The sequence below is a fragment of the Streptomyces sp. Tue6028 genome (assembly GCF_002300165.1).
Taxonomy (GTDB): domain Bacteria; phylum Actinomycetota; class Actinomycetes; order Streptomycetales; family Streptomycetaceae; genus Streptomyces; species Streptomyces siamensis.
Genome location: NZ_MLCE01000027.1, coordinates 1 through 57,671, shown reverse-complemented (window position 1 = coordinate 57,671; position 57,671 = coordinate 1). Strand labels below are relative to the sequence as shown.

48 protein-coding genes and 2 riboswitches (1 of these 50 running past the window's edge) are annotated in these 57,671 nt (G+C 71.0%); of the genes, 20 read left to right on the top strand and 28 right to left on the bottom strand.

Features of this window, described 5'->3' with window-relative positions:
* The 3 genes from BKI49_RS26575 to BKI49_RS35415 form a co-directional block, all read right to left on the bottom strand.
* On the bottom strand, positions 1-359 hold the beginning of the coding sequence (locus BKI49_RS26575) for a cysteine desulfurase family protein (RefSeq protein WP_095936803.1). It extends 811 nt beyond the left edge of the window; 359 of the gene's 1,170 nt are visible here — the first part of the coding sequence; it begins with the start codon at positions 357-359; its stop codon lies beyond the left edge, outside the window.
* Positions 360-449: 90 nt separating this feature from the next.
* Positions 450-716 (bottom strand): DUF4190 domain-containing protein, encoded by a 267-nt coding sequence (locus BKI49_RS26570; RefSeq protein ID WP_095936802.1) that lies wholly within the window; start codon positions 714-716, stop codon positions 450-452.
* Positions 717-796: 80 nt separating this feature from the next.
* Complete coding sequence (locus BKI49_RS35415; protein WP_095936801.1) at positions 797-964, bottom strand: hypothetical protein; 168 nt, start codon at positions 962-964, stop codon at positions 797-799.
* Between the two features lie 184 nt (positions 965-1,148).
* Between BKI49_RS35415 and BKI49_RS26560 the strand changes: the two genes are divergently transcribed.
* On the top strand, positions 1,149-1,775 hold the full coding sequence (locus tag BKI49_RS26560; RefSeq protein ID WP_095936800.1) for a TetR family transcriptional regulator: 627 nt from the start codon (positions 1,149-1,151) through the stop codon (positions 1,773-1,775).
* 398 nt (positions 1,776-2,173) lie between these two features.
* Here the strand turns inward: BKI49_RS26560 and BKI49_RS26555 are convergent, their stop codons facing one another.
* Positions 2,174-2,527 carry a hypothetical protein gene (locus tag BKI49_RS26555; RefSeq protein ID WP_095936799.1) on the bottom strand — a complete coding sequence of 118 codons (354 nt, stop codon included), beginning with the start codon at positions 2,525-2,527 and terminating at the stop codon, positions 2,174-2,176.
* Positions 2,528-2,664: 137 nt separating this feature from the next.
* Positions 2,665-3,627: a helix-turn-helix transcriptional regulator gene (locus BKI49_RS26550; RefSeq protein ID WP_095936882.1), complete on the bottom strand. Its 963-nt coding sequence runs from the start codon at positions 3,625-3,627 to the stop codon at positions 2,665-2,667.
* A gap of 104 nt (positions 3,628-3,731) precedes the next feature.
* On the opposite strand from BKI49_RS26550, the gene BKI49_RS26545 reads away from it, so the two are divergent.
* Entirely contained in the window at positions 3,732-4,319 is a 588-nt protein-coding gene (locus tag BKI49_RS26545; protein ID WP_095936798.1) for a TIGR03086 family metal-binding protein, read from the top strand.
* On the opposite strand, the gene BKI49_RS26540 is transcribed toward BKI49_RS26545, so the two are convergent.
* From BKI49_RS26540 to BKI49_RS26490, 11 genes are all read right to left on the bottom strand, one after another.
* Positions 4,306-5,166 carry a thioesterase family protein gene (locus tag BKI49_RS26540; RefSeq protein ID WP_095936797.1) on the bottom strand — a complete coding sequence of 287 codons (861 nt, stop codon included), beginning with the start codon at positions 5,164-5,166 and terminating at the stop codon, positions 4,306-4,308. The two genes, BKI49_RS26545 and BKI49_RS26540, sit on opposite strands and share 14 nt — an antisense overlap.
* Before the next feature lie 196 nt (positions 5,167-5,362).
* A complete protein-coding gene (locus BKI49_RS26535) occupies positions 5,363-6,028 on the bottom strand; it encodes a trimeric intracellular cation channel family protein (RefSeq protein WP_028805301.1) in 666 nt (221 codons plus the stop codon).
* Positions 6,029-6,094: 66 nt separating this feature from the next.
* Positions 6,095-7,486 carry a M1 family metallopeptidase gene (locus BKI49_RS26530; RefSeq protein ID WP_095936796.1) on the bottom strand — a complete coding sequence of 464 codons (1,392 nt, stop codon included), beginning with the start codon at positions 7,484-7,486 and terminating at the stop codon, positions 6,095-6,097.
* A gap of 96 nt (positions 7,487-7,582) precedes the next feature.
* On the bottom strand, positions 7,583-9,145 hold the full coding sequence (locus tag BKI49_RS26525; protein WP_095936795.1) for an ABC transporter ATP-binding protein: 1,563 nt from the start codon (positions 9,143-9,145) through the stop codon (positions 7,583-7,585).
* Complete coding sequence (locus BKI49_RS26520; protein ID WP_095936794.1) at positions 9,142-10,239, bottom strand: ABC transporter ATP-binding protein; 1,098 nt, start codon at positions 10,237-10,239, stop codon at positions 9,142-9,144. Before BKI49_RS26520 ends, BKI49_RS26525 begins: the two co-directional genes overlap by 4 nt.
* Positions 10,236-11,243, bottom strand: coding sequence for an ABC transporter permease (locus tag BKI49_RS26515; RefSeq protein ID WP_095936793.1), 1,008 nt, complete (start codon positions 11,241-11,243; stop codon positions 10,236-10,238). Before BKI49_RS26515 ends, BKI49_RS26520 begins: the two co-directional genes overlap by 4 nt.
* A gap of 69 nt (positions 11,244-11,312) precedes the next feature.
* Positions 11,313-13,064 carry an ABC transporter substrate-binding protein gene (locus BKI49_RS26510; RefSeq protein WP_257004966.1) on the bottom strand — a complete coding sequence of 584 codons (1,752 nt, stop codon included), beginning with the start codon at positions 13,062-13,064 and terminating at the stop codon, positions 11,313-11,315.
* Between the two features lie 59 nt (positions 13,065-13,123).
* Positions 13,124-14,122 (bottom strand): ABC transporter permease, encoded by a 999-nt coding sequence (locus BKI49_RS26505; RefSeq protein ID WP_095936791.1) that lies wholly within the window; start codon positions 14,120-14,122, stop codon positions 13,124-13,126.
* Between the two features lie 451 nt (positions 14,123-14,573).
* Complete coding sequence (locus BKI49_RS26500) at positions 14,574-15,374, bottom strand: enhanced serine sensitivity protein SseB C-terminal domain-containing protein (RefSeq protein ID WP_095936790.1); 801 nt, start codon at positions 15,372-15,374, stop codon at positions 14,574-14,576.
* A gap of 183 nt (positions 15,375-15,557) precedes the next feature.
* A complete protein-coding gene (locus BKI49_RS26495; protein ID WP_095936789.1) occupies positions 15,558-16,325 on the bottom strand; it encodes an enhanced serine sensitivity protein SseB in 768 nt (255 codons plus the stop codon).
* A gap of 42 nt (positions 16,326-16,367) precedes the next feature.
* Positions 16,368-17,063 (bottom strand): AAA family ATPase, encoded by a 696-nt coding sequence (locus BKI49_RS26490; protein ID WP_095936881.1) that lies wholly within the window; start codon positions 17,061-17,063, stop codon positions 16,368-16,370.
* A gap of 168 nt (positions 17,064-17,231) precedes the next feature.
* Positions 17,232-17,329, top strand: a riboswitch (glycine riboswitch).
* A riboswitch (glycine riboswitch) is annotated at positions 17,330-17,442 on the top strand.
* Between the two features lie 34 nt (positions 17,443-17,476).
* Here BKI49_RS26490 and gcvT point away from each other — a divergent pair.
* The 5 genes from gcvT (at position 17,477) to BKI49_RS26465 (ending at position 22,669) form a co-directional block, all read left to right on the top strand.
* Complete coding sequence (gene gcvT / locus BKI49_RS26485) at positions 17,477-18,595, top strand: glycine cleavage system aminomethyltransferase GcvT (RefSeq protein ID WP_095936788.1); 1,119 nt, start codon at positions 17,477-17,479, stop codon at positions 18,593-18,595.
* A 208-nt stretch (positions 18,596-18,803) separates the two neighbouring features.
* Positions 18,804-19,181, top strand: a complete 378-nt coding sequence (gene gcvH, locus BKI49_RS26480) for a glycine cleavage system protein GcvH (RefSeq protein ID WP_028805312.1) — start codon at positions 18,804-18,806, stop codon at positions 19,179-19,181.
* Between the two features lie 11 nt (positions 19,182-19,192).
* Complete coding sequence (glyA, locus tag BKI49_RS26475) at positions 19,193-20,455, top strand: serine hydroxymethyltransferase (protein ID WP_095936787.1); 1,263 nt, start codon at positions 19,193-19,195, stop codon at positions 20,453-20,455.
* Positions 20,456-20,627: 172 nt separating this feature from the next.
* The gene (locus tag BKI49_RS26470; RefSeq protein WP_028805314.1) at positions 20,628-21,995 is read left to right on the top strand and encodes an L-serine ammonia-lyase; all 1,368 of its coding nucleotides are present in this window, start codon (positions 20,628-20,630) and stop codon (positions 21,993-21,995) included.
* A 116-nt stretch (positions 21,996-22,111) separates the two neighbouring features.
* Complete coding sequence (locus tag BKI49_RS26465; protein ID WP_095936786.1) at positions 22,112-22,669, top strand: glycoside hydrolase family 25 protein; 558 nt, start codon at positions 22,112-22,114, stop codon at positions 22,667-22,669.
* Here BKI49_RS26465 and BKI49_RS26460 read toward each other — a convergent pair whose 3' ends face one another.
* The 4 genes from BKI49_RS26460 to BKI49_RS26445 all read right to left on the bottom strand — a co-directional run bounded on the left by BKI49_RS26460 (position 22,670) and on the right by BKI49_RS26445 (position 26,190).
* Positions 22,670-23,338: an HAD family hydrolase gene (locus BKI49_RS26460; RefSeq protein ID WP_095936880.1), complete on the bottom strand. Its 669-nt coding sequence runs from the start codon at positions 23,336-23,338 to the stop codon at positions 22,670-22,672.
* Positions 23,339-23,428: 90 nt separating this feature from the next.
* Positions 23,429-24,154, bottom strand: coding sequence for an NADPH-dependent F420 reductase (locus BKI49_RS26455; protein ID WP_257004965.1), 726 nt, complete (start codon positions 24,152-24,154; stop codon positions 23,429-23,431).
* Positions 24,155-24,969: 815 nt separating this feature from the next.
* Complete coding sequence (locus BKI49_RS26450) at positions 24,970-25,182, bottom strand: EF-hand domain-containing protein (protein ID WP_095936784.1); 213 nt, start codon at positions 25,180-25,182, stop codon at positions 24,970-24,972.
* 60 nt (positions 25,183-25,242) lie between these two features.
* Positions 25,243-26,190 carry a MerR family transcriptional regulator gene (locus tag BKI49_RS26445; protein ID WP_095936783.1) on the bottom strand — a complete coding sequence of 316 codons (948 nt, stop codon included), beginning with the start codon at positions 26,188-26,190 and terminating at the stop codon, positions 25,243-25,245.
* Between the two features lie 47 nt (positions 26,191-26,237).
* Between BKI49_RS26445 and BKI49_RS26440 the strand changes: the two genes are divergently transcribed.
* Positions 26,238-26,879 carry a GNAT family N-acetyltransferase gene (locus BKI49_RS26440; protein WP_095936782.1) on the top strand — a complete coding sequence of 214 codons (642 nt, stop codon included), beginning with the start codon at positions 26,238-26,240 and terminating at the stop codon, positions 26,877-26,879.
* Between the two features lie 62 nt (positions 26,880-26,941).
* Here BKI49_RS26440 and BKI49_RS26435 read toward each other — a convergent pair whose 3' ends face one another.
* The 7 genes from BKI49_RS26435 to BKI49_RS26405 form a co-directional block, all read right to left on the bottom strand.
* Entirely contained in the window at positions 26,942-27,574 is a 633-nt protein-coding gene (locus BKI49_RS26435) for an ADP-ribosyltransferase (protein WP_095936781.1), read from the bottom strand.
* A gap of 67 nt (positions 27,575-27,641) precedes the next feature.
* Complete coding sequence (locus BKI49_RS26430; protein WP_095936879.1) at positions 27,642-28,853, bottom strand: YncE family protein; 1,212 nt, start codon at positions 28,851-28,853, stop codon at positions 27,642-27,644.
* An 11-nt stretch (positions 28,854-28,864) separates the two neighbouring features.
* Positions 28,865-29,629 carry a polysaccharide deacetylase family protein gene (locus BKI49_RS26425; RefSeq protein WP_257004964.1) on the bottom strand — a complete coding sequence of 255 codons (765 nt, stop codon included), beginning with the start codon at positions 29,627-29,629 and terminating at the stop codon, positions 28,865-28,867.
* 1,290 nt (positions 29,630-30,919) lie between these two features.
* Positions 30,920-31,528, bottom strand: coding sequence for an ATP-binding protein (locus BKI49_RS26420; protein ID WP_179332592.1), 609 nt, complete (start codon positions 31,526-31,528; stop codon positions 30,920-30,922).
* A gap of 205 nt (positions 31,529-31,733) precedes the next feature.
* Positions 31,734-32,501 carry an enoyl-CoA hydratase/isomerase family protein gene (locus BKI49_RS26415; RefSeq protein ID WP_028805797.1) on the bottom strand — a complete coding sequence of 256 codons (768 nt, stop codon included), beginning with the start codon at positions 32,499-32,501 and terminating at the stop codon, positions 31,734-31,736.
* Positions 32,502-32,581: 80 nt separating this feature from the next.
* On the bottom strand, positions 32,582-33,829 hold the full coding sequence (locus BKI49_RS26410; protein WP_095936778.1) for a L,D-transpeptidase: 1,248 nt from the start codon (positions 33,827-33,829) through the stop codon (positions 32,582-32,584).
* Between the two features lie 179 nt (positions 33,830-34,008).
* Positions 34,009-35,217, bottom strand: a complete 1,209-nt coding sequence (locus tag BKI49_RS26405) for a L,D-transpeptidase (RefSeq protein WP_095936777.1) — start codon at positions 35,215-35,217, stop codon at positions 34,009-34,011.
* A gap of 216 nt (positions 35,218-35,433) precedes the next feature.
* On the opposite strand from BKI49_RS26405, the gene glgX reads away from it, so the two are divergent.
* The 10 genes from glgX to BKI49_RS26360 all read left to right on the top strand — a co-directional run bounded on the left by glgX (position 35,434) and on the right by BKI49_RS26360 (position 52,198).
* The gene (gene glgX / locus BKI49_RS26400) at positions 35,434-37,734 is read left to right on the top strand and encodes a glycogen debranching protein GlgX (protein ID WP_095936776.1); all 2,301 of its coding nucleotides are present in this window, start codon (positions 35,434-35,436) and stop codon (positions 37,732-37,734) included.
* A gap of 73 nt (positions 37,735-37,807) precedes the next feature.
* On the top strand, positions 37,808-37,909 hold the full coding sequence (locus BKI49_RS36360) for a putative leader peptide (RefSeq protein WP_373557593.1): 102 nt from the start codon (positions 37,808-37,810) through the stop codon (positions 37,907-37,909).
* A 249-nt stretch (positions 37,910-38,158) separates the two neighbouring features.
* Complete coding sequence (locus BKI49_RS26395; RefSeq protein ID WP_095936775.1) at positions 38,159-39,565, top strand: sulfatase family protein; 1,407 nt, start codon at positions 38,159-38,161, stop codon at positions 39,563-39,565.
* A gap of 181 nt (positions 39,566-39,746) precedes the next feature.
* Positions 39,747-41,735 carry an ABC transporter ATP-binding protein gene (locus BKI49_RS26390; RefSeq protein WP_095936774.1) on the top strand — a complete coding sequence of 663 codons (1,989 nt, stop codon included), beginning with the start codon at positions 39,747-39,749 and terminating at the stop codon, positions 41,733-41,735.
* Entirely contained in the window at positions 41,732-43,585 is a 1,854-nt protein-coding gene (locus BKI49_RS26385) for an ABC transporter ATP-binding protein (RefSeq protein ID WP_095936773.1), read from the top strand. Before BKI49_RS26390 ends, BKI49_RS26385 begins: the two co-directional genes overlap by 4 nt.
* A 60-nt stretch (positions 43,586-43,645) precedes the next feature.
* A complete protein-coding gene (locus BKI49_RS26380) occupies positions 43,646-45,559 on the top strand; it encodes an ABC transporter transmembrane domain-containing protein (RefSeq protein ID WP_095936772.1) in 1,914 nt (637 codons plus the stop codon).
* Positions 45,556-47,349 (top strand): ABC transporter ATP-binding protein, encoded by a 1,794-nt coding sequence (locus tag BKI49_RS26375; protein WP_095936771.1) that lies wholly within the window; start codon positions 45,556-45,558, stop codon positions 47,347-47,349. Before BKI49_RS26380 ends, BKI49_RS26375 begins: the two co-directional genes overlap by 4 nt.
* A gap of 239 nt (positions 47,350-47,588) precedes the next feature.
* Positions 47,589-49,628, top strand: a complete 2,040-nt coding sequence (locus tag BKI49_RS26370) for a M4 family metallopeptidase (RefSeq protein WP_179332586.1) — start codon at positions 47,589-47,591, stop codon at positions 49,626-49,628.
* Positions 49,629-49,947: 319 nt separating this feature from the next.
* Entirely contained in the window at positions 49,948-51,606 is a 1,659-nt protein-coding gene (locus tag BKI49_RS26365; RefSeq protein ID WP_095936770.1) for a M4 family metallopeptidase, read from the top strand.
* 91 nt (positions 51,607-51,697) lie between these two features.
* Entirely contained in the window at positions 51,698-52,198 is a 501-nt protein-coding gene (locus BKI49_RS26360) for a DUF1990 family protein (protein WP_095936769.1), read from the top strand.
* A 12-nt stretch (positions 52,199-52,210) separates the two neighbouring features.
* Here BKI49_RS26360 and BKI49_RS26355 read toward each other — a convergent pair whose 3' ends face one another.
* On the bottom strand, positions 52,211-54,829 hold the full coding sequence (locus tag BKI49_RS26355) for a glycosyltransferase family 1 protein (RefSeq protein WP_095936768.1): 2,619 nt from the start codon (positions 54,827-54,829) through the stop codon (positions 52,211-52,213).
* A 369-nt stretch (positions 54,830-55,198) separates the two neighbouring features.
* Between BKI49_RS26355 and BKI49_RS26350 the strand changes: the two genes are divergently transcribed.
* Together BKI49_RS26350 and BKI49_RS26345 are read left to right on the top strand one after the other, a co-directional pair.
* Positions 55,199-56,404, top strand: a complete 1,206-nt coding sequence (locus BKI49_RS26350; RefSeq protein WP_095936767.1) for a S8 family peptidase — start codon at positions 55,199-55,201, stop codon at positions 56,402-56,404.
* A 214-nt stretch (positions 56,405-56,618) separates the two neighbouring features.
* Positions 56,619-57,671 (top strand): maltotransferase domain-containing protein (locus BKI49_RS26345; RefSeq protein WP_179332585.1); only part of this gene is annotated, 1,053 nt, incomplete at its 3' end.

Here is a 57,671-nt window from a genome sequence, read left to right as displayed (position 1 = left end):
TACTCGACCGTGGCGCCCTCGTGCTCGCCGAGCCAGTGCACGGCGTCGAGGACGGCGTGGTGCTCGACGGGGCTCGCCAGGACCCGGGTGCGGGCCGGGTCGGCGTCTCTGCGGGCCCAGTACAGACCCTTCACGGCGAGGTTGTCGGCCTCGGTGCCGCCGGAGGTGAAGACCACCTCGCTGGGGCGGGCGCCGAGGGATTCCGCCAGGGTCTCGCGGGCTTCCTCGACCGTGCGCCTGGCGCGGCGGCCGGCGGCGTGGAGGGAGGAGGCGTTGCCCGTGACGCTCAGCTGGGCGGTCAGTGCCTCTACCGCCTCGGGGAGCATCGGGGTGGTCGCGGCGTGGTCGAGGTAAGCCATGGTGGGCCCGATTCTACGGGCCCGCCGTACGCGGCTCGGCCCCCACCGGGGTGGCCGCCGGACGGGCCGGCAGCCGGGGGTCGACAGGGCCTAGAAGTTCCAGGACACCGTCGAGTCGAACTGCATGAACGCCACGAGGACGAGCAGGTCGGCGACGCCGAGACCGAGGCCGAGGAAGGCGCGTCCGCGGCGGGCCGTGCCGCGCCACAGGGCGACGGAGGCCAGGGCGATGGCGATCGGGCCCAGGAAGACGTTGAGGACCAGCAGGCCGAGGAGGCCGAGGATGAAGGAGGCGACGGCCATGCCGTCGGCGTCCCGGGCGGCGCTCCTGCGGGTGGCCTGAGCGGTGAGTTCCATGAGGTGGTTCAGCTCCCAACGATCGGTTGGTCGAGGTGGTCACCAACGGTCGGTCGGCGCGGGTGGTGTGGCACCGACGGTCAGTTGGCGGAGGTGTGCCGGCGCCGGGCGTGGCGCTCGCGGACCGCGAAGACGGCCAGCCAGACGCCGATGACGGCGGCGGCGACGAGGGTGACGGGCAGCGGCGCGTGGGCCACGGAACCCATGACGACACCCAGCAGCAGGAGGGCGGCGACGAGGAACAACATGAGATGCCTCTCGTGGAAGTCTCGAAGTCCCGTCCCGGAGGTACCGGGCCTCGACGGTGAGGCCCGGATGTTTCCGGGACTTGACGACTCAGTGAACGGTTGTAGTAACAGTTGTTCACTGACTCTTGAGTCTAGCGCGTCTCTCGGCTTTCCAATTACAGAGAACAGTTGTTAACTGCATGGCATGAGTCACACTCTCGGCATCCGCCAGGCCCAGAAGCAGAAGACCCGACAGGCGCTCCTCGACGCGGCGTTGGGTCTCCTGGAGGAGCAGAGCCTGAGCAGCCTGGGCCTGCGGGAGGTCACCCGCGCGGTCGGCGTCGCCCCGACCGCCTTCTACCGGCACTTCCGCTCGACGGCGGACCTCGGGGTGGCGCTCGTCGAGGAGGCGCTGGGCAGTCTGCACCCGATGATCGAGGACACCGTCTCCGCGGCCGGCGACAGCGACGAACGCATCACGCGGGCCGTCGATCTGATCGCCCGTCATGTCGAGAGGTATCCGGCGCACGTCCGCTTCATCGCGCGGGAGCGGCACGGCGGCGTCCAGCCGGTGCGGGACGCGATCCGCGAGCAACTGGCCCGGTTCGCCGAGGAGGTGAAGGTCGCGCTGGCCGAACACCCCGAGTCGGAGGGGTGGAACGACGAGGACCTGCTGATGCTCGCGGGCCTGTACGTCGACCACATGCTGATGGCGGCGTCGGCCTTCCTGGAGGCGCTGGAGGCGCCCGAGGCGGAGCGGGAGCGCGTGGCCCGCACGGCGAGCCGGCAGATGCGGCTGATCAGCATCGGCCGCCACCACTGGCTGGGGTGACGCGGGACGCCACCACCAGCTGGGCTGACGCGAGACGCCACCACCGGCCGGGCTGACGCGAGACGCCACCACCAGCTGGGCTGACGCGAGACGCCACCACCGGCCGGGCTGACGCGAGACGCCACCACCGGCCGGGCTGACGCGAGACGCCACCACCGGCCGGGCTGACGCGAGACGCCACCACCAGCTGGGCTGACGCGAGACGCCACCACCAGCTGGGCTGACGCGAGACGCCACCACCAGCTGGGCTGACCCAGGACGCCACCGCGGTCCGGGGCGACGCACGAGGGCGGCGCACCCGTTCACCAGGTGCGCCGCCCTCGCCGTACGACGGCCGAGTTCGCGCCCCGGGTCACGCCGGCCCTCCGGAGCGGGCCACCCAGGTCGCGCCGGCCGGTTCAGCCCTGCGCCCGCTGTCCCTGACCGCCTCCGGGGCCGCCGCAGCCGCCCTGTCCGCCACCCGCGCCGCCACCGGGCATCCCGCTCGGCATCCCGGAGGGAGCGCCGGACGGCGCCTTGCCGGTGGGCATGACCGACGGCGTCCCGGACGGCGTGGGCATTCCGGACGGCGCGCCGCCGGGACGTCCGGACGGGCCCCCGCTCGGCATGCCGGACGGCCGCCGGCAGCTCTGCCCGCCGGAGTCGCCGTCCGAGGACGACGAGGAGTCGCCCGAGCCGCAGGCGGCCAGCAGCGGTGAGAGCACCAGCAGGGCGACGGCGGGGACGAGGGCGTGTCGTGCGCGACGGTTCATGAGGGCAACTCCCAGGCAGGTCAAGGGGACCGGTCGATGAGAACCGGATGAGCGGGGGCCAAGAGCACCAGATCCAGGTAGGCCCGTGCTGTGCTGGGGCTGTGTCTTGCTGTGGACGGGCGGCCCGCGCGCCGACCTCAATCCCCCTCGTACACCGCGCGGACGGCGGCGGCAGTCGCGGCGAGCTCCGCACGGACCTCGGGCGGGGAGAGGACCTCCACCGCGTCACCGAAGGCCAGCAGGGTGCGGGCCTCGCGGACCGCGCCGCAGGACAGCCGGGCCACCACCCAGTCGCCCGTCCCGTCGTCCTCCGGCAGTTCCGCGAGCGTGGCCGCGTTCAGGCGCAGGAACAGATCGAGGCGGGAGCGCCGCACCCGGACCGTGACATCGACACCGCCCGGACGCTCCTCCACCCGGCGGCGCAACACCTCCCAGGCGTCGGCGAGTTCGACTCCCGGCCGACGGCGCACCGGATCGGGCAGAACGGTCGCCGCGCGCACCCGGTCGGCACGGAACAACCGCGGCTTCGCACGCCGGTCGGCGACCAGGTACCAGACACCGGCCTTGGACACGAGTCCGTACGGGTCGACGGTGTACGTGTGCGCCTCGGCGTCCCCGCTGTGCCGGTACCGCAGCCGCAGCCGCCGGTCGGAGAAGACGGCGTCCTGCAACACGTCCAGGTCCACGGCCGGTCGCGGTCCGCCCTTCCAGCGGGTCGCGTCGACCAGGACGCGCCGGCTCGTCACCTCGGCGGCGGGCCGGTGGGGTGCGGGCAGCGCGGCCATCACCTTGCGCAGCGCGGAGCCGAGCGCCGCGTCCAGGCCGAGCGCGGCGTGCGCGCCCTGCGCGGCGAGGATGAACAGCGCGCGGGACTCGTCGGCGGTCAGGCCCGTGACGTCCGTACGGAATCCGGCGAGCAGTTCGATGCCGCCGTGCCGGCCGCGTTCGGCGTAGACCGGGACGCCGGAGGCCGACAGCGCCTCGACATCGCGATAGATGGTGCGGACCGACACCTCCAGCCGGTCGGCGAGCTCGTGCGCCGGGACGCGGCCGCGGGTCTGCAGCAGCAGGAGGATCGAGAGCAGGCGGTCGGACTTCACGGGCCCCAGGATCGCGTCCACCGGAAGCCTTCGCAAATGTTGACGGAAACTGTCAGGTTATGCGGCGAGGCTGGGGGCACACCGAGACACGGAAGAGGTCAGCGATGAACGTCGATCCCCGCCCCCTGTACACCCGCACCGCCGAGCAGATCGCCGCCCTGGTCGGGACGGTGCGGCCGGAGCAGCTCGCAGGACCCACCCCGTGCGCCGAGTTCGACGTGCGCACGCTCCTGTCGCACATCGTCGGCGGCACCCGTCGTATCGCGGTGATCGGGGCGGGCGGCGACGGACTGGCCGTGCGGCCGTTCGCCGACGGGGTGCGGGACGACGCATGGAGCGCCGCCTACGACGGGGCCAGGACCGAGGTCGACAAGGCGTGGGCGGACGACGCGCGCCTCGACGCCCTCGTCCGGGTCCCGTGGGGAGAGGCGCCCGGACGCCAGGCACTGTCCGGCTACGTCATGGAGGCGGTCACCCACACCTGGGACCTCTCCGACGCACTCGGCCGGCCGCTCGCACTCGACCCGGAACTCGCCGAGTTCGCGCTCGCGGTCGCCCGGCAGGTGCTGCCCGACGCACAGCGGGAGGACCCGGAGGTGCCGTTCGGCTCCGCGGTCCCGGCCCCCGACGGGGCCGACGCCTACGAACGGCTGGCGGCCTGGCTGGGGCGGACGCCGCTCAGCCGAGCCTGACCCGCGCGAGCTGCCGGGACTGCGCGACCAGCCGGTCCTCGCTGTCCCAGACCTCCGCGTCCTCCTCCAGGAAGCCGCCGGCCAGATTGCGGGTGGTGATCGAGACGCGCAGCGGGCCGGGCGCGGGGCGGGAGCGCACGTGCACGGTCAGCTCGACGGTCGGCACCCAGCCGGAGAGGCCGATCTCGAAGGCCGTCGGCGGCAGCGCGTCGACCGCGAGGAGCAGCGAGAGCGGGTCCGCGTCGCGGCCGTCGGCGAGGCCGAACCAGGCACGCATCTCGCCCTTCCCGGACGGCGCGCCGAGCGCCCAGCCCAGGGTCGAGGGATCGAGCTTGAGGAACAGCCGGTCGGTGATCGCGGAGCTGCCGGGGACCGGTGCGGGGGCGTCCTGCGGGCCGAAACACTGGTCCATCGGCGGGATCGCGGGTGGCCGCGCGGTCGTACGGACGTCGTCGGGCAGGGCGTCGAGGTCGCCGTACGAGGCGAGCACGCGGATGCGCTCGACCTCGCGGCCCTCGTCGTCGTACTGGAAGAGCGAGGCCTGGCCGGTCGACAGGGTCCGGCCGGTGCGGACGACGTCCGTGCGGACCACCGCCGGTCCCGGCTGGGACGCGGTCAGGTAGTGCGCGGAGATGGTGAACGGGTCGGCGTGCGGCAGGGCGTCCGCGAGCGCGCGCCCCAGGACGGCGAGCAGGTAGCCACCGTTGACGGCGTTGATGATCGTCCATCCGGCGGAGAGGTCGATGTCGTAGACGCCGGGTTCGCGCAGGGTGACCGCGGTGTCGCGGTCGAACTCGCTGTCGCCGATCGTGGCCCGTACGGCCTGTACCGAAGCTGCTTCTGCCATGCGTGAACAGTACAACAGGAAATTACTAAGCGGTAGCTTTTCATTTTGCGCTGGTGTGACATCGTCACCTCCGGCGCCCTCAGGTCCACCGGAGCGACGCCGCGGCCACCGAACCCGGCGCCCCACCGGCCGAGGCGGTGCCGGCCGACGCAGGGTCGGCCGATGCGGTGCCGCACCGGCCACGGGACCGGGCGTCCTACGGGGTCTCCTCCTCGGTCACCGTCGAACGACGGTTCCACGCCCGCGGCGCCCGCCAGTGGTACCGCATCGCCAGCAGTCGCAGGACGAAGGCGGTGACGACCGCGAGGCCGCTGGTGAACGGGGTCAGCACGTCGTAGTAGATGCACAGCACGACCATCGTGGCGCCGACCATCGCCGGCACCGCGTACAGGTCGCGGTCCCAGCGCAGCAGCGAGGGCACCTCGTTGGCGAGCACGTCACGCAGCACACCGCCGCCGACCGCGGTGGCCAGGCCGAGCGCTGCGGACTGCGGAAGACCGAGCCCGTACTCGTACGCCTTCGTGGTGCCCGCGACGCAGAACAGGCCGAGACCGGCCGCGTCGAAGACGTTGACGCCGACCTGGATCCGCTCGACATGGGGGTGGAGGAAGAAGACCAGCAGGGCGGCGAGCAGCGGGGTGCTGAAGTAGCCGAGGTCGGTGAACGCGGCCGGCGGCACGGCGCCGATCATCAGGTCCCGGAACAGCCCTCCGCCCAGCGCGGTGACCTCGGCGAGCACGGCGATGCCGAAGACGTCGAAGTTCTTGCGGACGGCCAGCAGCGCGCCGGAGATCGCGAAGACGAAGATCCCCACGAGGTCGAGCACATGCTGGACGGAGGGGCTGAACAGTTCCTGAAGCACCCGAACATTCTCACCTGCCGACGGGCCTGAACCTTACAAAGCAAGGCCCGCGACAGGTGATACGGCCTACACCACCGGCTTGCCCGTCGTGTAGATCCATGTCTGGAAGAGATCGTCGAGCTGCTGTCCCGAGATCTTCTCGGCGAGCCGGACGAAGTCGGCGGTGTTCGCGTTGCCGTAGCGGTGCAGCTTCGTCCAGGCGGGCAGCAGCTTGAAGAACGCCTGGTCGCCGATGCGCTCGCGCAGCATCTGGAGCGTCATCGCACCACGCTGGTAGACCGCCGAGGCGAACATCGTGTCGCGCTGCGGGTCGGCGACCGTGATCTGCCAGAAGGAGGAGTCCGCCGGCCGCGCGTTGTACCCGGCGAGGAACGAGTCGTGCGCCGAGCGGATGCCCTTGTGCTCGGACCACAGCCACTGGGCGTAGGTGGCGAAGCCCTCGTTGAGCCAGATGTCCTTCCAGCGCTCCACCGAGACCGAGTCACCGAACCACTGGTGGGCCAGCTCGTGGACGATGGTCGACTCGGAACGCACGGCGGAGTACGCGGGCTTGGACTGGACCTCCAGCGAGAACCCGGCCTGCGGCATGTCGTCGACGATGGCGCCGGTCTCCTCGAAGGGGTAGGGGCCGAAGACCTGCGACCAGTAGTCGGTGGCCTCGGCCGTGACGCCGTACACGTCGACGCTGTTGCTGTTCGCGAGCACCGGGTCGATGGCGACGTAGATGGGTGTCCCGGCCGGGGTCTTCCCGGTCTTCACGTCGAACTTGCCGATGGTCGCGGTCGCGAGATAGGTGGCCATGGGCCGGCTCTCGCGCCAGTGCGCGACGGTCTGGCCGCCCTTGTCGTACGTCGAGACGAGGCGGCCGTTGGAGACACCGGTCAGACCCTTCGGGGCCTTGATCCTGATGTCGTACGTCGCCTTGTCGGACGGGTGGTCGCTGGACGGGAACCAGGTGGAGGCGGCGTTGGGTTCACAGGCGACGAAGACGCCGTCGGTGGTCTTCATCCACCCGTAGTCGGAGCCGAAGACGATGGGGCCGTTGAGGGCTTCGGGAACACCTCCGTAGGTGACGGTCACCGTGAAGGTCTTGCCCTTGGGCAGGGTGCCGCGCGGGGTGATGTGGATCTCGTCGCCCGCTCGCGTGAAGTCGGCGCGTCTGCCGTTCACCTCGACCTTCGTGACATCCAGCTTCTGGAGGTCCAGATCGAAGGCGGACAGGCTCTGGGTGGCGCGGGCGGTGATGGTCGTCCGGCCGTCGAGGCGGTCGGTGTCCGGGTTGTAGGCCACGTCGAGGTCGTAGTGGCGGGCGTCGAAGCCGCCGTTGCCCAGTTGCGGGAAGTAGGGGTCACCGATGCCGTCGGCGCCCGGGGTCGGGGCGGAGGAGGCGGCGATGACGAGGAAGGAGGCCGCCGCGGTGGCGAGGGCCCCTAAACGTGCCGAACGGGAGAGTGCCATGAGCGTCCCTTTCGAACGTGTTCCGAACTGACGGACACGCGAGACTCTGCACTCTCCCGTTCAGGCATGTTCATGACTTTGCCAAGTCGTCACGGCCTACTTGCCGGTTGACTCCTGACGATCGGATTCCGCGGCCTCGGGCTTCGCCTCGGCGTCGGCCTCGGACCCGGCGTCGGAGGACTCGGCCGGGGCCTCCTCCGCGTCGGACTCGGACGCGGCCTCGGACTCGCCCTCGGTCTCGGACTCGGACTCGGACTCGGCGGCGTCGGCGGGAGCCTCCGCGGCCTCGTCGCCGGCAGCCTCGGCCACCGTCTCCGCCTCGGCAGAAGCCTCCGCTTCCGCGGACTCGGCGTCGGCGTCGGCGTCGGCGTCGGCGGAAGCCTCAGCCTCGGCGGGAGCCTCAGCCTCGGCGGCGGTGGCGGTCTCCGCGACGGCCGCGGTCTCCTCCGCGTCGGCCTCGGCTGTTGCCTCGGCAGAAGCCTCGTCGCTCTCGGCCGGCGTCTCGGCGGCGGCCGGAACCACCAGCTCCACCGCCTCCTTCGCCACCGACAGCAGCACCGTGTCCTGCGGCGCCTGGTCCTCGGCGTTCTCCGGGTGGTGGCAGGCGACCCGCTGACCGGGCCTCAGCTCCAGGAGCGGCGGCTCGGTCGTCCTGCAGACCTCCGTGGCCTTCCAGCACCGGGTGTGGAAGCGGCAGCCGCTCGGCGGGGCGATCGGCGAGGGCACGTCGCCGCGGAGCAGGATCCGCTCGCTCTTGGCCCCCCGGCGCTTGGGGTCCGGCACCGGCACGGCCGACATCAGGGCCTTGGTGTACGGGTGCATCGGCGCCTCGTACAGCGAGGTGCGGTCGGCGAGCTCGACGATCTTGCCGAGGTACATCACGGCGATGCGGTCCGAGACATGACGGACGACGGAGAGATCGTGCGCGATGATCACGTACGTCAGGCCGAGCTCTTCCTGAAGGTCGTCCATCAGGTTCACGACCTGCGCCTGGATCGACACGTCGAGGGCCGAGACCGGCTCGTCCGCCACGACCAGCTTCGGCTTGAGAGCGAGCGCGCGGGCGATACCGATGCGCTGGCGCTGACCGCCGGAGAACTCGTGCGGGTAGCGGTTGTAGTGCTCGGGGCTCAGACCCACCAGCTCCAGGAGCCGCTGGACCTCCTTCTTCACACCGCCCTCGGGCTCCACGCCCTGGAGCCGGAACGGCGCCGAGACGATCGAGCCGATGGTGTGCCGGGGGTTCAGCGACCCGTACGGGTCCTGGAAGATCATCTGGATGTCACGGCGCAGCGGGCGCATCTTCGAGGCGCCCAGCGTGGTGATGTCCTGGCCCTCGAACTCGATGGTGCCGCCGGTCGGGTCCTGGAGCCGGGTGATGACCCGTCCCATGGTCGACTTGCCGCAGCCGGACTCACCGACGACACCGAGCGTCTCGCCCTTGCGGACCTCGAAGTCGATGCCGTCGACGGCCTTGACCGCGCCGACCTGACGCTGCAGGACGCCCTTCCGGATGGGGAAGTGCTTCTGCAGCCCCTGGACCCGGAGGAGGACCTCGCGGTTCTCCGAGGACTTGGCGGAGGCCGCGCGGTCGTCGGGGGCCGCTGCCTGCTGCGGGATCGCCGCGCCCGCGGCGTCCGTCTTCTTCGTCTCACTCACAGCTTCGGCGCAATCTCTTCGTTCCAGATCCGCGTACGGTCCTCCTGCGAGAGGTGGCAGGCGGTGTAGTGGCCGCTGCCGATCAGCTGCAGTTCGGGGCGCACGGTACGGGTGACATTGCCCTTGGGCAGGTCCGCGTACGGGCAACGCGGGTGGAAGGCACAGCCCGACGGGACGTTGATGAGGCTCGGCGGCTGGCCCTTGACCGGGATGAGCCGGTCGGACGTCTCACGGTCGATGCGCGGCATCGAGCCGAGCAGACCCCAGGTGTAGGGGTGCTGCGGCTGCTCGAAGATGCGCTCGACGGAGCCACGCTCCACGCACCGGCCGCCGTACATCACCAGCACGTCGTCGGCGATCTCGGCCACCACACCCAGGTCGTGCGTGATGATGACGACCGCGGAGCCGAACTCCTTCTGCAGATCACGGATGAGGTCGAGGATCTGCGCCTGGACGGTGACGTCGAGGGCGGTCGTCGGCTCGTCCGCGATGAGCAGCTCGGGGTTGTTGACGAGCGCCATGGCGATCATCGCGCGCTGGCGCATACCGCCGGAGAACTCGTGCGGGTAGCTGTCGGCGCGCTTGGCCGGCTCGGGGATGCCGACACGGTCGAGCATCTCGATCGCCCGCTTGCGGGCGGTCTTCTTGTCCACCTTGTGGTGGACGCGGTACGCCTCCACGATCTGGTTGCCGACCGTGTAGTACGGGTGCATCGCCGACAGCGGGTCCTGGAAGATCATCGCCATCTCGCGGCCGCGGAGCTTGCGCACCTCGTCCGGGTCAGCGTTCACCAGTTCCTTGCCGTCCAGCCAGATCTCACCGGACATCTGGACGTTCTTGCCGCGCGCGCCGAGCCGGTGCAGACCCATGATCGCCAGCGAGGTGACGGACTTGCCGGAGCCCGACTCACCCACGATGGAGAGGGTCTTGCCCTTCTCCACCGAGAAGGACAGCCCGTCGACGGACTTGACGAGACCGTCGTCGGTCGGGAAGTGCACCTTGAGGTCGCGCACTTCGAGGAACGCCTTGGGGGCGTCCGAGGGCGTGGAGACGGGCTCGCCGACCGCGGCGCCGGTCTTGGACAGTTCGGTCACGAGAGCCTCACCCGCGGGTCGGCGGCGGCGTACAACAGGTCCACCAGAAGATTTGCTACGACGACGAAGAACGCGGCGAGAAGGGTCACGCCGAGGATGGGCGGCAGGTCGTTGTCGGTGATGCCGTCCACCGCGTACTCGCCGACTCCGTGCAGGGAGAACACGGTCTCGGTGATCACGGCACCGCCGAGCAGCAGACCGAGGTCCATGCCGAAGACGGTGATGATCGGGGTGAGCGCGGCGCGCAGTCCGTGCCGGACCACCACGTTGCGCTCGCGCAGGCCCTTGGCACGGGCCGTGCGGATGAAGTCCTCGTTCATCGTCTCCAGCATGCCCGAGCGGGTGAGCCGCGCGTAGATGGCGGAGTACAGGAGCGCGAGTGAACACCACGCCGGGAAGAGGGTGTTGGCCCACTGCGCCGGGTTCTCGGTGAACGGGACGTAGGTGCGGCCGAAGATCGGCCACTGGTAGGTGAAGAGCAGCAGCGCCAGGTTGCCCGTGAAGAACATGGGCAGCGAGACACCGGCGAGCGCGACACCCATGAAGGTGCGGTCGAAGAACGAGCGCGGCTTGAGCGCGGAGATCACGCCGACCACGACGCCCGAGACGAGCCACAGAACGGCGGCCCCCGCGGCGAGCGAGAGGGTCACCGGAAGGCGGGAGGTGAGCTGCGGCCAGACAGCCTGGTGGGTCTTGAAGGAGTACCCGAAGCACGGCGCGTCGCAGTGCGCCGTGGTGGGACCCAGGTCATAGGTGGCGCCGCTGACGATCCCCTTGATGAAGTGCCAGTACTGGACGTAGACGGGCTGGTCCAGACCGAGGTTGTGCTTGACCGCGATGATGTCGGCCTTCGTCGGGCTCTTCCCGATGTACTGCTGCGCGAGCTGGTCGGCGGTCTGGCCGGCCAGTCTTGGCAGCAGGAAGAAGATGGCGAAGGTGACCGCGGAGACGACCAGGAGCAGGATCGCTGCCGCTGCCGTCCGACGGAGGATGTACGAGATCACGGGGATCGGCGCTGGTGCCCGCGGGCTGAGCCCGCGGGCACCAATGCCTTCACCTGCCTTCCGGGGCTGCTACTTCTTCGTGGTGCCGATGTTGAGGTAGTCGTACTGACCGCTGAAGGCCGCCGTGGAGACCAGGTTGGTCGCGTACTTCGGGCGGGCCAGCAGAACCTTGAAGTAGGTCAGCGGCACGAGGACGGCGTCGTCCATGGTCTTCTTGTCGATGTCGGTGTACAGGGAGTTGCGCGCGGCGTCGTCCTGCGTACCGATCGCCTTCTCGAGGAGGGCGTTGACGTCCTTGTTGTCGTACTGCGACAGGTTGGTGTTACCCGAGGCGCCGATCGCGGAGCCGTTCAGGATCTGCTGCAGGAAGCCGTAGCCGGAGGGCCAGTCGGCACCCCACTGCATCATGATCAGGCCGATGTTCTGCTTCTCGGTGAACTTCGGGACACCCGCGTAGTCGGTGAAGTACTTGCCCGACGGGTACTGCTTCAGGGTGGCGTTGATGCCGGCCTTCTTCAGCGACGCGATGATCGCGGTGGCGGCGTCGATCTCCTGCGGGCGGTCGCTGCGCGCGGAGATGTTGGTGCTGATGGTCGACTTGCCACAGGCCTTGAGCTGGTCCTTGGCCTTGGCCGCGTCACCCTTGTTGCCGGCCGACGCGTAGACGTCCGACTTGGCGTAGCCCGGGATGTCCGGCGGGAGGACCGTGGAGGCGATGTCGCCGCGGATCGGGCCGCCCTCGGCGGTCTGCACCGAGACCTTGTCGATCGCGAACTGGACGGCCTTGCGGCACGCCACGTTGTTGAACGGCTTCACCTTGGTGTTGATCGCCATGTAGACGAGACGGCCACCGTAGGTGTTGTCGGTGTTGGCCTTCTTGTCGGCGGAGCTGAGCAGCTGCGCCTGGGTCGCGGCCTGGACACCGCCACCACCGAGGTCGATCGCGTCGCCCGCGAGGACGTCCTTGTCGATCGTCTCGGCGTTGACCTTCAGGTTGACGACGATCTTGTCCGGGTACTGCTTGCGCAGCGGGTCGGTCTTGGCGTCCCAGTTCTCGTTGCGCACGAGGACGGCCTGCTTGCCGTCGGAGTAGCTCTGGAACTTGTACGAGCCCGAGGACACGATGTTCTTGACGTAGTCGACGCCGTTGTCCTTGGCCTGCGGGACCGGAGCCGTCTGCGGCGAGGCGACCAGGTAGTCGAACTCCTGGAAGGCGGTCTTCAGGTGGAAGACGACCGTGGTGTCGTCCGGGGTCTCGATGGACGAGAGGCCCTTGGCGCTCTTGTCCTTGTAGGGACCCTTGTACTTGTCGCCGCCCACGAGGAACTGCTGGAAGTAGTTCGGGCCGAGGGAGAGCACGTCACGCGCGAAGTTGGAGCGCTCGACCGCGTACTTGACGTCCTTGGACGTGATCGCGGTGCCGTCCTGGTACTTCAGGCCCGCACGCAGCTTGTACGTCCAGGTCTTGCCGCCGTCGCTCGGGACGCCCTTGCTCTCCGCGAGGTCGGGGACAAGGGTGTTGCCCTTCTCGCCGGCGCCGGGCTGGAACGTCATCAGCGGACGGGCGTACAGCCGGCTGAGGTTGTACATGTACGCGTAGTACGTGTTGCCCGGGTCGAAGGAGTCCGGCACGTCGGAGTACTCGTACGTGACCGTGCCCCCCTTCTTCGTGGAGGCGTTGACGACGTCCTTGGTCGCTGCGTTGGCCCCAGCTGATTTGGTGGTGTCGTCGTTCTTGTTGTCATCGGCCTTGCTGCAGCCTGCGACGAGCAGGCTCGCGGAGCCGATGGCCGCAACTGCGGCCAGCGCTGACCTTCGCATGATGGGCGGGTTCCCCTCCATTGTCGGAAACTTGATGGGCTCTCGGTGTGCGTCAGGCATCAACGGCTGCGCGGGTCGAGAGCGTCTCGGAGACCGTCGCCGAGCAGGTTGAACGCGAGGACGGTCACAAAGATGGCGAGGCCGGGGACGATCATGAACTGCGGGTCGACCTCGTAGTAGTTGACCGCTTCCCTGAGCATGCCGCCCCACGACGCCTGCGGGGGCTGGATGCCGACCCCCAGGAAGCTCAGGGACGCCTCGAAGAGGATGTTGGTCGGGATGAGCAGCGTCGAGTAGACGATGATCGGGCCGACCAGGTTGGGCAGCAGCTCCCGGAACAGGATGTACGGGCCCTTGGCGCCCATGCCCCGGGATGCGTCCACGAACTCACGCTCACGCAGGGCGAGGGTCTGGCCTCGGACGATCCGGCCCAGGTAGGGCCAGTTGAAGAAGCCGATCACGAAGATCAGCACGCTCAGGTGGAGCGGGAGCCCTTCGAGGCCGAACGCGCCGCCCTGCAGGGTGGCGGAGATGGCGATCGCGAAGAGCAGGAGGGGGAAGGCGAGGAAGGTGTCCATCAGGCGGCTGATGACCGCGTCGACGCGCCCGCCGTAGAAGCCCGCGACGACGCCCAGGATCGCGCCGATCACGTTCGACAGGATGGTGGCGCCGAAGGCGACCACCAGCGACACCCAGGAACCCTCAAGGATTCGGGTGGCGATGTCACGGCCGAACTTCGGGTCCACACCGAGCGGGTGGTCACCGCTCATGCCGCCCATCCCGCCCTTGGGCAGCGAGGTGTTGGGGTCGATCAGGTCCTGGTTGAAGGCGTTCGGGTCCAGTCCCAGCATCGACTGGATGGGCCGGGCAAGGATGGCCATCAGGATGAGCAGCACGACGATGACACCGCCGGCGACCGCCACCTTGTCGCGCTTGAAGCGCGTCCAGGCGATCTGTCCCAGCGAACGGCCCTCGATCTGCCCCTTGCCGACTCCGGCAAGCACAGCCTCTGGCTGCGCTTCCGATGCCGCCGCGGTGGTCTCGATCGGTGCGGTCACAGTGACCCGACCCCTCTCGCCGGTGGTGACCGGCCTACGCCTGCCGCTGTCTGCGGCTTGGTTCACTTGCGTGCCGGGAGGTGGGTCGCAGATGGTGCGACCTGGTGACCCGGCTGATCGTTCGACTTGCACTCGCTCACAGGATCGATGACCCCATGTCTGATGGGCGAGTCTTCAGTGCCGCCACGATCACGTGCCAGGTCTGATGGAGAAAGTATGCGCAACCGTGATGCTCTTAGGGGGATTCCGTTATCCGAACAGTGGGTAACGCGAGGCGGACGGGGGGCAGTTGTGCCGGAAGGGGTCATGACGCCCTCTTTCGGTACGCGTCCTCCCCAAACCGGACAAGCAGCCCTTACGCCGGTTCCCGTGCAGGTCAGGCGTGAGACCCTGCCGCAGGGAACGCCTCAGCGACCGCTCGTCACGGACGGCGGGCCGTAGACGCGCGCCGTCAGTATCCGCCGCGGGCCGGCGGATAACCGTAGCCGCCCGCCATCGGCGCCTGGGCCGGGGCCGCGTGGGCCTCACGGTCGTAGAACGGCCGGGCGTTGACCCGCAGCCACATGGCCACCGGGTCGTACTCGTCGGACATCGCCACGGTCGAGACGGGCAGCCCGTCGGGGACCGCGCCGATGGACTGCTGCATCATGGCGCGCACCGAGTCGACCGCGGGCGGCGAAGTGTCGTACACGTCAAGGCCGATGGCGAGATAGGGCGCCCCGAGCGTCGGCTGCACCCAGGCGCGGCGCAGCGACCGGACGGCGGAGGTGCGGTGCGCGTTCTGCGTGAGCAGCGCGTAGAACTGCGGGATCTCGATGCCCGGTTCGGACAGCCGCAGCGGTCCGGCGGGCTGCCGCTCCAGGCCCGCGGCGATGCGCCGCAGGTCCAGCCAGGGGATGCCCAGGCCGCCGCCGGGCGCGTGCGGATTGAGCCAGAGGCCGAAATGGTCGGGGTAGAGGGTGCGGGCGACGTCGAGGCCGTCGACCACCTCGTACGAACGGTTCCAGCCGCTGGCCGAGAGCTCCTGGGCGGAGGTGACGCACGGGGCGTACCCGAAGCCGTCCACCTCCATGTTCCCGTACTGGGCGTCCGGGGACCCGGCCTGGCCGTGCCACAGGAGCATCCAGACCTGACCGGACGACGGGGTCGCGAGCGCGCGAAGGAGCGCCTCGTAGGCGTCGTAGCGCCCGGGGGTCACCTGGCGCAGCATGTGCTCGACCTGCCCGGCCGCGGCCGTGCCCGACGCGCTCACCCTCAACCGCCCCTTCGCGAACAATTCACGACGAACTCATCCAATACGCCCGAGCCACCGGTGACGAACCTGCGTCAACACCTCGACCGAGCCATGAAACCAGCTTAAGCGGCGATCCTGACAGCGACTTGACGCACGGCGTCACCGGTCTCCGTGGTGTCACCGCTCACGCTCGTGCCGGGGTCAGTACTCGCGCTGGTAGAAGGGCCGCACCTGGGCGCGCATCCAGTCGCCCACCGGGTCCTGGGCGACGTCCAGGAGAACCAGGTTCACGGCGTGGCCGACCGGGACCCGGCCGAGGGCACGGCCCAGCGCGTCGAGCGGGAGGGTGCGGGCGTCGCCCTCCCACTGGGAGAGCTCGACGCCGATGAACATCACCGGGTCGCCGCCCTCGATGCTGGCCAGGCATCGGCGGGCGCTGAGCACGACGCCGGTCTCGGCGAACTCGGCCGACGCGGCGGACAGGAAGTCCACCGGGTCGTCCTGCCAGTCGGGCTCGAACAGCCGCACCCTGCCCCCGCTGGCCGGCCCGTCCAGCGGGGTCCGCCCCGCCCGGCACAGCTCGGCCACCGCGAGGGGCGGCAGCGGTACGCCGACCACGCCGTCCGGGTTGACCGCGATGCCGACCTGGGGCGGCAGGCCCCGGGCGAACTCGACGGCGGGCGCGATCGTGTACGACAGATGACCGCCGGTGACCTGGCGGAACTGCTCCTCGGAGCTGAACACGGGGACGTACGCCTGGCCCTCGATCTCCAGCGTCGGCAGGTCAAGGGGGCCGCTGTGCGGACCGCCGCCGTTCGGCAGGGGCACCCAGACGAAGCTGCGGGCGAGGACCTCGACGATGCGGGCACCGGCCGAAGGCACGCCGAGCGAGGCGGACAGCACCTCCTCCAGCTCGTTGCCGGGCCATCCGCCGTGCGGATGGGGGTGCGCCTGTGCCGGGAAGTCCATCTGTCTACCGCCTGCTTCGAACCACTGTTCCGGCTGGAAAGATTAGTGTGCGCCGGTGACGGTCCGGCCGTCGAAGTCGATCCGGCGCAGCACGTCCGCCGCCTCACGGTCGATGAGCACCGCCGAGCCGCAGCCCTCGGGCAGGTCGCCCTTCTCCACGGCGCGCAGCAGCCGGGTCACGGCTCCGCGATGCCGCGCGAAGGCGTAGCGCGAGACACCTCGGCCCCGGTCGTGCTGGCCCCGGAGCGCCGTGCCGGGCGGGACGTCGAGCAGCAGCAGGTGCAGCGAGCCGCCCCGGCGCCGGGCCTCGCGGGCCAGCCAGCGGCGCACCCAGGCCTGCGTGCCGCAGTCGTGCACCACGACGCCGGCGCCGGAGCGCAGCGCGCGGCGCAGCCCCGCGTAGTGCGCGAGGCGGACGAAGGGGCGGTAGACCGCGTACGGCAGCCATCGCGCCATGCCGGCGTCCCAGCGGTCACGGGTGTCCTGGGAGTCGATACGCGGGCCCGTGACGGCACGGCGCATCAGGGTCGACTTGCCGCTGCCGGGCAGCCCCGTGACCACCACGACGTCGGACGCCCCGAAGAGCAGGCCGTGCGGGCTGTGCCCGGCGCGGGCCCTGAGGTCGCGGACGACGGCCGCCGGAAGCGGGCCGCACGCCTCCCGGGCCGGGGCGCCGGGCTGCTTGGGCAGGGCAATTCCCGAGGTCGTCGCGTACGCCGTGGTCCTGTTCACCGTGATCGTCCTCCCCTTGGGTGTGGAGTCCCATCCCCGTCGAGTGTAAAGAGAAGGTAATGCGTGGTCTCTCTCGTTTCCGTACTCGGACTGCCACAGGCCGGTTACAGATGCGGACTGCCCCGATCGGACGGCGCGTGCAATGATGTGCGCGCCAACTGCATACCGGCCGCTTGAATCCGCGCGGGAGAGTCCTGGGGTACGAGTCCCCGGGCGCCGAAGGAGCAAGTCCCTCCCTTGAATCTCTCAGGCCCCGTTACCGCGCGGGCGAGGCACATCTGAAAAGCGGGCCGCTGACCAGTGGCTCCACCCAAGGTGCAAGTCATGACCACCGTTTCGTGGGGTCGTGGCGAACCTCTCAGGTTCCGATGACAGATGGGGAGGAACGACCTCGCCGTCATGCCTTGGGAGCCCCACCGATGAGCAGCAACGCACCCCGTCACACCGCGCTCGATGCCCTGCATCGCTCGCTCGGCGCGACGATGACCGACTTCGCAGGCTGGGACATGCCCCTGCGGTACGGCTCCGAGCGCGACGAGCACCTCGCCGTCCGCACGAAGGCCGGTCTGTTCGACCTCTCGCACATGGGCGAGATCACCGTCACCGGGCCGCAGGCCGCCGCTCTGCTGAACTACGCCCTGGTCGGCAACATCGCCTCCGTCGGCGTCGGCCGCGCGCGCTACACGATGATCTGCCAGGAGGACGGCGGCATCCTCGACGACCTGATCGTCTACCGGCTCGCCGAGACCGAGTACATGGTCGTCGCCAACGCCTCCAACGCCCAGGTGGTCCTCGACGCGCTCACCGGGCGTGCGGACGGGTTCGACGCCGAGGTCCGCGACGACCGCGACGCGTACGCCCTGATCGCCGTGCAGGGCCCCGAGTCCCCCGGCATCCTCAAGTCGCTCACCGACGCGGACCTGGACGGCCTGAAGTACTACGCGGGCCTGCCGGGCACCGTGGCCGGCGTCCCGGCGCTCATCGCCCGCACCGGCTACACCGGTGAGGACGGCTTCGAGCTGTTCGTGGCGCCCGCGGACGCCGAGCGGCTGTGGCAGGCACTGACCGAGGCGGGCGCCCCCGTCGGCCTCGTTCCCTGCGGCCTGTCCTGCCGCGACACGCTGCGCCTGGAGGCCGGCATGCCGCTGTACGGGCACGAGCTGACCACCTCACTGACGCCCTTCGACGCCGGGCTCGGGCGGGTCGTGAAGTTCGAGAAGGAGGGCGACTTCGTGGGGCGCAAGGCCCTGGAGGCCGCCGCCGAGCGGGCCGAGAAGAACCCTCCGCGGGTGCTCGTCGGCCTGATCGCCGAGGGCCGTCGCGTACCGCGTGCCGGGTACACCGTCGTCGCCGACGGCACGGTGATCGGCGAGGTCACCTCGGGCGCCCCCTCCCCGACGCTGGGCAAGCCGATCGCGATCGCGTACGTCGACGCCGCACACGCGGCGCCCGGGTCCGCCGGGGTCGGCGTGGACATCCGGGGCAGCCACGAGCCGTACGAGGTCGTGGCCCTGCCGTTCTACAAGCGCCAGAAGTAGGCACCGGGCGCGCGACGGACGCCATGGGCACCGGAAGGAAGCGGACCGAGCGAGCGCCGCGGGGGTACCCGCGCGCGTTGGTGCGTGACCTGTGCCCCGGCGTGCCGTCTCGTATCCCATGACCACCCCTCCCCCGGGTTTCCGGCTTCGTCCGGGCACGGGGTACCCCCGACATCAGCAGTCCCCCGCGTACAGGAGAATTCAGGCCATGAGCAACCCCCAGCAGCTGCGCTACAGCAAGGAGCACGAGTGGCTGTCGGTCGCCGAGGACGGCGTCTCGACGGTCGGCATCACCGAGTTCGCGGCCAACGCGCTCGGCGACGTCGTCTACGCCCAGCTTCCGGAGGTCGGTGACACGGTGACCGCGGGCGAGTCCTGCGGCGAGCTGGAGTCGACCAAGTCGGTCAGCGACCTCTACGCGCCGGTCACCGGCGAGGTCGTCGAGGCCAACCAGGACGTGGTGGACGACCCGTCGCTGGTGAACTCCGCCCCCTTCGAGGGCGGCTGGCTGTTCAAGGTACGCGTCACGGACGAGCCGGAGGACCTCATGTCCGCGGACGAGTACACCGCTTTCACCGCCGGCTGAGGAGTCACCGCATGTCGCTTCTGAACACGCCCCTTCACGAACTGGACCCGGACGTCGCCGCCGCCGTCGACGCCGAGCTGCACCGGCAGCAGTCCACCCTGGAGATGATCGCGTCGGAGAACTTCGCTCCGGTCGCGGTCATGGAGGCCCAGGGTTCGGTCCTCACCAACAAGTACGCCGAGGGCTACCCCGGCCGCCGCTACTACGGCGGCTGCGAGCACGTCGACGTGGTCGAGCAGATCGCCATCGACCGCATCAAGGCGCTCTTCGGTGCCGAGCACGCGAACGTGCAGCCGCACTCGGGCGCCCAGGCCAACGCGGCCGCGATGTTCGCGCTGCTCAAGCCGGGCGACACGATCATGGGTCTGAACCTCGCGCACGGCGGGCACCTGACCCACGGCATGAAGATCAACTTCTCCGGCAAGCTGTACGACGTGGTCGCCTACCACGTGGACGACGAGACCGGTCAGGTCGACATGGCCGAGGTCGAGCGCCTGGCCAAGGAGTCCCGGCCGAAGCTGATCGTGGCGGGCTGGTCGGCCTACCCGCGTCAGCTCGACTTCGCGGAGTTCCGCCGCATCGCCGACGAGGTCGGCGCGTACCTCATGGTCGACATGGCGCACTTCGCCGGCCTGGTCGCCGCGGGCCTGCACCCCAACCCGGTGCCGCACGCCCACGTCGTCACCACGACCACCCACAAGACGCTGGGCGGCCCGCGCGGCGGTGTGATCCTCTCGACGGCCGAGCTGGCCAAGAAGATCAACTCCGCGGTCTTCCCCGGTCAGCAGGGCGGCCCGCTGGAGCACGTGATCGCGGCCAAGGCCGTCTCGTTCAAGGTCGCCGCCTCGGACGAGTTCAAGGAGCGCCAGCAGCGCACACTGGACGGCGCCCGCATCCTGGCCGAGCGCCTCGTCCAGGACGACGTGAAGGCCGTCGGCGTGGACGTCCTGTCCGGTGGCACGGACGTGCACCTGGTCCTGGTGGACCTGCGCAATTCCGAGCTGGACGGGCAGCAGGCCGAGGACCGCCTCCACGAGGTCGGCATCACGGTCAACCGCAACGCCATCCCCAACGACCCGCGTCCGCCCATGGTCACCTCCGGCCTGCGCATCGGCACGCCCGCCCTCGCCACCCGCGGCTTCCAGGCCGAGGACTTCACCGAGGTCGCGGACATCATCGCCGAGGCGCTCAAGCCGTCCTACGACGCCGCGTCGCTGAAGGCCCGCGTGTCCGCTCTGGCGGACAAGCACCCTCTGTACCCCGGCCTGAAGTAATTTCGTACGCTTTCTGTCGTACGTTTTGGTTCGTACGGTCCCCTTCGTACGGACGTCCGGGGCACCGCGCACACTGGATACCGAGCGCGGTGCCCCGTTCCATGCAGTCCCCGCAGTCCCTGCACCACCTCCACCGGACAACGGCGTCCGGCGCGACCACCAAGGAGTCCCCGTGGCCATCTCGGTCTTCGACCTGTTCTCGATCGGCATCGGCCCGTCCAGCTCCCACACCGTGGGCCCGATGCGCGCGGCCCGCATGTTCGCCCGCCGCCTGCGCAACGAGGGCCTGCTCGACCAGGTGACCTCCATACGCGCCGAGCTCTACGGCTCCCTCGGCGCGACCGGTCACGGCCACGGCACCCCCAAGGCGGTCCTACTCGGCCTGGAGGGCGCCTCCCCGCGCACCGTGGACGTCGAGGGCGCCGACGAGCGCGTCGAGGAGATCAAGTCCTCCGGGCGGATCAACCTGCTCGGCGAGCGGGAGATCGGCTTCGCCTTCGACGACGACCTGGTCCTGCACCGCCGCAAGGCGCTGCCGTACCACGCCAACGGCATGACCGTCTTCGCGTACGACGCCTCCGGCGGCCTCGTGCTGGAGAAGACGTACTACTCCGTGGGCGGCGGCTTCGTCGTCGACGAGGACGCGGTCGGCGAGGACCGCATCAAGCTCGACGACACCGTCCTGAAGTACCCCTTCCGCACCGGCGACGAGCTGCTGCGGCTGACCCGCGAGACCGGTCTGTCGATCTCCGCGCTGATGCTGGAGAACGAGCGGGCCTGGCGCACCGAGGAGGAGATCCGCGAGGGACTCCTCGGCATCTGGCGCGTCATGCAGGCATGCGTCTCGCGCGGCATGACCCGCGAGGGCATCCTGCCCGGCGGCCTGAAGGTGCGCAGGCGGGCCGCCGTCTCCGCCCGCCAGCTGCGCGCCGAGGGCGACCCGCTGGCCCACGCCATGGAGTGGATCACCCTCTACGCGATGGCCGTGAACGAGGAGAACGCGGCGGGCGGCCGCGTCGTCACCGCCCCCACCAACGGCGCCGCGGGCATCATCCCGGCCGTCCTGCACTACTACATCAACTTCGTGCCGGGCGCGGACGAGGACGGCGTCGTCCGCTTCCTGCTCGCCGCCGGGGCCATCGGCATGCTCTTCAAGGAGAACGCCTCCATCTCCGGCGCCGAGGTCGGCTGCCAGGGCGAGGTCGGCTCCGCCTGCTCGATGGCGGCCGGCGCCCTCGCCGAGGTCCTCGGCGGCAGCCCCGAGCAGGTCGAGAACGCCGCCGAGATCGGCATGGAGCACAACCTGGGTCTGACCTGCGACCCGGTCGGCGGCCTCGTCCAGATCCCGTGCATCGAGCGCAACGGCATGGCGGCCGTGAAGGCCGTCACCGCCGCACGGATGGCGATGCGCGGCGACGGCTCCCACAAGGTCTCCCTCGACAAGGTCATCAAGACCATGAAGGACACCGGCGCGGACATGAGCGTCAAGTACAAGGAGACGGCGCGCGGCGGTCTGGCGGTCAACATCATCGAGTGCTGACCGGGGCCGACGGACTCCCCGGCACCGCGCACGGGGGTGGGAGGGCCCGCCGGAGGGAAAGCGGAGGCTAGCACACCCGCGCACCCCCCTGTCCCCCACGACCCCAGGGAGCCCCCATGCTGCGAGGCGTCGACGTCAGCGCCTATCAGTCGTCCGCGTACGGCACCGACGGTCTCTCCTTCGTCTTCGTCAAGGCGACGGAAGGCCGTTCCTACGTCAATCCGAAGCTGACCGCGCAGGTGAAGACGGCGCGCGACGCCGGATGCGTGGTCGGCTTCTACCACTTCCTGTGGCCGGGGAACATCACCGCGCAGGCCGAGTACTTCGTGGGCAAGGCCCCCGAGAAGGCCGGCGACCTGCTCGCCGTGGACTGGGAGACGACGGGCGACGGCACGCACGCGAGCAACGCGGAGAAGGACCGGTTCATCCGCAAGGTGAAGGAGCTGCGGCCCCACCACCGGGTGGTGCTCTACACGAACCGCAACTACTGGCTCAACGTCGACACCACCTCGTACGCCGGGGACGGACTGTGGATCGCCGACTACGTGACCGCGGGCAAGCCCCGCATCGAGGCCTCGTGGCGTTTCCACCAGTACACCGACGACCCCCTGGACAAGGACGTCGCGAACTTCGCCGACAAGGCCGCACTGCGCGCGTGGGCCCTGAAGCAGTGATCAGGCGCCGGAAGCGCGGTCCCCGTCCGCTCCCCCCACGAAGGCCAGGATCTCGGGTGCCGCCTCGGCGAGGCTCCCGAAGTGGCGGTGCGCGCCGTCCACTTCGGGCCCGTTGACGCCCCAGACCGTCATCCCGGCCCGCAGCCCGGCCGTCACCCCGGACGGCGCGTCCTCGACCACCAGGCAGTCCGCCGGACGGGCACCGAGCAGCTCCGCCCCCAGCAGATAGGGCACGGGCGACGGCTTGCCCTCGGCGACGGAGGCGGCGTCCACGACGACCCCGGGCACGGGCAGGCCGGTCCGGGCGAACCGGCCGCGCACCCGGTGGGCGTAGTTCGACGTCACCAGGCCCCACCTGCCGGGCGGCAGGGCGGCGAGCAGGTCGGCGGCGCCCGCGAAGGCGGAGTAGGTGCCGGTGCGCACGTCCTCGTCCTCCAGCGCGTGCAGGGCGGCGAGGCACTCCCCCGGATCGCGGTCCGGAGCGACGGTCTCGAACGTCTCCAGGGGGCGGGTGCGCAACGCGACCCGGTGGACCTCCTCGGGATCCAGCCCGTGCCGCTCGGCCCAGGTGTGCCACACCCGGCGCTGGTTGTCCACCGCGTCGATCAGGGTGCCGTCCACGTCGAACAGGACGTACGGTCCGGGGGCCGCGTCCGGGGCTTGCCTCATGCTCTCGCTGTTCACGTCATGATCATGCCGGAAGGCGGCCCGAGGGCCGGTCGGGCCGCACCCGTGCCCGCGTTCCGCGGGGTAGGGGTCTCAGGCCCGGAAGTCGGCCGAGCGCTCCGGCGACGCCTCCGCCAGCGCCTTCGTCACCGCGTCGGTGCCTTCCTGGAGGCCGTAGACCGGGGTGCCGGGCTGCTGGCGCCAGGAGTCGGACAGGCTCCCGGCGTCGACGGTGTCGAAGCCGAGCTCGTCGATGAGAGCACGGACGACCCGCTTGGCCGCCTCGTCGTCCCCCGCCACCGGGAGGGCCATGCGGTCGGGGGCACCGGCCGGACGGGAGCGGTCGAGGATGTCCTGGGCGTAGGTGCCGTTGAAGGCCTTGACGACGGTGTGGCCGATCTGCCGGGCCGTCCAGCCGCTCTCCGTGAGTCCCTCGTCCTCGATGGCGGCGATCTTGCCGTCGCGCTGCTGCGGGTAGTAGTTGCCGGTGTCGATGACGGCCACACCGTCCGCGGCCCCGTCGAAGAGCCCGGACGGCAGGTCCGGCACCGCCTTCAGCGGGACCGTGACCACGACGAGGTCGGCGTCGCGTGCCGCGTCCCCGACCTCGACGGGTGTCGCGCCGGTCTCCTCGGCGAGCGCGGTGAGCGTGTGGGGGCCGCGGGAGTTGGCGACGGAGACGTCGTGGCCGAGGGCGGTGAGCCGCCGGGTGAGGTTGCCGCCGATGTTGCCCGCGCCGATGATGCCGATCTTCATGAGTGCAACGCCCTTCCAGGGTTGATGCTCCTGATGGGGATCACCAACCCCGGTTCCGAGCACGCTATTCCGTCGTGTACGGCATTCGGGTCCACCGCGGCCGGGCCCGCTCTCCACCAGGCGGTGGGGCCCTCCTCGGTCCTGGTGCGTTTCCGTTGACCTACGGTCCGACCGGGCGCCCGGCACTGTCCGGGATCGGCCTGAACGGCCTCGTCCTCAATCGCCGGACGGGCTGAGAGGTGTGGCCCTCGGCTCTCAAGTGGGCGGGGCCAGGGCTGCCCCCGCCCAGCCCTCAAGCGGGCGCACCGGCGCGCGACCCCTCTCCTCGGGCCCCCGGCGCTCCCCGAGATCGGCCTGAACGGGCGCATGGGGGTGCGCCCCCGCTCCCGGGCTCCCCGGCACTGTCCGGGATCGGCCTGGACGGCCTCGTCCTCAATCGCCGGACGGGCTGAAAGGTGCCCCCGACTCTCAAGTGGACGGGCTGAGGGGAGCCTCTGACTCTCAAGTGGACGGGCCCATGGCACACTCCGCTCTCACGTGGACGGGCCCATGGCACACTCCGCTCTCACGTGGACGGGCCGGTGGCGGCCTTTGCTCTCACGTGGGACCGGGGCCGGTCTTCTTGGGGGACGCACGCCCCACCCACACGTGCACCCGGCCACCGGCCGGAGGGGCCGTGCCGGTGAATCAAATGCCCGTCGCGGACGGCAACACGAACACGCCGAGGATCCACCAGCTCCCTCCGCACGACGGCTGCGACGGGCGGATCACCGGCACGGACCCGCCCCACCCACCGGACCGGACCCGGGGCGACACAGCAGAGGGCGCCCACCGGAGATCCGATGGGCGCCCTCTGCGCGCGTCGCACGGGGCGGGCGTCACTTGTTCAGGTGGGCCCAGAACTCGTCGAACGAGAGGACCTTGTCCCCGTTGAGGTCCCGGGTCTTGATGATCACCTCGGCGACCGACTCGGTGACGTTCCAGTCACCCTCCTGGGCCAGGGCGGTCTTGAACTCGGCTGCGGTGATGAAACCGTCACCATCCGTATCGATCCGCTGGAACTGCTTGCGTGCTTCCTCGATGTCCGCCACCGATCCGCCCCTTCGTCGTGCATGACTGCATGTAGTACTGCCGTGTTTACGGACGTCAGATTAACGGGCCGCCCCGGCACGGAGTGCGGCGAGTACCCAGGCGAACTCCTCCCGGTGGGCGGACAGCGGCTCCGTCCCCCGCACCAGCGCGTTCAGCTCCCGGAAACGGGCCATCTCGACATGCGCGGCGGACTCCATGCGTTCCAGGACGGCAGCCCGGTCGGCGTCGCCGAGCAGCCCGCGCAGCACCTCCTCGGCCTCCGGCGACCCTGGCTCGACGCCCCGCTCCAGCGCCTCACCGGCGAGCTGCACCAGCCGGCTCATGAACCACACGGAGGTGCCGGCCGGCACATCGGGCCCCCGGTCCGCCGCGTTGAACTCGATCATCTTCCGCATCCTCGCCCGGAAGCCCCGGTCCTGGATCATCTCGGCCAGCTCCACCCAGGCGTCCACCTGCTCGGGCGTCGGCTCCTCCGGCAGGTCCGCCAGGGTGAACCGCATCCGGGTGCGGATGTCCGGGTCCGCCGTGTCCAGGCCCCCGAACGTCTCCTCCATGAAGTCGTCGACGATGCGCTTGCGTTCCGCGGCCGAGAGCCGCGCCAGCTTGTTCATCAGTGTCATCTCCTCAGCGGTCGAGCCGCGTCGCGCCACGGTCGACAGCACCGCCCGGGTCACCTGCAGCGAGCGGATCTGCGCGTCCAGCGCCGCCACGTGCGCGGCGGCCACCTCCGCGACCGTCGTCTCGCCGGCGAGCACCTTGCGAACGTCGTCCAGCCCCAGACCGAGCTCGCGCAGCGTGCGGATCAGCTCCAGCCGTGCCACGGACGCGGCGTCGAACAGCCGGTAGCCGCCCGGGGAACGGGTCACCGGGGGCAGCGCCCCCTCGTCCGACCAGTACCGGATCGTACGGACGGACAGGCCGGTGCTCCGGGACAGCGCTCCGATGGTGAAGAGGCCGGTGCCGTCGTGCGGGGGGTCATGGGGGTGGCCCCCCGGGGAAGACTGCATGTCTGCGAGTCTGGGCCTTCCAGTGGGTGGAGACTCAAGGGAGCGCGATGGCGACGGAGAATCTGCGGGACATTCTGGACGCGGTCGCGCGGGGTGACTTCCCGCCCGCGGACGGCGGTACGACCGTCGTGCCCCAGCCGAGCCACCGGGACGCCGGGGTCCTCGCCCTCACCGCGCACTCCGTCGTCTTCACCGACGAGGACCCCGAGTGGGTGCGCGAGGCGATGCGCGCCGCGCGCTGCGACGCGCTCGCGGCCAGCATGAACGCACGGTTCCTGACGGCGTTCCTGGACCGCACGGGCCGTACGACCGACACGATCGACCTGCTCGCCGTCGGCTCCCCGCTGCCGGGCGCGCCACCGCTGCGGCTCACGGAGATCGAGGACCCCGGCCATCCGCGCGTGGCCGGCTCCCGGAAACGGCGCGACGCCGTACGGGTGTGGGCGGCGGACGGCGGCGTCCTGGTCCTCGGGCGCGGGGTCGCGGGACGCCTGGAGGTCGCGGTCGAGGTGGACGAGCACGCCCGGCAACGCGGTCTGGGGCGGCAGTTGGTGACGGCGGCTCGGCAGCTGAGCGGAGGTGAGCCGGTGTGGGCCCAGATCTCGCCGGGGAACGCCCGCAGTCTGCGGGCGTTCCAGGCGGGCGGGTACCTGCCGGTGGGGTCCGAGGCGTTGCTCGTCGCTCGGTGAACCGTGGCTCTCGGCCGGGGTCCGGCTCCGCCCGACCCGCCCGGGCGGCAGCCGAGTTCAGGTCAGTGCCAGGGCTCGTAGTACGGGTTGCTCTCGCAGTCGCTCATGATCTCCGTCCTGGTCTTCTTGTCGACCGGACAGACACCGATGATGTACTGGCGCGCGATGCCGCCGGGGAAGGCGACCTCGACCTGGTCGGCCCACTTGTGCGTGTCACCGATCGTCTTGTTGACGTCCACGCCGCCGGGCGCGTCGATGTAGTAGTTGAAGCCGGACTTGTACCAGGTCTTGTACAGGTCGTGGTCGTACGTCGTCGACACGTACGGCGAGGGCTGGTTGACCAGGACGTACTGCTCGACGTCGTACTGCCCGCCGACGGTGTCCTTCGGGTAGAAGCCCTGCTCGAAGACGGTCGCCGGGCCGCGGCTGTCACTGCGGTACAGCGTGCCGCAGGTCTTGCGCCAGACCGGGGCGGGGGTGATCCGGTCGACGTCCACACGGCGGTCGGCGGCGGCCTTCACCGGATCCGCGAACTGGGGGCACGCGGGGGCCGCGGCCCCGGCAGCCGGGGCGCCGGAGATCCCGGCGGAGGTCCCGGCGGGGGTCGCGGCAGACGTCGCGGCGGACGTCGCGAAGACGGCCGCGAAGGAGAGGACGACGGCAGCGGCCCTGCGCCGCAGGCGAGTTGTGATCATGGCAGCACGATCTCGGGTCCGCGGTGGCGGGCCGGGGACCGTCACCCGTACGGCGGCGTGTCAGGTCCTAGCGGAAGATGCCCGTGTGGCCCAGTGAGTAGCGGCCCGGCTGCGGATACACCGCGAGGCCGTGCGGACCGCTCCCGACCGGGATGCGGGCGAGCTGCGTGCCCGTGCGGGTGTCGATGGCGTACACCTCGGAGTCGTAACGGCCAGACAGCCACAGGACCTTGCCGTCGGCCGAGACCCCGCCCATGTCCGGGCTGCCGCCGCCCGGCAGCGGCCACTTCTCCGTGAGCCGGTTCTTCGTGAAGTCGAAGATGGAGATGGTGCCTTCGCCGCGGTTGGAGATGTACATCCGGCGCGAGTCGCGGCTGACGTACAGGCCGTGCGTGCCCTTGCCGGTGCGCAGCAGGGTCGGCTTGGAGAACTTGTCGCCGTCCAGGACCCACACGCCGCCCGCCATCATGTCGGCGATGTAGAACCGCTTGCCGTCGGGCGAGATCTTCACGTCCTGAGGCATCGAGCCCGCGAACGGGATCTTCTCCTGCGCGACCACCTTCATCTTCTGGGTGTCGACCTTCAGCACCTCGCCGCTGAACTCGCAGGAGGCGATGAAGTAGCGGCCGTCCAAGGAGAAGTCCGCGTGGTTCACGCCGTAGCAGCTCACCGGCTCCGTCTTCACCCGCTTCATGGTGTGCGCGTCACGGAAGACGAGCTCGCGGTCGAGCGAGGCCATGACGATCGCGTACTTGCCGTTCGGGGTGAAGTAGAGGTTGTACGGGTCGTGCACCGGGACCGCCTTGCCCGCCTTGCCGGTCTTCGGGTCGATGGGAGTGAGGGAATTGCCCTTGTCGTTGTTGACCCACAGCGTCTTCATGTCCCACGACGGGACGACGTGCTGGGGCTGTGTGCCCACCGGGATCGTCTTGACGACCCGGTACGTCTTCGGGTCGATGACCGAGACGGTGTTGGAGTTGGTGTTGGGCACGTAGACGCGGGACGGGAAGTCCTTGACCACCGGGGAGAGCTTGTTCGGGCGGTCCGCGGCGTAGACGTCCTTGGGGTTCAGCACCGGGGGCATACCGGGCAGGACCCGCACCTGCGGCTTCTTCGGCGGGGGCGGCGACTGGACGGCCGGCTTGCTGCCCAGCGCCTCGGTCGCGTGGTCCGTCGAGTCGCTGCCGCAGCCCGTGAGTCCGGTGAGCGCGGCGAGGGCGGCGAGCGCGGTGACGGCGACGCCGGTGGTCCGTGCGCGCCCGGCGGCGGTGGGGTGCATCAGCATCTGCATCAGCTCAGCAGCTCCGTGGTGGTGACCGCGCGCAGGCCGCGGCGGTCGAGTTCGTGCAGGAGGGAGGGGAGGGCCGTCACCGTGTCCGCGTAGCCGAAGTGCAGGCTCACCACGGAACCGTTGCGGACCTCGCCGATGACCTTGCGGGTGACGGCGGGGGCGCCCGGCGAGGTGTAGTCGAGCGAGTCGACGTCGTAGGAGAGGACGTGGGGGTAGCCCGCGCGGCGGGCCAGCCGGGCGACTTCCGGGGAGGCGCGGGCGGTGCGGGAGGGTCTGAACCAGGTGCCGATCGAGCCGGTGAGCCGTCTCAGGCGGTCCGCGCAGCCGCGGATCTCCGCGTCGGCGTCCGCCTCCGGCATGGAGTTGATGTCCAGGTGGTGGAGGGTGTGGTTGCCGAGATCGTGGCCGCCGTCGAGGATGCGGCGGGCGACGTCGGGGTGCTCGTCGAGCCAGGTGCCGACGGCGAGCACCGTGACGCGGGCGCCGGCCTTCTCCGCCTCGCCGAGCACCGAGGCGGCGATGGCCGGGTCGCCCTGGCCGTGGAAGGTGAGGGCGACCAGGGGGCGGGTGCGGGGGCCGTGGGTGATCTCGGCGGGCTGGGACGGGAAGGTGCGGGGGGTGGGGGCGGTGGGGGTTGTGGTGCCGTTGCCGGGGGTGGCGGTGGCCGGGGGGCTGTCGGCGGGCCGGGTCTGGGGCCGGGGGTGCGTGGGTGTGAGCGTTGGCGGGGGTGAGGCGGCTCCGGCGGTCGAGCAGCCTGCGGTCATCGTTCCGGCGGCCAGCGCGGCCCCGGATCGCAGCGCCGTCCGCCGGTCCGGGGCGGGGGGTGCGGTCGGTGACTGCGGGGGGTGTGCGGGCGGCGTGGTCACCCGCACCATTTAAGGGCGAAACGCCCTTGAAACTGCTGATTGGCCCTAGTGAGGGATGTACGGGTCGCGTGTGCGGTCCCGGGGGCTGGGCCGGTGGGCGCCCTCTGCGGTACCGCCGCGGTGCCGGTCCGGTGATTCGCCCGCCGTGGCCGTGGCCGTGGTGCGGGTCCGTGGTCGGCGGGTCCGGTTCGGTGGGTGGGGCGGGTTCGGTTCGGTGATTCGCCCGCCGTGGCCGTGGTGCGGGTCCGTGGTCGGCGGGTCCGGTCCGGTGGGTGGGGCGGGTCCGTGCCGGTGATCCGCCCGTCGCAGCCGTCGTGCGGAGGGAGCTGGTGGATCCTCGGCGTGTTCGTGTCGCCGTCCGCGACGGGCATTTGATTCACCGGCACGGCCCCTCCGGCCGGTGGCCGGGTGCACGTGTGGGTGGGGCGTGCGTCCCCCAAGAAGACCGGCCCCGGTCCCACGTGAGAGCAAAGGCCGCCACCGGCCCGTCCACGTGAGAGCAAAGGCCGGCACCGGCCCATCCACGTGAGAGCGGAGTGTGCCATGGGCCCGTCCACTTGAGAGCGGAGTGTGCCATGGGCCCGTCCACTTGAGAGTCAGAGGCTCCCCTCAGCCCGTCCACTTGAGAGCCCGTCCACTTGAGAGTCGGGGGCACCTTTCAGCCCGTCCGGCGATTGAGGACGAGGCCGTCCAGGCCGATCCCGGACAGTGCAGGGGAGCCCGGGAGCGGGGGCGCACCCCCATGCGCCCGTTCAGGCCGATCTCGGGGAGCGCCGGGGGCCCGAGGAGAGGGGTCGCGCGCCAGTGCGCCCGCTTGAGGGCTGGGCGGGGGCAGCCCTGGCCCCGCCCACTTGAGAGCCGAGGGCCACACCTCTCAGCCCGTCCGGCGATTGAGGACGAGGCCGTCCAGGCCGATCCCGGACAGTGCCGGGGACCCGGGGAGAGGGCGGGTCCGGGGTCATTGGGGGGCGGCGGAGCGGGAGTTGGGTGGGAGGTGAACGTGGGGTGCACAGCGGGCGTACAGGTTCGGCGGTGCTTTTGGATCAGTCGGGCCCGTCTGCGATAGTCAGCGGTGCGACCTCCACCCATTGACCCGGGCCATGGTTGTCGCCGGCGCCGCGGATCACACCCCAATTCGTTCCGCGGCGCCCTCGGACCCCGGCCGCACGGCGGCCGGGGTCCCGCATGTCAGCGGTCGGCCACGCGCATCTCGAACCAGGTGGTCTTGCCGCGGGGCAGGAGATCGACGCCCCAGCGGTCGGAGAGCTTGTCGACGAGGAAGAGGCCACGGCCGCTGAGGTCGAGTTCCTGAACGGGCATCAGACAGGGCAGCCCGCGCGAGGGATCACGGACCTCGATGCGGATCCAGCCACGGCGGCGGCGCATCCGGAGCCCGAAGACGCGGGCACCCGTGTGCCGCACGGCGTTTCCGACGAGTTCCGAGACGAGCAGGACGGTGTCCTCGGTCATCTTGGGCGACAGCCCCCAGTGACGCAGGACCACGACCTGGGTGAGCCGACGCGCGGTGGCCGCGGACTCGGGGCGGGACGGCAGCGGCACCTCCGCCTCGGTCGGATTGCCGAACAGTTCCAGGGCCTTGAGCGCCCGTTCGTCCTCGACCGCAGGCGTCCAGCGCGCCGCGGTCGCACTCCCGTGCCGCCGCGGCTGTTCGATACCCTCCAGCCCCGCCATGCCCCCATCATGGCCGCCCAGAGCATCCTTCGGAGGCGTTCCGGAGGAATACGCCCCCCGGAACACTTCATTCCGCAACATTCGATCGGCATATGACAGAGGCAGTTCAGGGCTTTCGAGAGCCCGGCTGACCTGGGCGGACACACCTCGCCGGGGCAATCGCCGACGACCCCCGACAAGGTCGGCTTAAGGCTGCGTTAAGGCTCCCATAAACCGTCCCTTCGGGCGACGCCGGATAAGACACCGCGTCAACTGCAAGTGGATCAGCGGAATTTGTCAAGTGACTTTCGCTGCATTGCGCGGCGGGCGTTCAGAGGAACTTGGCCTTCCCGGGGCCCTCCTCGACGAAGCTGCGCATGCCCCGCTCCCGGTCCTCCGTGGCGAACAGGCCCGCGAACCAGTTCCGCTCGATGGCGAGCCCGGTCTCGAGGTCCGTCTCCAGACCCGCGTCGATCGACTCCTTGGCCGCGCGCAGCGCGATCGCGGGGCCCTGCGCGAGCTTCGACGCCCAGGCGTGCGCGGCGGTGTACACCTCGTCGGCGGGGACGACCCGGTCCACCAGGCCGAGGGAGAGCGCCTCGTCGGCCTTGACCATACGGCCGGTGAAGATGAGGTCCTTGGCCTTGGACGGGCCGATCAGACGGGACAGCCGCTGGGTGCCGCCGGCGCCGGGGATCAGGCCGAGCAGGATCTCGGGCTGGCCCAGCTTGGCGTTGTCCGCGGCGATGCGGTAGTCGGCGCAGAGGGCCAGTTCGCAGCCGCCACCGAGCGCGTATCCGGTGACGGCGGCGACGACCGGCTTGGGGATGCGGGTGACGGCGGTGAAGGAGTCCTGCAGGGCCCGGGACCGCACGACCATCGCCGCGTGGTCCATGGCCTGCATCTCCTTGATGTCCGCGCCCGCCGCGAACACCTTCTCCCCGCCGTACAGGACGACCGCGCGGACGTCCGCCCGGCGCGTGGCCTCCTCGGCGAGCTCCTTGAGCCGGTCCTGCGTGGCGACGTCCAGCGCGTTCATCGGCGGGCGGTCCAGGCGGATGGTGCCCACGCCTTCGGCTACTTCGAGATGCACAGTCATGGGAGCAGGTTAGTGGGCGTTAACGGCGACGGGCCGGGTGTGCTGAGTCACAGCACACCCGGCCCGTACCGGTGGAGCTTCTACTTGGTCCAGTCGGACCAGGACATGTTCCAGCCGTTGAGGCCGTTGTCCGGGGCGACCGTCTTGTCCTTGGAGTTCTTCACGATCACCACGTCGCCGATGATCGAGTTGTCGTAGAACCAGGCCGCCGGCACCTTGCTGTCGTAGCCTCCGCGCACGTCGCGTACGCCGATGCAGCCGTGGCTGGCGTTGTAGTTGCCGAAGGCGCCGCCGCCCCAGTAGTTGCCGTGGATGAACGTGCCGGAGTTGGTCAGGCGCTGGGCGTGCGGCACGTCCTTGATGTCGTACTCGCCGCCGTAGCCGACCGTCTCGCCGTTCATGCGGGTCACCTTGAGGCGCTCGCTGATGACCATCTGGCCGTTCCAGGTGTCGTAGCCCGGCTTGCCCGTGGTGATGGGGATGGTCTTGAGGACCTTGCCGTCGCGCTTGACGACCATCTTGTGGGTCTTGGCGTCGACCGTGGTCACCTGGCTGCGGCCGATCGTGAACTTCACGGTCTTGGTCTGCTTGCCGTAGACGCCCGGACGGCCTTCGACGCCGTCGAGATCGAGGCTCACGGTGACCTCGGTGCCGGCCTTCCAGTACTCCTCGGGACGGAAGTCGAGGCGGTCGTTGCCGAACCAGTGGCCCTCGACGTCGACCGCGGGCTCGGTCTTGATCCGGATGGCCTTCTCGACGGCGTCCGGATGCGTGATGCCCCGCGTGAAGTGGACGGAGAACGGCATCCCGACGCCGACCTTCGAGCCGTCCTCGGGCGTGTAGATGCCGACGAAGGTGTTCTTCGGGGTGAGGGTGGTGAAGGCCGACTCCTCGGCCGCCTCACGGCCGTCCGAGTCCTTGGCCACCGCGTGGACCTTGTACTTGGTGGCGGAGGCGAGGTGGGTGGAGGGCGTCCAGCTGGCGCCCCCGTCCGTGATGGTCCCCTCGACCGCCTTGCCCTTGGTGTCCTCGACCTTGACCTCGGTCAGCTTGCCCTTGGCCGCGGTCACCTTGAGGGCGCCGCTGGTCTTCACGTCGTCGGCGCCGTCCTTGGGGGCGATGGTCACGACGGCCTGCGAGGCCTTGGTGTCCGCCGAACTGGAGGCCTTGCCCTTGCCGTCACTCTTCTCGGACCCGGAGTCCGAGTCCCCTCCGCCGCCGCAGGCGCTCACCGCGAGCAGGAGGGAGGCGAGCAGCAACGCCGACACCCCCCGCTTCCGGTGTGTCCGCGCGCCAACCGACGCCCCCGATATCGGTCGCCCGTTCAAAGTTGTTCTCCCCTCGCACGGCCTGATCAGGCCCGCACTCCAGCGCGTCCCACGCGCGTATCGCGCTAATTAATCACACGGCCAGGAGGGATGGCTCCCCGGGAATGTCACTGTTCAGTCCCAACTTCGGCCGTACGGGGCGCCGCTGGAGTGCGTCGTGCGCGTACCCCTTTGTCGGGCTACCTCACCGCCCCACCCGCTTTCCACTGCTTCCAGCCCATGTTCCAGCCGCTGAGCCCGTTGTCGGGAGCGACCGTTTTGTCTTCGCTGTTGACGACCTCGACGACGTCGCCGATGAGACTGCGGTCGAAGAACCAGCCGGCGGGGGTGTCCGAGCTGCCGCCCTTCACGTCCCGCAGGCCCACGCAGCCGTGACTGGCGTTGCTGTTGCCGAAGACGTCCGTGGCCCAGTAGTTGCCGTGCAGGAAGGTGCCGGAGTCGGTGAGCCGCATCGCGTGGGGGACGTCGGGGATGTTGTACTCGCCGCCGAATCCGACCGTCTGGCTGTTCATCCGTGTCACCTCCAGCATCTCGGTGACGACCATCTTCCCGTTGTAGGTGGGGTTCTTGGGGGCGCCGGCGCTGATCGGCACGGTGGCGAAGAGGTCGCCGTCGCGCCGTACTTCCATGGTGTGCGCGGCGGCGTCGACGAGCGAGACCTGGCTGCGCCCGACGGTGAACGAGAAGGTCTTGTACTGGAGTCCGTACACGCCGTGGGCGCCCTCGACGTCACGCAGCCGCAGGCCGACCGTGACCTTGGTGCCGGGCTTCCAGTACTCCCGCGGCCGGAAGTCGAGGCGCTCCTTGCCGAACCAGTGCGGGCGCACCTCGACGGCGGGCCGGGTGTCGATGTGGACGGCGCGTTCGACGGCGGCCCGGTCGGTGATCTCCCGGTTGAACTTGAGCGAGATGATCATCCCGGTGCCCACGGTGGACCGGTTCTCCGGGGTGACGTAGGCGATGAACCGTTCGTCGGGGACGGCGGTCGTGAACGTCGTGTGGCGCGCCGAGCGCCGGCCGTGCCCGTCCAGGGCCACCGCGTCGACCGTGTACTTGGCGGCCAGCGCGAGCCGTTCGTCGTCGGGCTTCCAGGTCAGGCCGTCGTTCGTCAGGTGCCCGGGCACCGTGGACTCCTGCGCGTCCTGGTACTTGACCACCCGAACGGACTCCAGGCGCCCGTCGGGCACCCCCACCTCCAGCGTCTTGTCCGGTCGTACGTCCTTGCTGTCGTCGGCCGGGGAGACGCGGATGACGTCCCCGGACGACGGTGCCTTGCCCAGCACCTCGTCGATTCCCCCCGAGGTGCAGCTGGCGGCTCCGGCCAGCAGGCCGGCCCAGGTCAGTACGGCGGCCAGCGCGGTGCCGGCGCGCCGCGGGCCCCATGTCATGTGTCCCACTCGAACCTCTGTCTTTCCGGCCGGGGGTCCGGGGTCGTCCCCGGGAACTGCGGTACACGGGTCCCAACGACCGTGCCCCTCCGGGGAAACGTGAGTGCGAGCCATGCTCTGGGCAGAACAGTGGGGAGGACGACGCGACGGGGAGCTGGGCCGGGACTCCGTACGCTCCTTTTCCCGTCGTTCCATCGAGCCGCGGGAGGCTGACCGGTGTCGAGCGCACCCGAGCAGGAGGCCGTCCAGGAGGGACGTGCCGCGGGCGGCGGACTGCCCATGCAGTCGGCCCCCGTGTCGAACGGCGCCCGGACGCGGCAGGTCGTGCCGCCTCCCGGGGACGCCGCCGAGGCCCCGTCCGCGGCGGCGCCCGCCGTGGCCGTGTGGCCGGGCGCCCCGACCCCGCTGGGCGCGCGCTTCCGCGTCGGGCCGGACGGCGTCGCCGGCACCAACTTCGCCCTGTGGGCGGGCGGTGCGGAGGCCGTGGAGCTGTGCCTCTTCGACGAGCGGGGCGCGGAGACCCGCGTCCCGCTGACCGAACTCACGCATGAGATCTGGCACGGTTTCGTGCCCGACGTGCTCCCCGGCCGCCGCTACGGCTACCGCGTGCACGGCCGCTGGGATCCGTGGACGGGCGCCCGCTGGAACCCGGCGAAGCTGCTCCTCGACCCGTACGCGCGTGCGGTGGACGGCGACTTCAGCCTCCCGCCCGAGGTGTACGGGCATGTGCGGGACTGGCCGCAGCAGCAGGTCGCCGACACCGTGCGCGACGACCGCGACTCGGCTCCGTACGTGCCCAAGGGCGTCGTGGTGCATGACGACGACGACTGGTCGGACGACCACCGTCCGAAGACCCCGTGGGCGGACTCGGTGATCTACGAGGTGCACGTGCGCGGATTCACCCGTCTGCACCCGGGGGTGCCGGAGGAACTGCGGGGCACCTACGCGGGTCTCGCGCACCCGGCCGCGGTCGAGCACCTGGTGCAGCTCGGGGTGACGGCGGTGGAGCTGCTGCCGGTGCACCAGTTCGCGCACGAGGACCATCTGCTGCGCAAGGGCCTGAAGAACTACTGGGGTTACAACTCGATCGGCTACTTCGCGCCGCACGCGGGGTACGCCGCCTCCGGGACGACCGGCCAGCAGGTCGGCGAGTTCAAGCGGATGGTGCGCGCGCTGCACGCGGCCGGCATCGAGGTCATCCTCGACGTGGTCTACAACCACACCGCGGAGGCGGGCGAGCTGGGCCCGATGCTGTCGCTGCGCGGCATCGACAACCGGGGGTACTACCGGCTCCAGTCGGACGCCCGCCGGTACGCCGACTACACGGGGTGCGGGAACACACTGCACGTGGTGCAGCCCCATGTGCTGCGGCTCATCACCGACTCCCTGCGCTATTGGGTGACGGAGATGGGTGTGGACGGCTTCCGGTTCGACCTGGCGGCGGCCCTGGCGCGCTCGATGCACGACGTCGACATGCTGTCGCCGTTCCTGGCCGTGATCGCCCAGGACCCGGTGCTCCGGCGCGTGAAGCTGATCGCGGAGCCCTGGGACGTGGGATCCGGGGGATATCAGGTGGGGGCCTTCCCGCCCCTGTGGACGGAGTGGAACGACCGGTACCGCAACGCCGTACGGGACTTCTGGCGGGGCGCGCTGCCCGATGTGCGCGACCTGGGCTACCGGCTCTCCGGGTCCAGCGACCTGTACGCGTGGGGCGGGCGGCGGCCGTACGCGTCGGTGAACTTCGTGACCGCGCACGACGGGTTCACGCTGCGGGACCTCGTCTCCTACGAGCGCAAGCACAACGAGGCGAACGGCGAGGCCAACCGCGACGGCTCCGACGACAACCGCGCCTGGAACTGCGGTGTCGAGGGCGAGACCGGCGACGATCGTGTCGGGGCGTTGCGGCGGCGGCAGCTGAGGAACCTGCTCACCACGCTGCTGCTGTCCACCGGGGTGCCGATGCTGGTCGCGGGCGACGAGTTCGGGCGGACCCAGCGCGGCAACAACAACGCGTACTGCCAGGACAACGAGATCAGCTGGGTCGACTGGTCACACCTGGACGACCCGGGTTGGCGGGCGCTGTTCGACCTCACGTCGCGGCTGATCGCCCTGCGGCACGAGCATCCGGTGCTGCGGCGGCGCGCGTTCTTCTCCGGCCGGGCGCACTCGGCGGACGGGCTGCGGGACCTGGCGTGGTTCACCGCCAGGGGCACGGAGATGACGGAGCGGGACTGGTACGCACCCGCCGCGACGCTGGGCATGTATCTGTCCGGGCGGGACATCCCGGGGCGGGACGCCCGGGGAGTGCCCGTCGTGGACGACAGCTTTCTCGCCGTGCTCCACGCCGGCGACCGGCCGGTGGGTTTCGTGCTGCCGGGGACGCCCTGGGCGGCGCGGTACGAGGTGGTCGTGGACACCTCTCGGGAGGAGCAGGGGGAGGCGCCCGGTGTCGAGCACCCGGCGGGGGCCTCGATCACGGTGCCGGCGCGGTCCGTCCTGCTGCTCAGGGTCGTCTGAGGGGCGCGGGGTGCGCCGGCTTCCGCAGTGTGGACGTGTCCTTGACGCCCCGGCAGCCCCACTGGCACCGTCCATGGTCATGAGGCCATCCGCTGACCACCGTCGGGCGCGCGTCGCGCTCGTGGAGCGGCGCCACGTCGATCTGTGCCGGCAGTCCAGCGCCATCTGTCGCTGACCCCGTGGTCCGGCGCCGTCTGCCGCTGACCCCGTAGTCCGGCGCCGTCTGTGCTGGGCCCGTGGTCCGCGCCGTCTGCCGCTGGTCCCGCAGCCCGGCGCCTCTGTCGCCGGCCCCGCGGTCGCCGTCTCCTCCCTTCTTCTCCTCTCCCTCCTTTCCCCTTTTTCCCCTTTCCTTTCGTGCCCCTCGTGGGTCCCGTCGCGTTCTGTCGGGTCCCGCGCCGGGCACTCCCTTGCCTCGAGGATTCTCATGTCCGAGTTGTCCCGCCGTGCTTTCGGCGGTCTCCTCGGCGGCGGTGCCGTGACCGCCGTCGCCGGCACCACCGCAGCGGCCGCTCCCGACGAACGCCCCTTCCGGGCCCGTGACGCCGCGTCCGCCTCCCGCGCACGCCCCAACCTCCTGGTGATCCTCGGCGACGACCTCGGCTGGGCCGACCTGTCGTCCTACGGCGCCCCGCACATCAGGACGCCGCACCTGGACCGGCTGGCCCGGCAGGGTGTGCGGTTCACCGACGCGTACTCGGGGTCGGCGACCTGCTCCCCCACCCGGTTCAGCCTGTACACCGGGCGCTATCCGGGCCGTACGAAGGGCGGGCTCGCCGAGCCGGTCGGCAACCGTACGCAGGGACTCGACCCGAGCCATCCGACGCTCGCGTCGCTGCTGCGGAAGGCGGGGTACGCCACCGCGCTCATCGGGAAGTGGCACTGCGGCTGGCTGCCCGACTACAGCCCCACCAAGTCGGGCTGGGACGAGTTCTTCGGCAATTTCGGCGGTGCGCTGGAGTACTTCTCGAAGCTCGGCCAGCTCGGCGAGTACGACCTGTACGAGGGCGACGCGACCTACCAGGACCTGCGGTACTACACGACCGTGCTCACGGAGCGGGCCGTGGAGTACGTGGGCCGCGAGCACGACAAGCCGTGGCTGCTCAACCTCAACTTCACCACGCCGCACTGGCCCTGGCTGGCGGAGGGCGACGAGGAGACGGGCGCCGCGATCGCCGCGAGCATCCGGTCCGCGAAGTCCCCGGGCGAGGTGGTCACCGCGCTCAACCACTACGACGGCGGCTCGGTCGAGAAGTACGCGCAGATGGTCGAGAGCCTGGACGCGGCCGTCGGCGAGGTGCTCGCGGCGGTGCGCCGGTCCGGGCAGGAGGAGAACACGCTGGTGGTGTTCGCCAGTGACAACGGCGGTGAACGGTACAGCTACAACTGGCCCCTCAGCGGGGAGAAGTTCGTGCTGCTGGAGGGCGGTATCCGGGTGCCGACGATCGTGCGCTGGCCGGCCCGCGTGGACGGGCACCAGGTCAGCCACGAGCCGGTCTTCTCGCCCGACTGGACCGCGACACTGCTGGAGCTGGGCGGTGCGCACCCCGACCCGGCCCATCCGCTGGACGGGACCAGCCTGGCGGGCTATCTGCTGCGCGGCGAGGAGCTGCCGGAGCGCGACCTGTTCTGGCGGGTCAGGGCCAACCGGGCGCTGCGGCGCGGGAAGTGGAAGTACTACCAGGACGACGCGGGCAAGGAGCATCTGTACGACCTCGCCGCCGACCGGCGCGAGCAGGCCGACCTCGCCGGCGACGAGCCGGAGCTGCTGGCCGACCTGAAGGCGTCCTGGGAGCGCATCGCGGGCGGGCTGCTGCCCTATCCGCAGGCGTAGTCGGACCGGGCCGCCCAGGTCGAGGGCGACCGCGGGGCCGTCGTCCTCGGCACCGCACCGGCCGGTCCGGCCGGTGCTCGGGCACGACCGGCCGGACGGCCGGGTCGCGGCCCGCCGGGCGCGTGCGGTCCGGCCAAAACTCGGTGGGCGCTGTCGGTGCCGAACCGTAGGCTCGCCGTTGATGCCCACAACAGATGCAGTGACCAAGGATCCTGCCCCGGCCGGGGACGACGCCGGGACCGGGGACCGCGCCGCGGACGCGCGCGGTGCCGGCGCTTCCACCGTGCGCAGTCTGCTGCGCCTGTGGCCGTACGTGCGGCCGGTGCGCGCGCGGCTGTTCGGCGCCGCGGGCATCGCGGTGGTCGCCTCCTGTACGGGGCTGGTGTTCCCGCTCGTCCTGAAGTGGATGGTGGACGGTCCCGTCGCCGACCGCGATCCGGCGGGCGTCTGGCTCGGCGCGCTCTGGCTGCTGCTGCTCGGCTTCGCCGAGGCGGGCCTGTTCGGGCTGCGGCGGTGGCTGGTGGCCCGGCCCCTTGCGGGCGTCGAGGCGGACATGCGGGCGGACCTGTACCGGCACCTCCAGCGCCTGCCCGTCGCCTTCCACGACCGGTGGGCCTCGGGGCAGTTGCTGTCCCGGGGCACCACGGACCTGATGCTGCTGCGCATGTTCCTGGCGTTCCCGCTGACCTTCCTGCTGGTCAACGGGGTGACGATCCTTGCGGGTGTGGGCATCATGCTCGCCCAGGACTGGACGCTCGGGCTGGTGCTGCTCGCTCCCGCGGTCCCGGTGATGATCGTCTGCTGGGCCTTCGAGCGGCGCTACGCGGAGGTGGCGCGGCGGGCCCAGGACCAGGTCGGCGACCTGACGACGGTCGTCGAGGAGAGCGTCCTCGGCATCCGCATCATCAAGGGGTTCGGCCGCCATCGCAGCCAGGCCCGCGCCTTCCACGAGCTGTCCCGCACGCTGCGCAGCACGGAACTCGCCAAGGCCCGCCTGCTCGCCTCCATCTGGGCCGTCATCGTCACCCTCCCGGAGCTCGCGATCGGTGCCGCGCTCGTCCTCGGCACCGTGCAGGTCGCCGACGGCGACCTCTCCGCCGGGACGCTGGTCGCCTTCCTGTCGACGGCCCTCGCGCTGCGCTGGCCGATCGACTCCATCGGCTTCCTCCTCGCGATGAGCCAGGAGGCGGCCACCGCGACGCAGCGCTATTTCGAGGTCATGGACGCCCGGCCGGAGTCCGCGGACATCGCCGCCGTGGCGGCCGGGGACGGCGGCGGTCTCCGGTTCCGCTCGGTGCGGTTCCGCTACCCGGACGCCCCCGTGGACTCCGCCCCCGTGCTGGACGACATCGACCTGCACGTCCGCCCGGGTGAGTCGATGGCCCTGGTGGGCGCGACCGGCTCCGGCAAGACGACGCTCACCGCGCTCGTGCCCCGGCTGCACGAGGTGACCTCCGGCCGGATCACCCTGGACGGCCGGGACATCACGGCCATGCCCCGCGAGGAGCTCCGCGAACTCGTCGCGGTCGCCTTCGAGGAGCCCACCCTCTTCTCGGCGAGTGTCGGGGAGAACGTGCTCATGGGCGCGGCGGACGGGGCCGGGGAGACGGAGCTGGACCGCGCGCTGGCCGTCGCGCAGGCCGACTTCGCGCAGGGGCTGCCGAACGGTACGGCGACCCAGGTGGGTGAGCAGGGGCTGAGCCTCTCGGGCGGGCAGCGGCAACGCCTCGCCCTGGCCAGGGCGGTGGTGGGCCGCCCGCGCTTCCTGGTGCTCGACGACCCCTTGTCGGCGCTGGACGTCCACACGGAGGCCGCGGTCGAGGCCGCGCTGCGCCGGGTGCTGGCCCAGACGACGGCACTGATCGTGGCGCACCGCCCGTCCACGGTGCTGCTCGCCGACCGGGTGGCCCTGCTCTCCGGCGGCCGCATCGCCGCGGTCGGCACGCATCACGAACTGCTGCGTACGAACGCCGAGTACGCCTGGCTGATGTCGGGCGCCGACACCGGCGGGGAACCCGGGGCCGACGGGGACACCGGCGTCAGCGGGGAACCGGGGGCCGATCGGGACAGCGGCACCGGCAGGGAACCGGGGGCCGGCGGGGACACGGACGCCGTCGTCGGCGTCGAGGCAGCGGACGTCACCGACCGCATGAAGGAGGACCAGCGATGACGGCGCCCACCACCACCGCGCCGGACCAGGACCGGCCGGCTCCGGACCAGGCGCGGCACGAGGACCCCTTCGACCGCGACACGCTGCCCGCTCCCCCGGGCGCGACCGGCGCGCTGCTGCGCTCCCTGCTCGCCCCGCTCCGCGCCCGTGTGGTCGTCACCACCGTCCTCCTGCTGCTCCAGCAGGCCGCGGTGCAGGCGGGCCCGCTGCTGGTGGCGTACGCCATCGACCGGGCGGTACCCGCGTTCCGGCACGACGACCACGGCCCGCTGATCGCCGTCGGCGTCGCGTACCTGCTGTGCTCGGTGGCCTCCGGAGGGCTTCAGTACGGGTTCATCATCGCCTCCGCGCGGGTCAACCAGGACGTGCTGCTGGACCTGCGCGGCCGGATCTTCCGCCACGCGCAGGCGCTCAGCGTCGACTTCCACGAGCGCTACACCTCGGGCCGGCTGATCTCGCGTTCCACGACGGACGTCGAGTCGCTGCGCGAACTGCTCAGCGAAGGTCTCCAGGAACTCGTCACCGTCATCCTGTCCTTCGTCTACATCTCGGCGATGCTGCTCTGGCTGGATCTCGGCCTGGGCGCGGTCGCGGTGGTCTCGTTCGTGCCGCTGTACCTCCTGATCCGTCTCTACCAGCGCCGTGCGGGCCGTATCTTCGCGCTGCGTTCGACGGCGATCGCCGCCGTGATCGTGAAGTTCGCGGAGACGATGAACGGCATCCGCCCGGTGCGCGCCTTCCGCCGGGAGGCCGCGAACGACGCCGACTTCAAGGTCCTCAACCAGCGCCACGAGCGGACGAACGGTGACGCGCTGCTGGAGATGGCGCGCTATGTGGTCGGCTCCCGTCTGGTCGCGAACACGGCGGTCGCGGGGATCGTCCTGTGGGGCGCCCAGCGGGTGGCGTCGGGTTCGCTGGAGCTCGGGGTGCTGGCCGCGGCGGTGCTCTATCTGCGCCGCCTGTACGACCCGATCGACCGGCTGGGCATGTTCCTCAACTCGTACCAGTCCGCGGCGGCCTCGCTGGAGAAGATCTCCGGTCTGCTGGCCCAGACGCCGTCCGTGCCGGAGCCGTCCGAACCCCGGCCGCTGCCCGCTCTCCCGCGTGAACTTCCGGGCCGGGAGGTCGTCTTCGACGGGGTCCGCTTCGCGTACCGCACCGGCGGCGAGGTCCTGCCCACGTTCTCGCTGACGCTGCCGGCCGGGCAGACGGTCGCCGTCGTCGGGTCGACCGGGGCGGGCAAGTCGACGCTCGCCAAGCTGCTGGCCCGCTTCTACGACCCCTCGGACGGCCGTGTCCTGCTGGACGGCGTGGATCTGCGCGAGCTGTCCCTGCCCGAGCTCCGGCGCGGTGTGGTGATGGTGACCCAGGAGGCGTTCCTGTTCTCGGGCACGGTCGCGGAGAACATCGCGATCGGCCGCCCCGACGCGAGTCGGGAGGAGATCGAACGGGCCGCGAAGGCGATCGGCGCCCACGACTTCATCACCGCGCTGCCCGACGGCTACGACACGGACGTGCGCAAGAGGGGTGGCCGTATCTCGGCGGGCCAGCGGCAACTGGTGGCGTTCGCACGGGCCTTGCTCGCCGATCCGGCCGTCCTGATCCTCGACGAGGCGACCAGTTCCCTGGACATCCCCGGTGAACGGGCGGTGCAGCGCGCCATGACGACGGTGCTGCGCGGCCGTACCGCGGTGGTCATCGCGCACCGCCTGTCGACGGTGGAGATCGCGGACCGCGTCCTGGTGATGGAACACGGGCGGATCGTCGAGGACGGGACGCCCGCCGAACTCGTCGCGGGCACCGGCAGGTTCGCGGACCTGCACCGGGCGTGGCGCGACAGTCTCGTCTAGGGGTTGGCGGGCGAGTGCCCGGGACGAGCGGGTGCCAGAGCGGGCGGCGGAGGGGGACGGATGATCGACGCGTACGAGGACCCCGGGACACCGGATCGTCGTGGCGGTTGGCACTACCTGTGGTGGCTGGTCACCCGGCAGGCGGGCCGCTCGGTGGCCGGCACGCTGGTGGCCGGGGTCTGGATGGGACTCCTGGCACTGACGCCGTATCTGCTGTCCCGGGCCGTCGACGACGGCCTGGAGCCGGGCGACGAGGCCGCGCTATGGGGCTGGACCGCCGCGGTGCTGGGCGCCGGGGTGTTCAACGCCTGGCTGGGCGTCGTGCGGCACCGCATCATGACGAAGGTCCGGATGGACGCCAACTTCCGCACGGTCAAGGTCGTGGTCGGCCAGTCGGTCCGGCTGGGTGCCGCCCTGCCGCGCCAGGTCGGGGCCGGGGAGGTCGTGACGATCGGCGTCGGTGACGTCCAGACGATCAGCCAGTCCCTGACGGTCGTCGGGCCCGGCGTCGCGGCGCTGCTCACCTACGGTGTGGTGGCCGCGTTGCTGCTGTCGGTCTCGCTCCAGCTCTCGGTGGTGATCCTTTTCGGGGTGCCGCTGATCGCCGTACTCGTCGGACCGCTGATGGGACGGCTCCAGGGCACGGAGACGTCGTACCGCGAGCGGCAGGGCGTACTGACCGCCCGGATCGGGGACCTCGCGGGCGGTCTGCGCGTGCTCAACGGCCTGGGCGGCAAGGGGCTGTTCGCCGACACCTTCCGCCGCGACTCGCGGGAGCTGCGGGAACAGGGGTACCGGGTCGGGGCGGTGACCAGCTGGATCCAGGCGCTGGGCATGGGACTGCCGACGCTGTTCCTGGCCGTGGTGACCTGGCTCGCGGCCCGGCTGGCCGCCCAGGGGGACATCACCGTCGGCGAGCTGGTGTCCGTGTACGGCTACGTCGCGGTCCTGGTGATGCCGGTGTCCTTCTTCATCGAGTGCGGCTACCAGCTCGGCAGGGGGGTGGTCGCCGCCCGGCGCGTCGTACGGTTCCTGGCGCTGGAGCCCGCCGATGTCCGCTCCGACGCGCGGGAGGCGCCCGTGTCGCCCGCGGCGCTGTACGACCCGCGGTCCGGGGTCCGGGTGGTGCCGGGGCGGCTGACCGCGCTGGCGGGGGCCCGCCCCGCGGAGTCCGAGGCCGTCGTCGACCGGCTCGGCCGGTACGGGGAGTCGGCGGTGACCTGGGGCGGCGTACGGCTCGACGAGATCGCCCTGCCGCGGGTGCGTGAGCGCGTCCTGGTCGCCGACAACGAGGCCGATCTGTTCGCGGGCACCCTGCGCGAAGTGGTCCGCGGACGCCACGACCACGATGACGAGGCCGTCGCCCGTGCCGTGCACGCGGCCGTGGCGGACGACGTCGTCCTCGGTCTGCCGGACGGTCTCGACTCGGTCGTCGAGGCGCAGGGCCGCAGTCTTTCGGGGGGCCAGCGGCAGCGGGTCCGCCTGGCGAGGGCGCTGCTGGCCGATCCGGAGGTGCTGCTCGCGGTCGAGCCCACGTCGGCGCTGGACGCGCACACCGAGGCCGCGGTCGCCGCCCGGCTGCGCGCCGCCCGCGCGGACCGTACGACCGTCGTCACCTCCACGTCTCCCCTGCTGCTCGACCAGGCGGACACCGTGCTGTACCTGGTCGACGGGAAGGTCGCGGCGAGCGGCAGCCATCGCGACCTTCTGGACGGCGAGCCGGGGTACCGGGCGCTGGTGGCACGGGACGCGGACCTGGTGCCGCCGGGCACGGACACGAGCACCGGCACCGGTACCGGTACGGGCAGGGGCGCCACGACCGGCATGAGCACCGGCGCCGACTCGGGCAGCGACCCGGGCAGTGACGACAACGGCGGCAGCGACAACGACAGCGATACGGGTACGGATTCGGCCACGGAGGCCGTGGTGGACGGCAAGGGGACCGTGGTGGACGCCGAGGGGGCCGTGCGATGAGTGCGCAGCTGCCCATCGCCGAACCTGGCGACGTCCGCCGGGCGTCGGTGCGGCTGATCCGGGCGGACGGCCGGGCCTTCGCCGCCGTCCTCGGCCTCAACGCGCTGGCGGCGGCCGCCGGTCTGGTCGGTCCCTGGCTGCTCGGGCGGATCATCGACGAGGTGCGGGCCGGGCACGGCGTGGGAGTCGTGGACCGGCTCGCGTGCGTCATCCTGCTGTGCTCGCTGGTCCAGCTGCTGCTGGCCAGGTGGGCCCGGTTCGTGGGGCACCGCTTCGGGGAGCGGACGCTGGCCAGGGTGCGGGAGGAGTTCGTGGAGCGGGCGCTGTCGCTGCCCGCCTCGGTCGTGGAGCGTGCGGGCACCGGCGACCTGACCGCGCGTGGCACCGCCGACGTCACCGTGGTGGGCAACACCCTGCGCGACGCGGGGCCCGAGCTGCTGATCTCCTCGGCGCAGGCCGCGTTCATCCTCGGCGCGGTCTTCGTCATCGACCCGCTGCTCGGCGGCTGCGGGGTGTTCGGTCTGACCGGCATCTGGTTCGCCCTGCGCTGGTATCTGCGCCGGGCGCGGACCGCCTATCTCGCCGAGGGCGCGGCCACGTCGGAGGTCGCCGAGATCCTCGCGGCCACCGCGTCCGGTGCCCGCACGGTGGAGGCCTTCGGTCTGGAGCGGCGCCGGATCGACGCGAGCCGGCAGGCGCTGGAGACGTCCCGCCGCCGGCGGATGCGGACGCTGTTCCTGCGCAGTGTGTTCTTCCCCGCCGTCGAGGTGTCGTACGTCGTTCCCGTGGTCGCGGTGCTGCTGGTGGGCGGTGCGCTGCTCGCGCGGGGCGCGACGAGCCTCGGCGCGGTCGTCGCCGCCACGCTGTATCTGCGCCAGCTCGCCGAGCCGCTCGACCAGATCCTGATGCGGGTCGAGCAACTCCAGGCCAGCAGTGCCTCGTTCGCCCGGGTGGAGGGGCTCGGCGCGGCCCCGCGGGCGGTGCCGGCCGGGTCGCCGTCGCCGGTGGACGACCGGATCGACGTCACCGGGGTGCACTACGCGTACGACCGCGGGGGCGAGGTGCTGCGCGGGGTCGACCTGACCGTGCGCCCCGGGGAGCGGCTGGCCGTGGTCGGGCCCTCGGGCGCCGGCAAGACCACGCTGAGCAGGCTGCTGGCGGGGGTCGACGCGCCGGGCAGCGGCACGGTGACCGTCGGGCGCGTGCCGGTCGTGGGGCTCGACCCCGAGCAGCTGCGCCGGCAGGTCGTGCTGGTCACCCAGGAGCACCACGTGTTCCTCGGCACGGTGCGCGACAACCTGCTGATCGCCGAACCCGCGGCCACGGACGAGGAGTTGTGGGCCGCCCTGGCCGCGGTGGGTGCGGACGATTGGGCCGCGGAGCTGGCGGACGGGCTGGACACCGAGCTCGGTCCCGAGGCCCACCGGGTGGACGGCTCCCGTGCCCAGCAGCTCGCCCTGGCCCGTGTCGTGCTGGCCGACCCGCACACGCTGATCCTCGACGAGGCCACGGCGCTGCTGGACCCGGCGACCGCCCGCCACACGGAGCGCGCGCTGGCCGCCGTGCTCGAAGGGCGCACGGTCATCGCCATCGCGCACCGGCTGCACACCGCGCACGACGCCGACCGGGTGGCGGTGATGGAGGCCGGCCGGCTCACCGAACTCGGCCCGCACGACCAGCTGGTGGCGGCCGGGGGGACGTATGCGGCGCTGTGGCACTCGTGGCACGGAGAGCGGCGCCGGTCCGGCCTTGTGCGTCCGCCCGGCGACGAGTCCGTATACCGAACATGACATCCCGGACAACGAACCATTTCTGGCCAAGTTCCTGACGCGCTCCTGACAGAAGGTGCGATCTCCTGCCACTCTTCCCACGACCGCTTCACAGCAACCCCACAGCTCGCATCGCCGTGAAGCGCTCGCACGACCCCATGCACCTGGTTCCGCGTACAGCCCTGTTCTGCCCGGACGGGTCACCCATCGTCCGGTCTCCCCTGGCCGCGCGACCCGCGGCCACGCAGAAGGAGTCAGTGTTGAGTAGCAGTTCCTCCCACAGACGCACCTCCCACATCACCAAGCGCCGTGTCGCCGGCGTCGCCCTCGTGGGCGTCTCCGCCCTGCTGGCCGCGGCGGTCCAGTCCGGCGCCGCGAGCGCCGCACCGGCCAAGGCCCCCACGGGCAAGGTCAACCCGGGCGCCGTCGCCATGAAGCTCACGCCCTCGCAGCGCGCCGAGCTGATACGCGACGCCGACTCGGCCAAGGCGGACACGGCCAAGGACCTCGGCCTCGGCGCCAAGGAGAGCCTCGTCGCCCGTGACGTCATCAAGGACCAGGACGGCACCGTCCACACCCGCTACGAGCGGACGTACGACGGACTTCCGGTCCTGGGCGGCGACCTGGTGGTCGACACCGTCAAGTCCGGGAAGACCGGGCACGTCTACAAGGCGACCAAGGCCGCCATCAAGGTCGCCACGGTCAAGCCGGTCGTCACCGCGGCCGCGGCGGAGAAGCAGGCGCTGTCCGCCGCCAAGGCCGCCGGATCGAAGAAGACCGACGCCGACCGGGCGCCCCGCAAGGTGATCTGGGCCGCCACCGGCAAGCCCGTCCTCGCCTACGAGACCGTCGTCGGCGGCCTCCAGGACGACGGCACCCCCAACGAACTGCACGTCATCACCGACGCCGCCACCGGCAAGAAGCTCTACGAGTACCAGGGCATCAAGAACGGCATCGGCAACACCCAGTACAGCGGCCAGGTGTCCCTGACGACCACCCAGTCGGGTTCCACCTTCACGCTGAACGACGGTGCGCGCGGCAACCACAAGACGTACAACCTGAACCGTGGCACCTCCGGCACCGGCACCCTGTTCTCGCAGACGAACGACACCTGGGGGAACGGCACCACGTCGAACGCCGCGACGGCCGGCGCCGACGCGCACTACGGTGCCGCGGAGACCTGGGACTTCTACAAGAACACCTTCGGGCGCTCCGGCATCAAGAACAACGGCGTGGGAGCGTACTCGCGCGTCCACTACGGCAACGCGTACGTCAACGCGTTCTGGGACGACGGCTGCTTCTGCATGACGTACGGCGACGGCTCCGGCAACGCGGACCCGCTGACCTCGCTGGACGTGGCCGGCCACGAGATGAGCCACGGTGTCACCTCCAACACCGCGGGCCTCAACTACTCCGGCGAGTCCGGCGGCCTGAACGAGGCGACGTCCGACATCTTCGGCACCGGCGTCGAGTTCTACGCCAACAACTCGACCGACGTGGGCGACTACCTCATCGGCGAGAAGATCGACATCAACGGCGACGGCACCCCGCTGCGCTACATGGACAAGCCGAGCAAGGACGGCGCCTCCAAGGACTCCTGGTACTCCGGAGTCGGCAACGTGGACGTGCACTACTCGTCGGGTGTCGCCAACCACTTCTTCTACCTGCTGAGTGAGGGCAGCGGCGCCAAGGTCATCAACGGTGTCAGCTACAACTCGCCGACGTCGGACGGTCTTCCGGTCACCGGCATCGGCCGCGACAAGGCGCTGCAGATCTGGTACCGGGCGCTCACCACAAAGTTCACCTCGACCACCAACTACGCGGCGGCCCGCACCGGCACGCTCGCGGCGGCGGGCGAGCTGTACGGCACGACGAGCGCCGAGTACACGGCCGTGCAGAACGCCTGGGCGGCCGTGAACGTGGGCTCGCGTCCGGGCGGTGGCGGCGGCGGGACGTCGTTCGAGAACACCGCCGACGTATCAATTCCGGACAACGGCGCGGCGGTCACGTCGTCGGTCACGGTCACCGGCCGTACCGGCAACGCGCCGTCGAACCTCGCGGTGAGCGTCGACATCGTGCACACCTGGCGCGGTGACCTCGTCATCGACCTGGTGGCCCCGGACGGGTCGACGTACCGCCTGAAGAACTTCAGCTCGTCCGACTCGGCGGACAACGTGAACGCGACCTACACGGTCAACGCGTCCTCCGAAGTCGCCAACGGCACCTGGAAGTTGAAGGTCCAGGACCAAGCGGCGCAGGACACCGGCTACATCAACAGCTGGAAGCTGACGTTCCCGTAGACCGCACCGCGCTCCCCCGGAGCGCGTCGCGGTGACGCACAGGACAGGGCGCCGTCCCGGAGGTTCAACTCCCCGGGGCGGCGCCCTCTTTGCCCGTCCGGGGGTTTGGTTTGACTCCCCTTTGAAGAAGATCGACTCCGCTCGGGAGCACCTCAGCGTTCACCCAATGGTCGACTTTCGGCCAAGGTCTTTAGGGCCTCCTGACATGTACGCGCCCCAGATGGCACGCTTCCACCGCACGGCTCACCCGCACCGCAACTTCACATCGCTCGTCCGGCCACCCCAAAGCCGCCCGGGCGCCCCCACAGAAGGAGCTTGCGTGACCCCCCTCTACGCGCGTCACAAGCGCACCACTCTGGCCATCGCCACCGCCGTCGCGGCCGGAGCTCTGCTCGCCACCGGTATGACCACCGGTGCCGCCGCCCAGAACGCGGCGACCCCTGCCGGCGCGACCACCCTCGCCGGCGCCCCCGTCCAGCTCTCCGCCCCCGCGCGGACCGCCCTGATCCAGAAGGCCGACGCCGCCAAGGCGGAGACGGCCCAGGAGATAGGCCTCGGCGCCAAGGAGAAGCTGGTCGTCAGAGACGTCGTCAAGGACGCCGACGGCAGCGTCCACACCCGCTACGAGCGCACCTACAACGGACTTCCGGTCCTCGGCGGCGACCTGGTCGTCCACCAGTCGAAGTCCGGCAAGGCCGAGGGCGTGACCAAGGCCACCAAGGCCGCCATCAAGGTCGCCTCGCTCAAGCCGGCGGTCACCACCGCGAAGGCCGAGAAGCAGGCGCTCACCGCCGCCAAGGCCGCGGGTTCGGAGAAGACCGCGGCCGACCAGGCGCCCCGCACGGTGATCTGGGCCGCCACCGGCAAGCCCGTCCTCGCCTACGAGACCGTCGTCGGCGGCCTCCAGGACGACGGCACCCCCAACGAACTGCACGTCATCACCGACGCCGCCACCGGCAAGAAGCTCTACGAGTACCAGGGCATCGAGACCGGTACCGGCAAGAGCCTCTACTCGGGCACCGTCACGCTCACCACCACGAAGTCGGGCTCGACGTACCAGCTGACCGACGGCACGCGCGGCGGGCACAAGACGTACAACCTCAAGCACGGCACCTCGGGCACCGGAACGCTGTTCACGGACGCCGACGACGTGTGGGGCACCGGCACCGCGTCCAGCTCCAGCACGGACCAGACGGCCGCCGCGGACGCCGCCTACGGAGCCCAGGAGACCTGGGACTTCTACAAGAGCACCTTCGGGCGCTCCGGCATCAAGAACAACGGCGTCGGCGCCTACTCCCGCGTGCACTACGGCAACTCGTACGTCAACGCGTTCTGGGACGACAGCTGCTTCTGCATGACGTACGGCGACGGCTCCGGGAACACCCACCCGCTGACCTCGCTGGACGTGGCCGGCCACGAGATGAGCCACGGTGTCACCTCCAACACCGCGGGCCTCAACTACAGCGGTGAGTCGGGCGGCCTGAACGAGGCGACCTCCGACATCTTCGGCACCGGCGTCGAGTTCTACGCGGCGAACTCCTCCGACGTGGGCGACTACCTCATCGGCGAGAAGATCAACATCAACGGTGACGGCACCCCGCTGCGCTACATGGACAAGCCCAGCAAGGACGGCGGATCCGCCGACTCCTGGTCCTCCGGCGTCGGCAACCTCGACGTGCACTACTCGTCGGGCGTCGCCAACCACTTCTTCTACCTCCTCTCGGAGGGCAGCGGCGCCAAGACGATCAACGGGGTCAGCTACAACTCCCCGACGTCCAACGGCACCACGGTCACCGGCATCGGCCGGGCCAAGGCGCTGCAGATCTGGTACAAGGCGCTGACGACCTACATGACGTCGACGACCAAGTACTCGGGCGCCCGCACCGCCACGCTCTCCGCGGCGTCGGCCCTGTACGGCTCCACCAGCACGGAGTACAAGACGGTCGCCGCGGCCTGGTCCGCGGTCAACGTGAACTAGTCCACGGCGCGTGGCGCGAGCCGCGCGGCCCGCTGGACGAGGCGGCACCCGGAGCGAGGACCGCTCCGGGTGCCGCCTTACTCTGTCCCCCATGCCCTACACGTACGAGGACGTGGGCGCGACCCGCGAGGACCGCTGCCCGCCGGGCTTCCGCCGACTGCACGTGCGCGCCCGGATAGGTGAGGGCGAGGCCGTCTTCCGCCGCGCCTCCGAAGCCCTGATGACCTGGGAGATGCACCGCGCCCTCGGCGTCGGCATCACCTCCGACGCGGACAAGGCGGTTCCCGGCGTCGACGTGACCGTCGGCCTCGGCCCCATCAAGGCCCCCTGCCGTGTGGTCTGGACGGCCGAGGAGCACCGGCGCACCGCCTGGGCCTACGGCACGCTGTCCGGCCATCCCGAGTGCGGCGAGGAGGCGTTCGTCGTCGACCGCACCGGCGACGGGACCGTCTGGCTGACGATCACCGCCTTCAGCCGTCCGGCCAAGTGGTACGCCCGCGCGGGCGGACCGGCGACGCGGGGGCTCCAGCACGCCTACGCCCAGAGGTGCGGCAAGGTGCTGCGCCGCCTGTGCGCGGGCCTGGACGAGTGAAGCCCCCGGTACTCACCGCATGAGCAGACCCGCTCCCTCCCCGGTCTCCTCGGAGGGCACCGTCACCAGGCCCAGTTCCGCACCGGAGGCGAGCAGCCGGTGCGCGGGCAGGATGCGGACCGTGTAGCCGAAGGGACCCGTGCGGTCCAGGGACAGCGGCCCCTCGTAGACCCAGCGTCCGTCCAGGTCCGGCCCGCCCGCGGGTTTCAGCGGCACGCACACCGCGTCCGCGATGCGGTCGTCCGTGTCGACGCGGCCGGCCACGGCCTGGACCTCGACGTCGTCGGGGGCGAGGTCGCCGAGTCCGACGCGGACGCGCAGCGAGAGCGTGGTGCCCAGTTCGGCGCTCGTGGTGGCGGCCGAGGCCTCCACGTGGTCGACGGTGACCTGCGGCCAGGCGGACCGGACGCGGGACTTCCAGTCCGCCAGCTCGCGGGCGGTGTCCGGGGTGAGCGCGCGGTGAGCGCGCGCCGCCGGCGTGTACAGCCGCTCCACGTACTCGCGCACCATCCGGCCGGCGAGCACCTTCGGCCCGAGGTGGGTCAGCGTCCTGCGGACCATCTCGATCCAGCGGTCGGGCAGCCCGTCCCGGCCGCGCTCGTAGAAGCGGGGCGCCACGCGTTGTTCGAGGAGGTCGTAGAGGGCCGCGGCCTCCAGGTCGTCCCGGCGGTCGTCGTCGGTCGCGGTGCCGTCCGCGGTCGGGATCGCCCAGCCGAAGTCGGGCTGGAACCACTCGTCCCACCAGCCGTCCAGGACGGACAGGTTGAGGCAGCCGTTGAGGGCCGCCTTCATGCCGCTCGTGCCGCAGGCCTCCAGCGGACGCAGCGGGTTGTTCAGCCAGATGTCGCAGCCGGGGTACAGCTTCTGCGCCATCGCCATGCCGTAGTCCGGGAGGAAGACGATCCGGTGACGCACCCGCGGGTCGTCGGCGAACCGGACCAGCTCCTGGACCAGGCGTTTGCCACCGTCGTCCGCGGGGTGGGCCTTGCCCGCGACGACGATCTGCACCGGACGTTCGGCGTGCAGGAGGAGGTCCATGAGACGGTCGCGGTCACGCAGCATCAGGGTCAGCCGCTTGTACGACGGGACGCGGCGCGCGAAGCCGATCGTCAGGACGTCCGGGTCCAGTACGCCGTCGATCCAGCCGAGTTCGGCCGTGCCCGCGCCACGCTGGCGCCAGGACGCGTAGAGGCGTTCGCGCACCTCCACGACCAGCTGCTCGCGCAGGACCCGCCGCAGGTTCCAGATCTCCTGGTCCTCGATCTCGGCCACCGCGTCCCAGCGGTCCGAGCCGCCGACGGTCAGCGCGTCCTCGGTGCGCCTGGCGCCGATCTGGCGGGTGCCCAGCCGGAACACCTCGGGCGCCACCCACGTCGGTGCGTGCACGCCGTTGGTGACGGAGGTGATCGGGACCTCCTCGGGGTCGAAGCCCGGCCACAGGCCCGCGAACATCTCCCGGCTGACCTGGCCGTGCAGCAGGGAGACGCCGTTCGCGCGCTGGCCGAGCCGCAGCCCCATCACGGCCATGTTGAAGAGGTTCGGCTCGCCTCCCGGGTAGGTCTCCATACCCAGGCCCAGGACGCGTTCGACGTCGATGCGCGGGAGTTCGGCGTCGGGGCCGAAGTGGTGGGCCACCAGCTCGCGGTCGAAGCGGTCGATCCCCGCCGGGACGGGGGTGTGGGTGGTGAAGACGGTGCCCGCCCTGACCGCTTCCAGAGCGGCCTCGAAGTCGAGTCCCCCGTCGGTGAGTTCGGCGATCCGCTCCAGGCCGAGGAAGCCCGCGTGACCTTCGTTCGTGTGGAACACCTCGGGCGGGGCGTGGCCGGTGAGCCGGCAGTACGTCCGTACCGCGCGCACACCCCCTATGCCGAGGAGCATCTCCTGGAGCAGACGGTGTTCGCTGCCGCCGCCGTACAGCCGGTCGGTCACGCCGCGCTCACCGACGTCGTTCTCCTCGACGTCGGAGTCGAGCATCAGGAGGGGGACGCGGCCCACCTGTGCCAGCCAGATGCGGGCCCGCAGCGCCCGGCCGCCGGGCAGGGCCAGGGAGACCTGGGCGAGGGTGCCGTCGGGTTCGCGCAGCGGCACCAGGGGAAGTTCGTTCGGGTCGAGGACCGGATAGTGCTCCTGCTGCCAGCCGTCGCGGGACAGTGACTGGCGGAAGTAGCCGTGCCGGTAGAGCAGTCCCACGCCGATCAGCGGGACGCCCAGGTCGCTGGCCGCCTTGAGGTGGTCGCCGGCGAGGATGCCGAGGCCGCCGGAGTACTGCGGCAGCGCGGCGGTGATACCGAACTCGGGCGAGAAATAGGCGATGGCGGAGGGGAGTTCGGAGACCTGCTGCTGGTACCAGCGGTCGCCGGTCACATACTCGCGCAGGTCGTCGGCGACCGTCGCGAGCCGGTTCAGGAAGCCCTCGTCCTGGGTGAGCTGCGCCAGCCGGGCCGGCGGCACGCTGCCGAGCAGGCGTACGGGGTCGCCGTCGGAGGCCGCCCAGCGCTCCGGGTCGACGGACTGGAACAGGTCACGGGTCTCGGCATGCCAGGACCAGCGGAGATTGCGCGCCAGGTCACTGAGCGGGTGAAGGGCTTCGGGAAGTACGGGGCGTACGGTGAATCTGCGGATCGCCTTCACAGGCTGCACCTCTTTGCGCCTGGACCGGCGCCGCTGGCGCGGGCCGGTCGATCGCGGTCGGGGTACCTCAATTACGGGTGGTGCCGAGTGGTCCCTCGGAAGACCACTCCCGACGGTACCGGCCACGGCGCCGCCACCTCTACGGCGCCTCGAAGGCCGCCCCCGAACGGGCGTACTGCGTGACATCGGCGGAAACTCGCCGCAACCTTCACGTGCACTTCACGGCCGATATGGCCGATTCCGCCCGCCTGGGCGGCCTTGTGGCGCTTCACACCGCACGAGAGGCTCGCCACGTGGCGTACGGCCGGGCCTGGCCCACACCGGCCGGTCCGGCCTCCGTACGCCGAGTTGAGGAGGGGAACTCAAGCCATGGCACGGACGAGAAAGAGGCGTCTGCGCTGGGCGGCGGGTCTCACCGCGGTCACGACGGCCGCGGTGCTTTCGGCCATCGCCCCACCCGCGCACGCCGCCCCGCAGGGCCGGATACTCGGGGCCGGCGCACCCGGCTCCGTCAGCGGCAGCTACATCGTGACGCTCAAGGGGGGAACGAAGGCTCCGTCGTCGGCGGGAAAGGACATCGCCGCGAAGTACGGAGCGAGAATCAGCCACACGTACGGCACGGCCCTCAACGGTTTCGCCGTGCGGGTGGGCGAGGAGCAGGCCCGGCGGCTCGCGGCGGACTCCCGCGTCGCCTCCGTCGTGCAGGACACCCGGGTGGCGCTCGACCACGTCCAGAAGAACCCGCCCTCGTGGGGTCTGGACCGGCTCGACCAGCGGAACCTGCCGCTCGACAAGAGCTACACCTGGCCCGAGTCGGCGGGCGCCGGGGTGACGGCGTACGTGATCGACACGGGCATCAGGATCACGCACAAGGACTTCGGCGGCCGGGCCGGCTACGGCTGGGACTTCGTGGACAACGACCGCACGGCGAAGGACGGCAACGGCCACGGCACGCACGTCGCCGGAACCGTCGTGGGCACCAAGTACGGCGTCGCCAAGAAGGCGAAGGTCGTCGCGGTCCGCGTCCTCGACAACACCGGGGCGGGCACCACCGCGCAGGTGATCGCCGGGATCGACTGGGTGACCCGGCACGCTAAGAAGCCGGCCGTCGCCAACCTCAGTCTGGGCGGGTACGCGAACGCCCAACTGGACGCCGCCGTGCGCAACTCCATCGCCTCCGGCGTCACCTACGCGGTCGCGGCGGGCAACGACGGGCTCCCGGCCGGTCTGTACTCCCCGGCCCGGGTCGGCCAGGCCCTCACGGTCGGCGCGAGCGACCGCAGCGACGCACGGGCCGGCTTCTCGAACACCGGTTCCGCGCTGGACCTGTTCGCCCCGGGCGTGTCGATCACCTCGGCCTCGTACGCGAGCGACACGGGCGCGGCGACCTTCTCCGGCACGTCCATGGCGAGCCCGCACGTCGCGGGCGCGGCGGCCCTGTACCTGGCCGGCCACAAGAAGGCCACCCCGGCGCAAGTATCCAAAGCATTGGTGAAACAGGCCGTTCCGGGAAGGATTTCGGGCGCCGGTCTCGGTTCACCGAACAAACTCCTGCACGTCGATCGAGCCTGGTAGGACCAGGGCAGGACCCCGGTGACACAGCCGTACGGGACCGGCCTCGCCCGCACTGGACGAGGCCGGTCTTGTGCGTAGACATACGCGTGAGTAGTTAACAAAGTGCCGGAATGCGCACCCGCATAGGGTGGGAAGGCTCCTCCGGTACACCCCGCAGGCCCCACCTCCCCACACCCTCATCCGCCCACCCACGTTGACGCGGACAGGAGCGGTCATGCCCGCAACGCACCAGACGTCGCCACCCCCGACGAGCACTCCCGGCGCATCCGGACCAGGCAGGCCCGGCGCCGGTTCCCGCACCACGGAGAAACCCGCCACCGCGGCCGAGGACGGTTCGCCCGTCTCGGAGAAACCCCCCGCCCCCGCCGAGGGCACTTCCCCCACCACGAAGAAACCCTCCGCCCGCAGCGCCGCCGTCGCGGCAGGGCCCGCCGTCGCCGACGACGGGACGGCCGATGCCTCCGCACCGACCGTCGGGCGCATCCCCGTCCTCGACGTCCGGCCGCTCGTGCACCAGGGACGACGGCCCGCGAAGGCGGTCGTCGGCGAGGCGTTCGAGATCTCGGCCACGGTCTTCCGCGAGGGCCACGACGCGGTCGCCGCCAACGTCGTCCTGCGCGATCCGGACGGACGCGCCGGCCCCTGGGCCCCGATGCGCGAACTGGCCCCCGGCACCGACCGCTGGGGCGCCACCGTGACCGCCGGGCACGAGGGCCGCTGGACGTACACGGTCGAGGCGTGGAGCGACCCCGTCACCACCTGGCGCCACCACGCGGGCATCAAGATCCCGGCGGGGATGGACACGGAACTGGTCCTGGAGGAGGGCGCGCGCCTGTACGAGCGGGCCGCCGCCCAGGTGCCGAAGAGCAAGGGCCGCCGGGACACGCTGCTGCGCGCCGTCGACGCGTTGCGCGACGTGGACCGCCCCGCCGCGGCCCGCCTCGCCGCCGCCCTCACCCCGGAGGTGGACGCGGTCCTGGCCCGCCGTCCGCTGCGCGAACTCGTGTCGTCGTCCGAGCCGTTGCCGCTGCTGGTGGAGCGTGAGCGCGCCCTGTACGGGTCCTGGTACGAGTTCTTCCCGCGGTCGGAGAGCGGCCGGTCGGGGAGCGACCCGTCGGCCCCAGCCGTGCACGGCACCTTCCGTACGGCCGCGGAGCGGCTGCCCGCGATCGCCGCGATGGGCTTCGACGTCGTCTACCTCCCGCCGATCCACCCGATCGGCAGCACCTTCCGCAAGGGCCCGAACAACACGCTGTCCGCGGGCCCC

Excerpts from the sequence above, each read along its gene's own strand:
- BKI49_RS26540 (WP_095936797.1), bottom strand. The coding sequence starts at position 5,166 with ATGGCAGAAGCAGCTTCGGTACAGGCCGTACGGGCCACGATCGGCGAC.
- BKI49_RS26385 (WP_095936773.1), top strand. The coding sequence starts at position 41,732 with ATGACGGCGCCCACCACCACCGCGCCGGACCAGGACCGGCCGGCTCCG.
- BKI49_RS26570 (WP_095936802.1), bottom strand. The coding sequence starts at position 716 with ATGGAACTCACCGCTCAGGCCACCCGCAGGAGCGCCGCCCGGGACGCC.
- BKI49_RS36360 (WP_373557593.1), top strand. The coding sequence starts at position 37,808 with ATGGTCATGAGGCCATCCGCTGACCACCGTCGGGCGCGCGTCGCGCTC.
- gcvH (WP_028805312.1), top strand. The coding sequence starts at position 18,804 with ATGAGCAACCCCCAGCAGCTGCGCTACAGCAAGGAGCACGAGTGGCTG.
- BKI49_RS26555 (WP_095936799.1), bottom strand. The coding sequence starts at position 2,527 with ATGAACCGTCGCGCACGACACGCCCTCGTCCCCGCCGTCGCCCTGCTG.
- BKI49_RS26375 (WP_095936771.1), top strand. The coding sequence starts at position 45,556 with ATGAGTGCGCAGCTGCCCATCGCCGAACCTGGCGACGTCCGCCGGGCG.
- BKI49_RS26350 (WP_095936767.1), top strand. The coding sequence starts at position 55,199 with ATGGCACGGACGAGAAAGAGGCGTCTGCGCTGGGCGGCGGGTCTCACC.
- BKI49_RS26395 (WP_095936775.1), top strand. The coding sequence starts at position 38,159 with ATGTCCGAGTTGTCCCGCCGTGCTTTCGGCGGTCTCCTCGGCGGCGGT.
- BKI49_RS26465 (WP_095936786.1), top strand. The coding sequence starts at position 22,112 with ATGCTGCGAGGCGTCGACGTCAGCGCCTATCAGTCGTCCGCGTACGGC.
- gcvT (WP_095936788.1), top strand. The coding sequence starts at position 17,477 with ATGAGCAGCAACGCACCCCGTCACACCGCGCTCGATGCCCTGCATCGC.
- BKI49_RS26405 (WP_095936777.1), bottom strand. The coding sequence starts at position 35,217 with ATGACATGGGGCCCGCGGCGCGCCGGCACCGCGCTGGCCGCCGTACTG.
- glyA (WP_095936787.1), top strand. The coding sequence starts at position 19,193 with ATGTCGCTTCTGAACACGCCCCTTCACGAACTGGACCCGGACGTCGCC.
- BKI49_RS26415 (WP_028805797.1), bottom strand. The coding sequence starts at position 32,501 with ATGACTGTGCATCTCGAAGTAGCCGAAGGCGTGGGCACCATCCGCCTG.
- BKI49_RS26425 (WP_257004964.1), bottom strand. The coding sequence starts at position 29,629 with ATGACCGCAGGCTGCTCGACCGCCGGAGCCGCCTCACCCCCGCCAACG.
- BKI49_RS26510 (WP_257004966.1), bottom strand. The coding sequence starts at position 13,064 with ATGCGAAGGTCAGCGCTGGCCGCAGTTGCGGCCATCGGCTCCGCGAGC.
- BKI49_RS26560 (WP_095936800.1), top strand. The coding sequence starts at position 1,149 with ATGAGTCACACTCTCGGCATCCGCCAGGCCCAGAAGCAGAAGACCCGA.
- BKI49_RS26460 (WP_095936880.1), bottom strand. The coding sequence starts at position 23,338 with ATGAGGCAAGCCCCGGACGCGGCCCCCGGACCGTACGTCCTGTTCGAC.
- BKI49_RS26360 (WP_095936769.1), top strand. The coding sequence starts at position 51,698 with ATGCCCTACACGTACGAGGACGTGGGCGCGACCCGCGAGGACCGCTGC.
- BKI49_RS26430 (WP_095936879.1), bottom strand. The coding sequence starts at position 28,853 with ATGCACCCCACCGCCGCCGGGCGCGCACGGACCACCGGCGTCGCCGTC.
- BKI49_RS26530 (WP_095936796.1), bottom strand. The coding sequence starts at position 7,486 with ATGGCACTCTCCCGTTCGGCACGTTTAGGGGCCCTCGCCACCGCGGCG.
- BKI49_RS26390 (WP_095936774.1), top strand. The coding sequence starts at position 39,747 with ATGCCCACAACAGATGCAGTGACCAAGGATCCTGCCCCGGCCGGGGAC.
- BKI49_RS26545 (WP_095936798.1), top strand. The coding sequence starts at position 3,732 with ATGAACGTCGATCCCCGCCCCCTGTACACCCGCACCGCCGAGCAGATC.
- BKI49_RS26440 (WP_095936782.1), top strand. The coding sequence starts at position 26,238 with ATGGCGACGGAGAATCTGCGGGACATTCTGGACGCGGTCGCGCGGGGT.
- BKI49_RS26380 (WP_095936772.1), top strand. The coding sequence starts at position 43,646 with ATGATCGACGCGTACGAGGACCCCGGGACACCGGATCGTCGTGGCGGT.
- BKI49_RS26435 (WP_095936781.1), bottom strand. The coding sequence starts at position 27,574 with ATGATCACAACTCGCCTGCGGCGCAGGGCCGCTGCCGTCGTCCTCTCC.
- BKI49_RS26445 (WP_095936783.1), bottom strand. The coding sequence starts at position 26,190 with ATGCAGTCTTCCCCGGGGGGCCACCCCCATGACCCCCCGCACGACGGC.
- BKI49_RS26495 (WP_095936789.1), bottom strand. The coding sequence starts at position 16,325 with ATGGACTTCCCGGCACAGGCGCACCCCCATCCGCACGGCGGATGGCCC.
- BKI49_RS35415 (WP_095936801.1), bottom strand. The coding sequence starts at position 964 with ATGTTGTTCCTCGTCGCCGCCCTCCTGCTGCTGGGTGTCGTCATGGGT.